52 protein-coding genes and 2 pseudogenes (1 of these 54 running past the window's edge) are annotated in these 56,885 nt (G+C 67.1%); 29 read left to right on the plus strand and 25 right to left on the minus strand.

What is annotated here, in order from left to right:
* The 7 genes and pseudogenes from QZ755_RS09760 to QZ755_RS09790 form a co-directional block, all read left to right on the plus strand.
* A pseudogene (locus QZ755_RS09760) lies at positions 1-233 on the plus strand (methyl-accepting chemotaxis protein); the annotation flags it as partial.
* On the plus strand, positions 230-709 hold the full coding sequence (locus tag QZ755_RS09765; RefSeq protein WP_294322329.1) for a chemotaxis protein CheW: 480 nt from the start codon (positions 230-232) through the stop codon (positions 707-709). The pseudogene QZ755_RS09760 and the gene QZ755_RS09765, both read left to right, overlap by 4 nt.
* Before the next feature lie 100 nt (positions 710-809).
* Positions 810-2,719, plus strand: a pseudogene (locus QZ755_RS09770) (methyl-accepting chemotaxis protein).
* 73 nt (positions 2,720-2,792) lie between these two features.
* Positions 2,793-3,641, plus strand: coding sequence for a protein-glutamate O-methyltransferase CheR (locus QZ755_RS09775; RefSeq protein ID WP_294322331.1), 849 nt, complete (start codon positions 2,793-2,795; stop codon positions 3,639-3,641).
* A 1-nt stretch (position 3,642) separates the two neighbouring features.
* Positions 3,643-4,719 carry a chemotaxis response regulator protein-glutamate methylesterase gene (locus QZ755_RS09780; protein WP_294322333.1) on the plus strand — a complete coding sequence of 359 codons (1,077 nt, stop codon included), beginning with the start codon at positions 3,643-3,645 and terminating at the stop codon, positions 4,717-4,719.
* 45 nt (positions 4,720-4,764) lie between these two features.
* Complete coding sequence (locus QZ755_RS09785) at positions 4,765-6,462, plus strand: hypothetical protein (protein WP_294322334.1); 1,698 nt, start codon at positions 4,765-4,767, stop codon at positions 6,460-6,462.
* A gap of 56 nt (positions 6,463-6,518) precedes the next feature.
* Positions 6,519-7,100: a biliverdin-producing heme oxygenase gene (locus QZ755_RS09790; RefSeq protein ID WP_294322336.1), complete on the plus strand. Its 582-nt coding sequence runs from the start codon at positions 6,519-6,521 to the stop codon at positions 7,098-7,100.
* Positions 7,101-7,309: 209 nt separating this feature from the next.
* Here the strand turns inward: QZ755_RS09790 and QZ755_RS09795 are convergent, their stop codons facing one another.
* From QZ755_RS09795 to QZ755_RS09810, 4 genes are read right to left on the minus strand one after another with little or no spacing between them, the layout of a single operon-like run.
* Positions 7,310-8,689: a PAS domain-containing sensor histidine kinase gene (locus QZ755_RS09795; protein ID WP_294322338.1), complete on the minus strand. Its 1,380-nt coding sequence runs from the start codon at positions 8,687-8,689 to the stop codon at positions 7,310-7,312.
* A complete protein-coding gene (locus QZ755_RS09800) occupies positions 8,686-9,774 on the minus strand; it encodes a DUF2336 domain-containing protein (RefSeq protein ID WP_294322340.1) in 1,089 nt (362 codons plus the stop codon). The genes QZ755_RS09795 and QZ755_RS09800 overlap by 4 nt, the downstream gene beginning before the upstream one ends.
* 35 nt (positions 9,775-9,809) lie before the next feature.
* Entirely contained in the window at positions 9,810-10,982 is a 1,173-nt protein-coding gene (locus QZ755_RS09805) for a hypothetical protein (protein ID WP_294322342.1), read from the minus strand.
* 9 nt (positions 10,983-10,991) lie between these two features.
* On the minus strand, positions 10,992-12,113 hold the full coding sequence (locus QZ755_RS09810) for an anhydro-N-acetylmuramic acid kinase (protein WP_294322343.1): 1,122 nt from the start codon (positions 12,111-12,113) through the stop codon (positions 10,992-10,994).
* A 100-nt stretch (positions 12,114-12,213) separates the two neighbouring features.
* Here QZ755_RS09810 and tyrS point away from each other — a divergent pair, with 100 nt between their 5' ends.
* Positions 12,214-13,437, plus strand: coding sequence for a tyrosine--tRNA ligase (gene tyrS / locus QZ755_RS09815; protein ID WP_294322345.1), 1,224 nt, complete (start codon positions 12,214-12,216; stop codon positions 13,435-13,437).
* Positions 13,438-13,589: 152 nt separating this feature from the next.
* On the opposite strand, the gene QZ755_RS09820 is transcribed toward tyrS, so the two are convergent.
* Both QZ755_RS09820 and recG read right to left on the minus strand, forming a co-directional pair.
* On the minus strand, positions 13,590-14,030 hold the full coding sequence (locus QZ755_RS09820; RefSeq protein ID WP_294322347.1) for a DMT family transporter: 441 nt from the start codon (positions 14,028-14,030) through the stop codon (positions 13,590-13,592).
* A gap of 257 nt (positions 14,031-14,287) precedes the next feature.
* Positions 14,288-16,348, minus strand: a complete 2,061-nt coding sequence (gene recG / locus QZ755_RS09825) for an ATP-dependent DNA helicase RecG (protein WP_294322349.1) — start codon at positions 16,346-16,348, stop codon at positions 14,288-14,290.
* 69 nt (positions 16,349-16,417) lie between these two features.
* Between recG and QZ755_RS09830 the strand changes: the two genes are divergently transcribed.
* A complete protein-coding gene (locus QZ755_RS09830) occupies positions 16,418-16,684 on the plus strand; it encodes a succinate dehydrogenase assembly factor 2 (protein WP_294322351.1) in 267 nt (88 codons plus the stop codon).
* Positions 16,685-16,796: 112 nt separating this feature from the next.
* Complete coding sequence (mfd, locus tag QZ755_RS09835) at positions 16,797-20,255, plus strand: transcription-repair coupling factor (RefSeq protein ID WP_294322352.1); 3,459 nt, start codon at positions 16,797-16,799, stop codon at positions 20,253-20,255.
* A gap of 9 nt (positions 20,256-20,264) precedes the next feature.
* On the opposite strand, the gene QZ755_RS09840 is transcribed toward mfd, so the two are convergent.
* From QZ755_RS09840 to QZ755_RS09870, 7 genes are all read right to left on the minus strand, one after another.
* Positions 20,265-21,677, minus strand: coding sequence for a serine hydrolase domain-containing protein (locus QZ755_RS09840; RefSeq protein WP_294322354.1), 1,413 nt, complete (start codon positions 21,675-21,677; stop codon positions 20,265-20,267).
* 148 nt (positions 21,678-21,825) lie between these two features.
* Complete coding sequence (locus QZ755_RS09845) at positions 21,826-22,308, minus strand: hypothetical protein (RefSeq protein WP_294322355.1); 483 nt, start codon at positions 22,306-22,308, stop codon at positions 21,826-21,828.
* A 254-nt stretch (positions 22,309-22,562) separates the two neighbouring features.
* On the minus strand, positions 22,563-23,966 hold the full coding sequence (locus tag QZ755_RS09850) for a porin (protein ID WP_294322356.1): 1,404 nt from the start codon (positions 23,964-23,966) through the stop codon (positions 22,563-22,565).
* Between the two features lie 66 nt (positions 23,967-24,032).
* A complete protein-coding gene (gene lpdA / locus QZ755_RS09855) occupies positions 24,033-25,445 on the minus strand; it encodes a dihydrolipoyl dehydrogenase (protein WP_294322358.1) in 1,413 nt (470 codons plus the stop codon).
* A gap of 68 nt (positions 25,446-25,513) precedes the next feature.
* Positions 25,514-25,906, minus strand: coding sequence for an acyl-CoA thioesterase (locus QZ755_RS09860; RefSeq protein ID WP_294322360.1), 393 nt, complete (start codon positions 25,904-25,906; stop codon positions 25,514-25,516).
* On the minus strand, positions 25,896-26,114 hold the full coding sequence (locus QZ755_RS09865; RefSeq protein ID WP_294322361.1) for a hypothetical protein: 219 nt from the start codon (positions 26,112-26,114) through the stop codon (positions 25,896-25,898). The genes QZ755_RS09860 and QZ755_RS09865 overlap by 11 nt, the downstream gene beginning before the upstream one ends.
* Positions 26,115-27,416: a pyruvate dehydrogenase complex dihydrolipoamide acetyltransferase gene (locus QZ755_RS09870; protein ID WP_294322363.1), complete on the minus strand. Its 1,302-nt coding sequence runs from the start codon at positions 27,414-27,416 to the stop codon at positions 26,115-26,117.
* 128 nt (positions 27,417-27,544) lie between these two features.
* Between QZ755_RS09870 and QZ755_RS09875 the strand changes: the two genes are divergently transcribed.
* Together QZ755_RS09875 and QZ755_RS09880 are read left to right on the plus strand one after the other, a co-directional pair.
* A complete protein-coding gene (locus QZ755_RS09875) occupies positions 27,545-28,000 on the plus strand; it encodes a universal stress protein (protein WP_294322365.1) in 456 nt (151 codons plus the stop codon).
* Between the two features lie 404 nt (positions 28,001-28,404).
* A complete protein-coding gene (locus tag QZ755_RS09880) occupies positions 28,405-29,694 on the plus strand; it encodes a M20/M25/M40 family metallo-hydrolase (protein ID WP_294322367.1) in 1,290 nt (429 codons plus the stop codon).
* Positions 29,695-29,697: 3 nt separating this feature from the next.
* Here QZ755_RS09880 and QZ755_RS09885 read toward each other — a convergent pair whose 3' ends face one another.
* From QZ755_RS09885 to QZ755_RS09900, 4 genes are all read right to left on the minus strand, one after another.
* Complete coding sequence (locus tag QZ755_RS09885) at positions 29,698-30,789, minus strand: RcnB family protein (RefSeq protein WP_294322368.1); 1,092 nt, start codon at positions 30,787-30,789, stop codon at positions 29,698-29,700.
* 125 nt (positions 30,790-30,914) lie between these two features.
* Complete coding sequence (locus QZ755_RS09890; RefSeq protein WP_294322369.1) at positions 30,915-31,397, minus strand: GAF domain-containing protein; 483 nt, start codon at positions 31,395-31,397, stop codon at positions 30,915-30,917.
* Between the two features lie 58 nt (positions 31,398-31,455).
* Entirely contained in the window at positions 31,456-31,881 is a 426-nt protein-coding gene (arfB, locus tag QZ755_RS09895; protein WP_294322370.1) for an alternative ribosome rescue aminoacyl-tRNA hydrolase ArfB, read from the minus strand.
* Positions 31,882-32,547, minus strand: a complete 666-nt coding sequence (locus QZ755_RS09900; protein WP_294322371.1) for an RluA family pseudouridine synthase — start codon at positions 32,545-32,547, stop codon at positions 31,882-31,884.
* Positions 32,548-32,622: 75 nt separating this feature from the next.
* Between QZ755_RS09900 and QZ755_RS09905 the strand changes: the two genes are divergently transcribed.
* Positions 32,623-33,408, plus strand: coding sequence for a M15 family metallopeptidase (locus QZ755_RS09905; protein ID WP_294322372.1), 786 nt, complete (start codon positions 32,623-32,625; stop codon positions 33,406-33,408).
* Positions 33,409-33,600: 192 nt separating this feature from the next.
* Here the strand turns inward: QZ755_RS09905 and QZ755_RS09910 are convergent, their stop codons facing one another.
* A complete protein-coding gene (locus QZ755_RS09910) occupies positions 33,601-34,596 on the minus strand; it encodes a glycoside hydrolase family 43 protein (RefSeq protein ID WP_294322374.1) in 996 nt (331 codons plus the stop codon).
* Between the two features lie 188 nt (positions 34,597-34,784).
* On the opposite strand from QZ755_RS09910, the gene QZ755_RS09915 reads away from it, so the two are divergent.
* On the plus strand, positions 34,785-35,504 hold the full coding sequence (locus QZ755_RS09915; protein WP_294322376.1) for a Crp/Fnr family transcriptional regulator: 720 nt from the start codon (positions 34,785-34,787) through the stop codon (positions 35,502-35,504).
* A 31-nt stretch (positions 35,505-35,535) separates the two neighbouring features.
* On the opposite strand, the gene wrbA is transcribed toward QZ755_RS09915, so the two are convergent.
* Both wrbA and QZ755_RS09925 read right to left on the minus strand, forming a co-directional pair.
* Positions 35,536-36,138 carry an NAD(P)H:quinone oxidoreductase gene (gene wrbA, locus QZ755_RS09920; protein ID WP_294322378.1) on the minus strand — a complete coding sequence of 201 codons (603 nt, stop codon included), beginning with the start codon at positions 36,136-36,138 and terminating at the stop codon, positions 35,536-35,538.
* Between the two features lie 20 nt (positions 36,139-36,158).
* Complete coding sequence (locus QZ755_RS09925) at positions 36,159-36,857, minus strand: pirin family protein (RefSeq protein ID WP_294322380.1); 699 nt, start codon at positions 36,855-36,857, stop codon at positions 36,159-36,161.
* A gap of 93 nt (positions 36,858-36,950) precedes the next feature.
* On the opposite strand from QZ755_RS09925, the gene QZ755_RS09930 reads away from it, so the two are divergent.
* A complete protein-coding gene (locus tag QZ755_RS09930) occupies positions 36,951-37,853 on the plus strand; it encodes a LysR family transcriptional regulator (protein WP_294322381.1) in 903 nt (300 codons plus the stop codon).
* A 192-nt stretch (positions 37,854-38,045) separates the two neighbouring features.
* Complete coding sequence (gene ctrA / locus QZ755_RS09935) at positions 38,046-38,747, plus strand: response regulator transcription factor CtrA (protein ID WP_294322383.1); 702 nt, start codon at positions 38,046-38,048, stop codon at positions 38,745-38,747.
* 196 nt (positions 38,748-38,943) lie between these two features.
* On the opposite strand, the gene QZ755_RS09940 is transcribed toward ctrA, so the two are convergent.
* From QZ755_RS09940 to QZ755_RS09950, 3 genes are all read right to left on the minus strand, one after another.
* Positions 38,944-39,600, minus strand: coding sequence for a L,D-transpeptidase family protein (locus QZ755_RS09940; RefSeq protein WP_294322385.1), 657 nt, complete (start codon positions 39,598-39,600; stop codon positions 38,944-38,946).
* 211 nt (positions 39,601-39,811) lie between these two features.
* Complete coding sequence (locus QZ755_RS09945) at positions 39,812-41,479, minus strand: amidohydrolase family protein (RefSeq protein ID WP_294322386.1); 1,668 nt, start codon at positions 41,477-41,479, stop codon at positions 39,812-39,814.
* Entirely contained in the window at positions 41,479-42,345 is an 867-nt protein-coding gene (locus tag QZ755_RS09950; protein ID WP_294322388.1) for an NAD(P)-dependent oxidoreductase, read from the minus strand. Before QZ755_RS09950 ends, QZ755_RS09945 begins: the two co-directional genes overlap by 1 nt.
* Positions 42,346-42,609: 264 nt before the next feature.
* Here QZ755_RS09950 and QZ755_RS09955 point away from each other — a divergent pair, with 264 nt between their 5' ends.
* The 4 genes from QZ755_RS09955 (at position 42,610) to QZ755_RS09970 (ending at position 45,516) form a co-directional block, all read left to right on the plus strand.
* Positions 42,610-43,851: a threonine ammonia-lyase gene (locus QZ755_RS09955; protein WP_294322390.1), complete on the plus strand. Its 1,242-nt coding sequence runs from the start codon at positions 42,610-42,612 to the stop codon at positions 43,849-43,851.
* Positions 43,848-44,246: a GFA family protein gene (locus QZ755_RS09960; RefSeq protein ID WP_294322392.1), complete on the plus strand. Its 399-nt coding sequence runs from the start codon at positions 43,848-43,850 to the stop codon at positions 44,244-44,246. The genes QZ755_RS09955 and QZ755_RS09960 overlap by 4 nt, the downstream gene beginning before the upstream one ends.
* A gap of 107 nt (positions 44,247-44,353) precedes the next feature.
* Positions 44,354-45,115, plus strand: coding sequence for an arginyltransferase (locus QZ755_RS09965; RefSeq protein ID WP_294322393.1), 762 nt, complete (start codon positions 44,354-44,356; stop codon positions 45,113-45,115).
* Positions 45,112-45,516 carry a hypothetical protein gene (locus tag QZ755_RS09970; RefSeq protein WP_294322395.1) on the plus strand — a complete coding sequence of 135 codons (405 nt, stop codon included), beginning with the start codon at positions 45,112-45,114 and terminating at the stop codon, positions 45,514-45,516. Before QZ755_RS09965 ends, QZ755_RS09970 begins: the two co-directional genes overlap by 4 nt.
* 258 nt (positions 45,517-45,774) lie before the next feature.
* Here the strand turns inward: QZ755_RS09970 and ykgO are convergent, their stop codons facing one another.
* Complete coding sequence (gene ykgO / locus QZ755_RS09975; protein WP_055755695.1) at positions 45,775-45,900, minus strand: type B 50S ribosomal protein L36; 126 nt, start codon at positions 45,898-45,900, stop codon at positions 45,775-45,777.
* Between the two features lie 188 nt (positions 45,901-46,088).
* On the opposite strand from ykgO, the gene QZ755_RS09980 reads away from it, so the two are divergent.
* The 6 genes from QZ755_RS09980 (at position 46,089) to QZ755_RS10005 (ending at position 50,975) form a co-directional block, all read left to right on the plus strand.
* On the plus strand, positions 46,089-46,703 hold the full coding sequence (locus tag QZ755_RS09980; RefSeq protein ID WP_294322397.1) for a DUF4136 domain-containing protein: 615 nt from the start codon (positions 46,089-46,091) through the stop codon (positions 46,701-46,703).
* Positions 46,700-47,812, plus strand: coding sequence for a M14-type cytosolic carboxypeptidase (locus QZ755_RS09985; RefSeq protein ID WP_294322400.1), 1,113 nt, complete (start codon positions 46,700-46,702; stop codon positions 47,810-47,812). The genes QZ755_RS09980 and QZ755_RS09985 overlap by 4 nt, the downstream gene beginning before the upstream one ends.
* On the plus strand, positions 47,809-48,264 hold the full coding sequence (locus tag QZ755_RS09990; RefSeq protein WP_294322402.1) for a GNAT family N-acetyltransferase: 456 nt from the start codon (positions 47,809-47,811) through the stop codon (positions 48,262-48,264). Before QZ755_RS09985 ends, QZ755_RS09990 begins: the two co-directional genes overlap by 4 nt.
* A gap of 36 nt (positions 48,265-48,300) precedes the next feature.
* Positions 48,301-48,987 carry a 2,3-diphosphoglycerate-dependent phosphoglycerate mutase gene (gene gpmA, locus QZ755_RS09995; RefSeq protein ID WP_294322404.1) on the plus strand — a complete coding sequence of 229 codons (687 nt, stop codon included), beginning with the start codon at positions 48,301-48,303 and terminating at the stop codon, positions 48,985-48,987.
* A 447-nt stretch (positions 48,988-49,434) separates the two neighbouring features.
* The gene (gene purE, locus QZ755_RS10000) at positions 49,435-49,920 is read left to right on the plus strand and encodes a 5-(carboxyamino)imidazole ribonucleotide mutase (RefSeq protein ID WP_294322406.1); all 486 of its coding nucleotides are present in this window, start codon (positions 49,435-49,437) and stop codon (positions 49,918-49,920) included.
* On the plus strand, positions 49,917-50,975 hold the full coding sequence (locus tag QZ755_RS10005) for a 5-(carboxyamino)imidazole ribonucleotide synthase (protein WP_294322408.1): 1,059 nt from the start codon (positions 49,917-49,919) through the stop codon (positions 50,973-50,975). The genes purE and QZ755_RS10005 overlap by 4 nt, the downstream gene beginning before the upstream one ends.
* Positions 50,976-51,001: 26 nt before the next feature.
* Here QZ755_RS10005 and QZ755_RS10010 read toward each other — a convergent pair whose 3' ends face one another.
* On the minus strand, positions 51,002-53,059 hold the full coding sequence (locus QZ755_RS10010) for a S9 family peptidase (protein ID WP_294322410.1): 2,058 nt from the start codon (positions 53,057-53,059) through the stop codon (positions 51,002-51,004).
* A gap of 84 nt (positions 53,060-53,143) precedes the next feature.
* Here QZ755_RS10010 and QZ755_RS10015 point away from each other — a divergent pair, with 84 nt between their 5' ends.
* The 3 genes from QZ755_RS10015 to QZ755_RS10025 all read left to right on the plus strand — a co-directional run.
* Complete coding sequence (locus tag QZ755_RS10015; RefSeq protein WP_294322411.1) at positions 53,144-54,940, plus strand: aminopeptidase P family protein; 1,797 nt, start codon at positions 53,144-53,146, stop codon at positions 54,938-54,940.
* Between the two features lie 131 nt (positions 54,941-55,071).
* Positions 55,072-56,406, plus strand: coding sequence for an MFS transporter (locus tag QZ755_RS10020; protein ID WP_294322413.1), 1,335 nt, complete (start codon positions 55,072-55,074; stop codon positions 56,404-56,406).
* Between the two features lie 2 nt (positions 56,407-56,408).
* Positions 56,409-56,885, plus strand: partial view of a glycoside hydrolase family 68 protein gene (locus tag QZ755_RS10025; protein WP_294322414.1) — the 5' portion only. It continues 672 nt past the right edge of the window; only the first 477 of its 1,149 coding nucleotides appear in the window; the start codon lies at positions 56,409-56,411; its stop codon lies off the right edge, out of view.

The following is a 56,885-nucleotide window of genomic DNA, read 5'->3' on the forward strand; positions in this document are numbered from 1 at the left end:
CCGGACAGGCGAACGAGCTGCAGCAGAGCATCGCGTTCTTCCGCGTCGAACAGACCCACCACGCACGCAGGCCGGCCGCGACGCGCAAGCCGGCGGCCCGTGCCAAGTCCCCCGCCCCCCGCGCGAAGCCCAATTCGATCGCCGACCAGCAGACCCGCGTGCGCGGCTTCGCGCTGGACCTGACGCAGGGCGGCCCGGACGGCGACGACGCCGCCTTTGGAGAAGCAGCATGAACGACAGGGCGCCGATACAGGTTGTGACCTTCGGCATGGGTGAGGAAGTGTTCGCGGTCCCGGTGACCATGGTTCGCGAAATCCTCGACTATCGGCCCGCGTTCCGGGTGCCGGGCGGTCCGGCGTGGATGCTGGGGATCACCGATGTCCGGGGACAGGGCGTGCCGATGATCCACCTGCGGACGCGCCTGGGCCTGCGTGCGGTCGAACCGACGCTGGCGACGCGGGTGCTGATCGTCGACGTCGTGCTGGCCGACCGCATGTTGTCGCTGGGGCTGGTGGTCGACCGGGTGATCGCGGTCGCAACCTTCGAACGGGACCGGTTGGAATCCGCCCCCGACATCGGGCTGCGCTGGCGCTCCGATTATATCGCCGGCGTGGTGCGCGAACCCGACGGCTTCGTGGTGGTGATCGACGCGGCGGAGATATTCTCCAACGACGACGCGGCGATCGCCACCATCGCCCAGGCCGCCTGACCCGATGGCCGCACCGCATCCTGCGGCGGGATGCGGTGCGGCCGGAAATCCGCAAACTGGCCGCCAGTGACAACCAGAAAAGAGGATGCCCAACATGTCGATGCTGTCGCAGTTCAAGCGCTCCTCCCGACCCGCCACGGCGATCGCCGAGATCCACGCGCTGACCCGCTCGATCGCCGCCGGCGATCTGTCGCAGCGCCTGCGCGAGGATGTCGCGACCGATGAGGCGCGCGAGATACTGACGGCGGTCAACGCCCTGCTGGACACCGCGCTCGGCCCGGTCGCGCGGCTGGATGCGGCGATCTACCACGTCCTGGGCGAACATGCGCGCGGCGACATCGACGTCACGCTGGCCCTGGACACCTTTCCCGGCGATGTCGGCCGGATCGCCGGGAGAATGAACCAGCTGGTCGGATCGCATATCGATACCAAGAAGGCGGCGATGGGCTGTATCCGCGAACTGGCCAACGGCCATTTCGATGCGCCGTTCGACCGCCTGCCCGGCAAGAAGGCATTCATCAATGACACGATCGAGACGCTGCGCGGCAACTTGCGAACGTTGATCGCCGAAATGAACCACATGTCGGATGAACATGACCGCGGCGACATCGACGTCGAGGTGCCGGCCGACAAATTCCCCGGCGATTTCCGGGCGATGGCGACCGGCATCAACAAGATGGTCGCCGGCCATATCGCGGTGAAGAAAAAGGCGATGGCCTGTATCAAGGCGTTCGGCGAGGGCGATTTCGACGCGACGCTCGAACCCTTTCCCGGCAAGAAGGCGTTCATCAACGATACCGTCGAAACGCTGCGCCAGAACTTCCGGCACATTTCCGGCGAAATCCAGCGCCTGATCGCCGCGGCCACCGCCGGCAGGCTGAACGAGCGCGGCGACGCGGCGCGGTTCGCCGGTGACTATGCGGCGATGGTCGACGGCATCAACGGGATGCTCGACGCGATCATCCTGCCGATCGCGGAGGGCAATCGCGTCCTCGACCGCGTCAGCACCGGCGACCTGACCAACCGGGTCGAGATCGCGTGCGACGGCGATCATCAGCGGATGAAGGACGCCATCAACCGGCTGGTCGACAATCTGTCGAAGTTCGCAGGCGAAGTCGCCGCGGCGTCCGACCAGGTGGCGTCGGGCAGCCAGCAGCTGTCGTCGTCGTCGGAACAGGTCAGCGAAGGCGCCACCGAACAGGCCGCTTCCGCAGAAGAAGCCTCCGCGTCGATGGAGGAGATGGCCGCCAACATCAAACAGAATGCCGACAATGCCGCGCAGACCGAAAAGATCGCGCGCCAGTCGTCGAAGGATGCCGAAGCCAGCGGCGTGGCGGTCGAACGCGCCGTCACCGCGATGCGGACCATCGCCGAAAAGATCAGCATCGTACAGGAAATCGCACGGCAGACCGACCTGCTGGCGCTGAACGCGGCGGTGGAAGCGGCGCGCGCTGGCGAACATGGTCGCGGCTTCGCGGTCGTGGCGTCGGAAGTCCGCAAGCTCGCCGAACGCAGCCAGAGCGCCGCCGCCGAAATCAACGCGGTATCGTCGGACACGGTCAAGGCGGCCGGACAGGCAGGAGAGATGCTCACGAAGCTGGTCCCCGACATCCGCCGCACCGCCGAACTGGTCGCCGAGATCAGCGCCGCGTGCCGCGAACAGGACATCGGCGCGTCCCAGATCAACCAGGCGCTGCAACAGCTCGACACCGTGACGCAGCAGAACGCATCGGCATCCGAAGAGATTTCGTCGACCGCCGACGAACTGGCGGGCCAGGCCGACGAACTGCAGGCCAGCATCGCCTTCTTCAAGCTGGCCGATGCGGCCTATGCCGCTGCGCCGGTCGCCAAGCGCGCCGTGGTCAAGCCGAAGGGCAAGAAGGCCAAGGTCGCCGTCAAGGCACGGGCAGGCAGCGTAGCCGAACAGCAATCCCGCGTCCGCGGCTTCGCGCTGACCTCTCACAAGGCGGCATCGATGACGAGGACGCCGATTTCGGCCGGGCGGCATAGTCGCCGCCCTGCCCCCATCCCTGCTCCGACGACGTGACCGTCGCTGCCACGCCGATCGATTGGAACCAGTTCGATGTCCGCACTACCCGCGCTTTCTCCCGACGCCGACCGTCTCAGCCCGCATAAATTCGCCAGGCTGTCGGCGCTGATCTTCGACAAGACCGGCATCAAGATGCCGGCAACCAAGGCCACGATGCTGCAGGGTCGGTTGCAGCGGCGGATGCGCGAGGTCGGCATCCGGACGCTGGACGGGTATTGCGACCATCTGTTCGACGGCAGCGCCGATCCCGACGAGATGATCCATCTCATCAACGCGGTGACCACCAACAAGACCGACTTCTTTCGCGAACCCGGCCATTTCGACTTCATGGCGAAGACCGCATTGCCGACCCTGGCCGATAGCGGCCGACGCCGTATCCGGGCGTGGAGCGCGGCCTGTTCGACCGGGGCCGAACCGTACACGATGGCGATGGTGCTGGATCAGTTCGCACAGAAGAGCGGCGTCGACTACGGCATCCTCGCCACCGACATCGACACCGCCGTCCTCGAAACGGCCAGGCGCGGCATCTATCCGGCCGAACTGGTCGAACCGGTGCCCGCGACGCTCAGGCAGCGCTATGTCGCGACGGCGGTCGACCGGCAGTCCAGCCAGGTGCGGATCGTCCCCGCACTACGATCCGCGATCGGTTTCGCCCGGTTGAACCTGATGGATGCCCGCTATCCGGTCGGCGAACCGATGGACATCATCTTCTGCCGCAACGTGCTGATCTATTTCGACAAGGAGACGCAGGAGCGCGTCGTTCGCCGGCTGTGCGACAATCTGCGCCCCGGCGGCTATCTGTTCCTCGGCCATTCGGAATCGATCGCCGGCATGGACCTGCCGGTCCGGACCGCGTCCTACACCGTCTTCACGAAGGACTGACATGGCCAAGATCCGCGTCCTGATCATCGATGACAGTGCAAGCGTCCGCCAGGCGATGACCGCGATCCTGAGCGAAGACCCCGCGATCGAAGTGATCGCCGCCGCCGCCGACCCCTTTGCCGCCGCGCGCCATATCCAGGAGGAGGTGCCCGACGTCATCACGCTGGACGTGGAAATGCCGCGCATGGACGGCGTGACCTTCCTGCGCAAGCTGATGAGCCAGAAGCCCATCCCGGTAGTGATGTGTTCGTCGCTGGTCGAGGAAGGGTCGGAAACGCTGCTCCAGGCGCTGGAGGCCGGCGCGGTCGACGTCATCCTGAAACCGCGCATGGGCGTCGCCGATCACCTGACGGAAGCCAAGATGCGCATCCGCGAGACGGTGAAGGGCGCCGCGCGCGCACGGGTCCGCGGTCGACCGGCGACGGGCCGCACGACCGCACCGGCCGCGAAGCTGACCGCCGATGCCGTGCTGCCCCCGCCCAGCGGCCGCGCGATGAGCCGCACGACCGAGATGGTCGTGTGCATCGGCGCGTCCACCGGCGGGACCGAAGCGCTGCGCGAGGTGCTGGAGGCGCTGCCCGCCAACTCGCCCGGCATCGTCATCGTACAGCATATGCCCGAAAGCTTCACCCGCGCCTTTGCCAAGCGGCTGAACGGCCTGTGCCAAGTCGATGTGAAGGAGGCCGAGGATGGCGATACCGTCATGCGCGGCCATGTCCTGATCGCGCCGGGCGGCCTGCGCCATATGATGCTGGAGCGGCAGGGCGCACGCTATGTCGTCGCGATCAAGGAAGGGCCGCTGGTGTCCCGCCATCGCCCGTCCGTCGACGTGCTGTTCCGCTCCGCCGCGCGCAACGCCGGGTCGAACGCGGTCGGCATCATCATGACCGGCATGGGCGACGACGGCGCGCGCGGCCTACTGGAAATGAAACAGGCGGGCGCCCGCACCTTCGCCCAGGACGAAGCTAGCTCGGTCGTGTTCGGTATGCCCAAGGAAGCCATCGCACGCGGCGCGGCCGACCGGGTGATCCCGCTCGGCGCCATCGCACGCGAATTGTTGCAGGCGACCGCGCGATGACGCGCGCCCCCCGCCCTGCCCACCCATCCGTCCAGGATTGACGCCATGCACCATATCCGCATCGAACCCGACCTTGCGCAAGCGATCGACCTGACCGACCTGAAGCGCACGCTGGCGCTGGTCGCGGCGGGCATGGACGCACGGTTCGTCCGCGCCGGGTCCACGCTGTCGACGGCGATCGAGACGATCGACCGCATCATCACCTCGATCGAGGGGGTGACCGGCGCGCTCGACGAAAGCGTCGCGGGCATCGCCGTGTCCAGCCTGAAATCGGTCGCCGGACAGCTCGATGCGCTGCCAGCGGTACAGGCGGGGCGCGAGGCGGACATGGCCCGGATCGGGTCGGCCTCGCGCGTGCTGCGCGACCATGTGATGGACATGCGACAGGCGCTGCGGGTGCTGCACATCTACGGCATGAACATCAAGATCGCGGCGTCGGGTGAGGCCGCTTTCGTGGGCTTCGTCAACAACATGGGGCAACGTCTTGCCACGGGTGAGGAGCATCTCGAAGGGTTCCTGGCCAAGCTGAAGGAACTGTCGGGCAGCGTCGGCAGCGTGCAGCAGGCCGGGCGCCTGCTCGCCGCCGAAGCGCGCAAGATCCTGCCCGCCGTGCCGGTGCGGCTGACCCGCGACGCCGATGCGCTGCACGCCCATCTGGGCGACGTGGCGTCGATGGCACGACAGGTGGCGGAGATCGCCCGCACCGTGCAGGGCCGCGTCGCCACCATGCTCGGTGCGCTGCAGGTCGGCGACAGCACGCGGCAGCGGCTGGAACATGTCGTCTCCGCGCTACAACTGCTCGACGGCTGTGCCCACAACGTGTCGGCGGCGGCGCATGTCGAGGTCGCCTCGGTAGTCCACCGGCTGCTCGCCGCGCTGCTGGAAACCAGCGCCGCCGATTTCGATCGCGACGCCGCGCTGCTGGTGCAGACGTTGAAGGCGTTGCAGCCCGATACCGCCGCGCTGCTCGACCTGATCGAGGACGATGCCGGCCGCAACGGCCGCCCGTTCCTGATCCAGATCGAGGAAGCGGTCGGCGAGATCGCGGTGATTACCGTCCAGTTGCAGGAAGCCGATCAGCGTTCGGCCGCGATGCTCGGCCTCATCACCGAAACCGTCGACGAACTGACCGGGCGGCTGCAACAGCTCCAGCGCGTGCAGTTCAACGTGCAGGACATCGCGACCAACACCCGGCTGCTGTGCCGCCGCCATGGCGACCTGGGCAAGGCGGTGTCGGTCGTTGCGGGTGAGGTCGATATCTATGCCCATTCGCTGGGCAATGCGATGCGCGGCATCGGCCAGCCGATCCGCGAACTGTCCGACGTCAACGCGCTGCTCGCCGACAAGCGCGGCGCGGAAGGCGAAGGCGACATGGGGGTCAAGCTGTCGCAGGCGCTGGTCGTGATCCGCGAGGGGTGCCAGCGCACCGACCTGGCCGTCCGCGAAGGCGGCGACGATGCGCGGCAGCTGATCGAACTGCTGGCGAACGCGGGGGACGAGATCGGGGCCGAACTGGAACTCGGCGCCACCATGCGGCAGGCGGCCATTGTGCTGTCGGCAACGCCGCCGGTCTATACGCTGTCCGACGAGGCCAGCACCGCGCTGGCCGAGTTGCTGCCGCGCATCTTCGCACTCTACACGATGGCGCAGGAACGTGAGGTCCATGCCGCCAACGTCCCGGCCGCCTTCGCAGTCGCCAGCGCAGTGGCCGAGGAGGATGACGACGACGACGGCCTGTTCTGACGTGTCGGCCGGGCGGCGCGGCTTTGCGCCCCCGGCCAAAGCGGTTAGGGTGGCGGGTGACCATCCTCCCCACCCCCACCCGATCGCAGCGCCTGAAGGCCGCGACCGCGACGATCCATGATACGCTGGACCAGCGGATCATGGCGCTCGATCCCTTTTCCTCGCCCGAGCGCTATGTCCGGTTCCTGCGCGCGCAACAGGCGTTCCACGCCGCCCTCGCACCGCTCTACGCCGCGCCACGGCTCCGCGCGCTGATCCCCGACCTTGCCCGGCGCGACCGGTCGGCGGCGATCGCGGCGGACCTGGCCGACTTGCGCCTTTCCCCGCCGCCCGTTGCCGATGTCGATCCGATCGAACCTTTCGACATGTCGACATCGCTGGGCTGGCTGTACGTGGCTGAGGGATCGTCGCTGGGCGCGGCGTTCCTGCTGAAGGCTGCGCAACGGATCGGCCTGACCACCGACCATGGCGCGCGACACCTTGCCGGCCATCCGGAAGGCCGCGCCGCGCACTGGCGCCGCTTCACCGCGCGGATCGACGCGGCGGAGATGACTGCGCAAGAGGAAGACCGCATGATCGCCGCCGCCCGCGACGCCTTCGCCCGCTTCCGCGCGCTGGCCGACGCGGCATTTGCCTGACCGGTTCAAAGGGGTTGGCGGCGGATAACGCTGAATCCTGACCCGGCCACCTTAAGCCAGACGTCATCCCAGCGCAGGCTGGGATCTCCCCGTGATAGCACGGGACAAGAACCGCTTGAGGCCCCAGCCTTCGCTGGGGCGACGATTCCGGACAGATCGATCAAACATTTGGTACGGCGGTCCCATATCCAAACAACGAACTGGACGCCTCAGCCTGCCGCCATGAACCGCCCCGGCAACAGCAGTACGAACCGCGCCCCCTGCCCCGGCGCGCTGTCGACCAATATGTCGCCGTGCATCGCCCGCGCCAGTCGCCGGGCGATGTAGAGACCAAGGCCGCTACCCCCCGCCTCGGTCGGGTCGACGCGGCCGAACTTGGCGAAGATGCGCTCCTGATCGGTCGCGGCGATGCCCTTGCCCTGATCGGCGACGATCACGCAGGCATCGTCGCCATCGCGCTCCAGCCGGATCCATACCGTGCCGCCGGGCGGCGAATAGCGCACGGCATTGCCGATCAGGTTGACCAGAATCTGCAGCACGCGGCGGAATTCGCCGCTGGCCGGCATCACCTCGTCGAACGACGGCCGGTCGATCCGCACATCGCCCTGCGCCGCGCGCACCGCCAGCAATCCCGCCGCCCGCCTGGCGACATCGGCCAGGTCGAGGTCCTCGATCGTCACCACGAAATCGGCCCGCTCGATCGCCGACAGGTCTTCCAGATCGTCGACCAGCCCCAACAGGTGCCGCCCCGCGCTGGCGATGTCGGCAGCATAGGCGACGTAATCGTCGCGCAGCGGCCCGTCGGTCTGCGCCGACATGCTGTCGGCATTGGCGATGATCCGGCCCAGCGGATCGCGCAGCGCCCGCCCGATCCGCCGGCTGAACCCGTCGGGCAGGTCGGACGCGACCTCTGCCGGATGCGCGACCTCCTGGGCCGACAGGTCGCGCGCCGCGCCATCGAACCCGGCGAACTGCCCGTTCGCATCGACCCGCGGCACCGCCGACAGGCGGACGCGATGCGCCGTGCCGCGGATCGCCGCTTCCTGTCCGTCGAACCACGCCTGCGCCGCCAGCGCGCTCAGCATCGGGAAGCCGCCATCGCCATCGTCGTTGAGCGCGAACAGCCGCGTGATCGGCTGCCCCAGCACCCCCTGCGGATCGAAACCCAGCCGCACGGCAGCATGGTCGGTCACATGGGTCAGGTGCAGCGCCGCATCGGTGGTCCATAGCCAGTCGGCATCGGAGCGCAGAAAATCCGCCTCGCGCCGATGGGCCGGGTCCGCCTCCCACGGCGCGCCGGCCTGCCACCCGCCAACCTCCAGCCGGATACCCAGTTCGTCCGGTTCGGCGCGCACGGTCAGCGCGATATCGTCGTCGCCATCGGCCGCGACGATCGGGCGCGTCAGCGCGATACCCAGCCGTTGGACCAGCCGGACGAGCGCCGCGATCTGCGGTACGGCGATCGGTTGTCCCGGCCCGCCGCCGGCCCGTCGGTTCAGCTCGGCCAGGCGCGGTTCGGCGTCGAGCAACAGCCCGTCCGCCGACAAGCGCCCGATCGCGGGCGGCGCTCCGGGGCGATGCTCGTTCACGCCGCCGATCCCAGCGCCAGCATCGCCGCGTGATAGTCGGTATCCAGCGCCATCGGTGCCAGCGCGATCCGCGCGGCGTCCGGCGTCACCTCCATGATGACGTCGATCCGGTCGGCAAATCCTTCGACGTCGCGCACCGGTTCGGCCTCCGCCAGCGCAAACCCGATCCGCGCGATCGTCGCCCGGTCGACCGCCAGTGCGCGCAGGACGACCCACAATCGTGCGCCATCGGTATCGATTACCAGGTCGCGAACCCGCTCGAACGCCAGCCCGCTCGCCCGCGCGACCAGCGCGGTGAACAGGATCAGCCGCCCGTCGCCGATCGCCCCGGCCAGCAGCGCGGATACCTCGTCACCCTGCGGCTCGATCGCCTGGGCCAGCCGCATGGCGGCGATTTCCAGCGGGACCAGTTCCGCCTGCGGCTCGATCGCCCGGCGCACCGATTCGGCCAGCGCCGCGTCGAGCAGCGCGATCTGTTCACCCGCCCCCGCCATGTCGCGCAGCGCCGCCGCCACCCACCACGCCATGCGCGCGTGCAGCGGCCGGGCCAGTTCGACTGCCGCCGGTATCCCCTCCACCACGCTGCCGCGTCGCGCCTGCGCCGCCAGCATCGCCACCGCAGCGGCGGCGACCAGCCGGTCGCTCGACTGCGCCAGCCGCGCGACCATCGTCGGCCCGTCGCCCGCGACCATCATCGGCAGGCCGTGCGCGATCGCATCCAGCCGGACCCGCGCGAACAATTCGCCGAACAGCGCCGGGTCGCGGAACAGACCGGCCCCGACCACCCGGTCGAACGGCGATCCCGCGATGCGCAGCCCCTGGGCGAGGGCGGCGTGCCCCCGCGCCGTCAGCAACCGGATCGCATGGTCGCGGACTGCGGCATCGACGCCGACGACGGTCGCGCGCATCACCTCGCCCAGCTGCGCGGCGGTACGGTCGTCGATGCGGGCTTCGTCGGGCAGGTGGAAATGATCCGCCGCCGCGCGCAGCCGTCGGTGCCCGGCGCGCTCGGCCGCGGCGACATGGTCCAGCAGCAGGATGGCGGCAGCGCTGGCTTCGCGGGGATCGATCGGGTCGATGGACATGGTTCCGGCTTTAACCTTACCCGGTTAAGGCTAAGCTAAGCCCCGCGCCGCAAAGTTTCGATGGCTTGCGCAAGCGTGACGCCCGCGTGCAGCGCGACCAACGCCAGCCCGATCGTCGATGTTCCGGCAAGGGCGAACGGCGCCAGCAATACCAGCGCCGTCGCCGGCGTCGCGGCCCAGGGCGGGCGGACGGCCGGCGATCGCCGCGCCAGGATCGTCGCGATCACCCCGACCAGCGCCAGAACCCCCGCCGTCCCGGCCTGCACGATCAGCGACTGGACCAGCCCGACGCCCAGGACCCCGGCGATCCCGAAGACATCGACGCCGCGTTCCTGCATCGCGGCATGGCCATCCTCCCCGCGCAGCCAGCCGAGCAGCGACCCCGCCGACAAGATGACCATCGCCAGGAACAGAAGAACCGTCGCCGCACCCGCGCTCCAGAACGGGATCGCGGCCAGCCCGGCGACGCCCAGCACCCCGCCCGCCGCGCCGATCGCCACATCCGGCACCTTGCGCCGTACCAGTAACGGCAGCAGCAGCCGGGACACGGGCGTAAACACGTACCGGTCGATCCAGCCGGTGCGCTGTTCGGCCAGCGACGCCAGCACATCCTTGCTCCGCACCTCCAGCGTCCCCGCGTCGCGCTCCACGCCGTGCCCCGATCGCACCGCCTTGGCCGGCAACAGGACGTGCGACGCCCGCGCCTGCGTCGCGACGCGCAGCAGCGTCGACTGGAAATCATATTCGCGCGGCAGGCGGGCGGCATCGTCCAGCCGATCGATCGACAGCGTGGCGACTCCGGCCCAGCAATGCTCGGCATCGACCCGCTCGACCGAGGTCGCGTCGCCGGTCGGCGTCACCAGCAACGTATCGGTCGGCTCCAGCGCCATCCCCTCGACCACCGCGTCGGTCGTGACGAGGCCATCGGCCAGTGCGACGATGGTCGCCAGCGGATGGACCTTCGCCTTCGCCTCCTCCGCCGATCGCACGATATCGACCGTCGCGCCGCGCCGCCCGATCCGGTTGACCGCCGCCGCCAGCGCCGGCGTCACCCGCCCGACCGCGACCAGCAATTGTCCGACCCCGGCCGCGACCAGCAGCCGCGCCTGATATTCGATCAGGGTCATGCCGCCAAAGGGCAGGGTCGCCGCCAGCACGCCGGGCTGGTGTTCGGCTTCTTCGGTCGCGAAAATCAGGCCGGTCAGCATTTCCGGCCGTTAGGCGCTGACAAGCCGCAGCGCCAGCCCCGACCGCTGCGCCGGGTACAACACGCCGCCGGTCAACGGCGCCGCCACGCCGGTCGTGCCGGGAAAGGTGATCGGCAGCCCCTTCAGCGACCGTACCGCCAGATAGGCGAAGCCCTCGGCCTCCAGCGCGTCGCCGTCCCATCCGATCGCGTCGCTGGGTTCGGTGGTCACCCCGCACCGTTCGCCGATCATTCGCAGCATGACGGGATTGAGCCGCCCGCCGCCGCCGACCAACAACCGCGTCGGCCGGGCCGGCAACTGGTCGATCGCCTCGGCAACGCAGGCGGCGGTGAACGCGGTCAGCGTCGCCGCCCCGTCCGCCGCCGACAGCCCGCGCGCCGGCTGGATGGTGAAGTCGTGCCGGTCGAGCGATTTGGGGTGCGGCAGTGCGAAGAACGGATGGTCGAGCATCGCGGTCAGCACCGTCTCGTCCACCTGCCCGCTTGCCGCCAGCGCGCCGCCTTCGTCATAGCGCGCGCCGCTCTGCGCCTCGACCCAGCTGTCGACCAAGCCGTTGGCCGGGCCGGTATCGAAGGCGATCAGCGCGCCGTCCTCGCCGACATAGGTGATGTTGCCGACCCCGCCCAGGTTCAGCACCGCCACCGGCTTGTCCATCCCCGCCGCCCGTGCCGCGTGATAGGCGGGCAGCAGCGGCGCGCCCTGCCCGCCCGCCTTCACGTCCGCCACGCGCAGCGCTGCGACGACATCGATGCCCGTCGCCGCCGCCAGCGCCGCGCCATCGCCCAGCTGCCACGTCCAGCCCTTGTCCGGGCGATGCGCCACCGTCTGTCCGTGATAGCCGATGACGTCGACCGCCCGCGCCTCCACGCCCGCCTTATCCAGCAGCGCGGCGACGGCGGCGGCATGGGTACGGGTCAGCAGCTCCTCCGCCCGCTCGATCAGCGGATGCTCGCCCGGATCGTCCAGCAGGAGCGCCAGTTCGGTCGCGGCAGCCAGGATCGCGCGGTCCTCGTCGCTGTACGGCGTGCCGACGAACGCGATCGGCCGCACTTCCCCCTCGCCATCGGTCTCGATCAATGCCGCGTCGATCCCGTCGAGCGAGGTTCCAGACATCAGGCCGATCGCAAGCAAGGGGCATCTCCGCGCAAATGGATACGCTCAATATCGCCTGAACCGTGCCAAAGTCGAGATACGTGGACTTCGGGACGCCCGCGACGCTAAGGGAACGCGCATGGCATACACGTCCGACCTGCTCACCACCCTGTCCGAACGGGGCTATATCCATCAGCTGACCGATGCCGCCGGCCTCGACGCGCTGGCGAGCAAGCAGGTCGTGCCCGGCTATATTGGGTTCGATCCGACCGCGCCGTCACTGCATGTCGGCAGCCTGGTGCAGATCATGCTGCTGCGCCGGATGCAGCAGACCGGGCACAAGCCGATTGTGCTGATGGGTGGCGGCACCGGCAAGATCGGCGATCCGAGCTTCAAGGACGAAGCGCGCAAGCTGCTGGCCGAGGACGGCATTTCGGCGAACGTCGCATCGATCAAGCGCATCTTCGAACGCTTCCTGACGTTTGGCGACGGCGCGTCGGACGCGGTGATGGTCGACAATGCCGACTGGCTCGACCAGCTCGAATATATCCCGTTCCTGCGGGAGGTCGGCCAGCATTTCTCGGTCAACCGGATGCTGTCGTTCGATTCGGTCAAGCTGCGCATCGACCGCGAACAATCGCTGTCGTTCCTCGAATTCAACTACATGATCCTGCAGGCCTACGACTTCCGCGAATTGTCGCAGCGGCACGGCTGCCGTCTGCAGATGGGCGGCAGCGATCAGTGGGGCAATATCGTCAACGGTATCGAACTGTCGCGCCGGATGGACGGGACCGAGGTGTACGGCGTCACCACCCCGCTCATCACCACGGCCGATGGCGGCAAGATGGGCAAAACCATGTCGGGCGCGGTGTGGCTGCACGAGGATCAGCTGCCGCATTTCGATTACTGGCAGTTCTGGCGCAACACCGACGACCGCGACGTCGGCCGCTTCCTGCGCCTGTTCACCGACCTTCCGCTGGACGAGATCGCCCGGCTGGAAGCGTTGCAGGGCGCCGAGATCAATGGGGCGAAGAAGATCCTCGCCAACGAAGCCACCGCCATGTGTCGCGGTGCCGATGCCGCGGCGCAAGCCGCCGAAACCGCGCGCCGCACCTTCGAGGAAGGATCGGCCGGCGACACGCTGCCGACCTTCGCGGTGGCGGGCGGCATCACCGTCGTCGACGCGCTGGTGGCCCTCGGCCTAGCCGCGTCGAAGGGCGAGGCCCGCCGGCTCATCAAGGGCGGCGGCGCGCGCGTCGATGGCGAGAAGGTCGTCGACGAAGCGCAACTGATCGCTGTGGAGGCGCCGGTGCGGGTCTCGGCGGGCAAGAAGCATCACGGGCTGCTGACCCCGGCGGAGTAAGCCACCCCCTTCCCCACGCACCCCGTTCAGTTCGAGCAGCTTCGAGCGAAGTCGAGAAGCATCCGTCGAGAACCCGGTCGTTTGGGGCAATCCTTCTCGACTACGGTTCTCGACAGGCTCGAAGCAAACGGAGTGCGTGGAATTGGAGCAGCCTATCCCCGCCGCACCAGCACCGCCCCTACCAGCACCAGCGCGACCCCGACCAGCCGCAACCCGCTGATCGGCGCGCGCGGCAACCCGATCAGCCCGAACCGGTCGATCACCAGCGCCGCGACCAGCTGCGTCGCGATCATGATCGTCAGCATCGACGCCAGCCCGAGACGCGGCGCGGCAAAGGCGGCGGCCGACACGAAGAACGCGCCGTAAGCCCCGCCGAGGAACATCCACGGCCGCGCCTCGCGCAAATTCGCCAGCGGCGTCCGGTCGGCGATCAGCCAGACCCCGACCAGGATCATCGTCCCCACCGCGAACGACACCAAAGCCGCCAGCAACACCGACCCGATGCTCCGTCCCAGCGCCGCGTTGGTCGGCGGCTGCACGGCAAGGCCGATACCACCCAGCAGGGCGACGATGAGGGGAGCGAGCGCGTTCATGGGCAAGGCGCTATCGGTCGCGACGTTCGCAAGCAACCTCCGTCATTCCGGCGAAAGCCGGAATCCATGGATGGGGTGAGGTCACACCGCTATCGCAAACACCCGACACAATGGATTCCGGCCTACGCCGGAATGACGGTTGGGTAACCGCGCTCACCACCCCCATTCGTACCCCCGCGTAGGCGGGGGTCCAGGGCAACGAAGCGCGCCGCCCGCGGCTCTGGATCCCCGCCTGCGCGGGGATACGGCCGACGAACTCACCCCGACCGCAACCGCCCAACCCCCGCATCCCGCTCGAACAGGTACAGCGCCACCCGCGCAGCCTGCCCCCGTGGCCCTTCCAGCCCGCCATCGCGATCCACCAGCAACCGCGCATCGGCATTGGCGACCGGCAGCAACTCGCCCAGCATCTCCGGCGTGGCGAGGCGAAACACCGCCTCCCCCGACTGCCGCGTGCCCAGCAATTCGCCACCCCCGCGCAGCCGCAAATCCTCCTCGGCGATGCGGAATCCGTCATTGCTCTCACGCATCAAGGCCAATCGCGCCCGCGACGTCTCCGACAGGCTGTTGCCCCGCAACAGCAGGCACACCGACTTGCCCCCGCCGCGCCCGACGCGCCCACGCAACTGGTGCAACTGCGCTAGGCCGAACCGGTCCGCCGCCTCGATCACGATCAGCGTGGCATTGGGCACGTCGACGCCCACCTCGATCACCGTCGTCGCCACCAGCACACCCGCGCGCGCGGCGGAGAACTCGGCCATCACCGCGTCCTTCTCCAGCGGCTTCATCCGCCCATGGACCAGCGCCACCTTGTCGCCGAACCGCTGCCTGAGCGCCTCCGCCCGTGCTTCGGCGGCGGCGAGGTCGGACTTTTCGCTCTCCTCGACCAGCGGGCACACCCAATAGGCCTGCTTCCCCGCCGACAGATGCCGGGCAAGGCCATCGACCACCGCGTCCAACTTGTCCTCGGACATGACCACCGTCTCGATCGGCTCGCGCCCCGGCGGCATTTCGTCCAGCCGGCTGACGTCCATCTCGCCATATTGGGCGAGGGTCAGCGTGCGCGGGATCGGCGTCGCGGTCATCACCAGCAGGTGCGGCGGCCGCGCCGCCTTCGCCTGCAACATCATCCGCTGCGCCACGCCGAAGCGATGCTGTTCGTCGACCACCACCAGTCCCAGGTCGCGATAGGTCACGCCCTCCTGAAAGATCGCGTGCGTGCCGACCAATATGTCGATCGACCCGTCGGCCAGCCCCATCAGCACGCCCTCGCGCACCCGCCCCTTGTCGCGCCCGGTCAGCGCGGCGACGGTCACGCCGGTCCCGGCCAGTTGCCGCTGCAACGTCGCGAAATGCTGCCGCGCCAGGATTTCGGTCGGCGCCAGCAGCGCCCCCTGCGCACCGCCTTCGACCGCGATCAGCAGCGCCATCAGCGCGACCAGCGTCTTGCCCGACCCGACATCGCCCTGGAGCAGCCGCAGCATCGGCTGGGTCTGCGCCATGTCGCCCTCGATCTCGCCGATCGTCCGCGACTGCGCACCCGTGGGCTTGTATGGCAGGTCCAGTTTGCTGCGCAGCCGCCCGTCCCCGGTCAGCGCCCGTCCTCTCCGCGCCCGCGCCTCGCCACGCACCAACAGCAGCGCCAACTGATTGGCGAACACCTCGTCATAGGCCAGCCGCTCCCGCGCCTTCGCATCCGCCGGATCGGCATGGACCCGCGCCAGCGCTTCCTTCCATGCCGGCCAGTCGTGCTTCGCCAGCAGGCTCGGCTCGATCCATTCGGGCAGGTCCGGCGCACGCTCGATCGCCTGCGCAGTCAACTGCCCGACCCGGCGCGAGGTCAGCCCTTCGGACAGCGGATAGATCGCCTCCCGCTCCGGCAGGCTGTCGGCCTCTTCGACCGGCAGGACATGGTCGGGATGGACCATCTGCAGCTCCTGCCCGTACAGCTCCAGCTTGCCCGACACGATCCGCGTCTCGCCGAGCGGAAACAGCTTCTTCACCCAGCCCGACGATCCGCCGAAATAGGTGAGACTCACGATATTGCCGTGCGCGTCCGCCGCCCGCACCCGCGTCGGCCCCCGCCCGGCGCTGACCCGGTAATCGGTCGCGACCAGCGGGATCGCGATCACCCGCCCCGCATCCTGCTCCATGAGCTCGGTCCGCTTCTGCCGGTCGACCCAGCCGGTCGGCAGGTGGAACGCGACATCGACCACGCGCGACAGCTTCAACCGCTCCAGCGGCTTGGCCAGCGCCGGGCCGACCCCCTTCAGCGAGGTGACTTCGGCAAACAGCGGGTTGAGGAGATCAGGACGCATGACTATCTCGCCCTAATCCCAACCGGCGTCCGCTTCCAGCGTCCGCCGGACCATCGGCATTGGAACATCATGGACCGCGAAACCCGGCTGAAGCGCCTGAAATTCCGTAGCTGGCATCGCGGCACCCGCGAAGCCGACCTGATGATCGGCGGCTATTTCGACGCGCATTCCGCCACCTGGAGCGACGCCGACATGGACTGGTTCGAGGGGTTTCTCGAGGAACAGGATGTCGACATCATGGCGTGGGCGATGGGCGTCCAGCCGCCGCCGGCGCAGTTCGACCACCCGGTCCTCCACGCGATGCGCGCGATGGATTTCGTGCCGGTTGCCAAGTAACTCCCTCTCCCCTTCAGGGGAGAGGGTCGGGGAGAGGGGAATGCCAAAGACGGCACCTGTCGCCCCCTCTCCCAACCCTCTCCCCCATGGGGCAGAGGGCTATAGGAACCCGATGCCCGACCTGTCCAAGATCCTGACCGCCCCCCGCTCGCTCACCCTCGCAGGGGTTCCGGCCGGCTTCCTCCCCGTCCTGCTCGCCGACCTCGCCCGCGGCGCTAAGGGCGATCTGATCTACATCGCCCCCGACGAAGCGGCGATGCGCGCCATCGCGACCACCGCGCCGTTCTTCGCCCCCGACCTCTCGGTGCTGCAATTCCCCGCGTGGGACTGCCTCCCCTACGACCGCGCCAGCCCGACACTGCGCTCGATGGCCGAACGCCTGTCCGCGCTCCACACGCTTCAGACGACGGCGAAAGGCCCGCGCCTGATCGTCACCACCGTCAACGCCGCGACCCAGCGCACGCTGACCCCGTTCCGCATCCGTCAGTTGGTCGCGCGCCTCGCGCCCGGCGAGCGCATCTCGCTCCCCCGCCTCTCCGCCCTGTTGCAAGCCAACGGCTATAACCGCGTCGATACCGTCCATGACGCGGGTGAGTTCGCGGTGCGCGGCGGCCTGGTCGACCTGTGGCCGTCAGGCTCCGATGTCGGCCTGCGCCTCGACTTTTTCGGCGACGAGATCGAAACCGTCCGCACCTTCAGCCCCGAGGACCAGCGCACCACCGGCCGCGTCGACGGCTTCACTCTCCTTCCCGCCTCCGAAGCACTGCTCGACGAAGACTCGATCAAGCGCTTCCGCACCCGCTATCGCGAGAAAATCGGCGCGACCGCGACCGGCGACCCGATCTATCAGGCGATCAGCGACGGCCGCCGCCTGTCGGGCATGGAACATTGGCTGCCCTTTTTCGAAGAACGCCTCGAAACCTTTTTCGACCACCTCTCGCCAGAAGCCGTCATCGTCCGCGACGCGGGCGTCCCAGCCGCTGCCGAGCAGCGCTTCGAATCGATCACCGACTATCACACCAACCGCGTCCGCGCGCAGACCAGCGATCCGGGCAGCTACCGCCCGCTGCTGCCCGCCGCGCTCTATCTGTCGGCCGATGAATGGGCCGACCGCCTGTCGGACACCGCCGCGCATCAGGTCACACCCTTCCACGCGCCCGACAGCGCCACCTCGATCGATTTCGAGGTCGACGGCCCGCGCGACTTCACCCCCGAACGTACGCAACAGGCAAACATCTACGAAGCCGTCGTCGATCACATCGCCGGCCTTCGCAAGCAAGGCCGCAAGCCGATCCTCGCCAGCTATTCGGAGGGTGCGCGCGAGCGGCTGATGGGCCTGCTCGCCGATCACGACCTGACCGGCGTGTCGACCGTCGAGACTTGGCAGCAGGCGCTGGGCGGCGCGAAGTCGACCGTCTCCTTCGTCGTCCTGCCCCTCGACCACGGCTTCACCGCCGCCGATGTCGCGGTGCTGACCGAACAGGACATGCTCGGCGACCGACTCGTCCGCCGGGCCAGGCGCCGCAAGAATACCGACGCCTTCCTGCAGGAACTCGCCACCCTTTCCCCCGGCGACCTCGTCGTCCATGCCGACCACGGCATCGGCCGCTATGTCGGGCTGACCCAGGTGCCGGTGGCCAAGGCCCCGCACGACTGCGTCCAGCTCGAATATGCCGGCGGCGACAAGCTCTACGTGCCGGTCGAAAACCTCGAAGTCCTCAGCCGCTACGGCGCGGGGGAGGAAGGGGCATCGCTCGACCGTCTGGGCGGGGAGGCATGGCAGCGACGCAAGGCGCGGATGAAGGATCGCATCCGCGAAATCGCGGGTGACCTGATCGCTACCGCCGCCAAGCGCGCCATGCGCCCCGCCGACATCGCCGAACCCGACAGCGGCGGCTATCCCGCCTTCGTCGACCGTTTCCCCTATCAGGAAACCGACGACCAGGAACGCGCCATCGCCGACGTGCTGGAGGATCTGGGCGCGGGCAAGCCGATGGACCGCCTCGTCGTCGGCGACGTGGGCTTCGGCAAGACCGAGGTCGCGCTCCGCGCCGCCTTCGTCGCGGCGATGGCCGGAATGCAGGTCGCCATCGTCTGCCCGACGACGCTCCTCGCCCGCCAGCACTACAACAATTTCAAGGCCCGCTTCGAAGGCTTCCCGATCGAGGTCGGCCGCCTCTCCCGCCTCGTCACCGCAACCGAGGCGAAGAAGGTCCGCGACGGCCTGACCGACGGGACGATCGACGTGGTCGTCGGCACCCACGCCGTCCTCTCCAAACAGGTCGATTTCAAACGCCTGGGGCTGGTCATCGTCGACGAGGAACAGCGCTTCGGCGTGACCCACAAGGAACGGCTGAAGGCGATGAAGGCCGACGTCCACGTCCTGACGCTCACCGCCACCCCGATCCCGCGCACGCTGCAGATGGCGATGTCGGGCCTGCGGGAGCTGTCGGTGATCCAGACCCCGCCGGTCGATCGCCTGGCGGTCCGCACCTACATCATGCCATGGGACCCGGTGGTGCTGCGCGAGGCGCTCCTGCGTGAACATTATCGCGGCGGCCAGGCCTATTTCGTTACGCCGCGCATCGCCGACCTTCCCGACATCGAGAAATTCCTGACCGAGGAGGTTCCCGAAATCCGCTACGTCGTCGCGCACGGGCAAATGGCGCCGAGCGAGGTCGAGGAACGCATGTCGGCCTTCTACGACAAGCGCTACGACCTGCTGGTGTCGACCACCATCGTCGAATCCGGCCTCGACATCCCGTCCGCCAACACCCTCATCATCAACCGCGCCGACAAGTTCGGCTTAGCGCAACTCTACCAGCTGCGCGGGCGCGTCGGCCGGTCGAAGACCCGCGCCTATGCCTATATGACCACGCCCCCCGAACGCTTGGTCAGCGAGGCGGCGGAAAAGCGGCTGAAGGTCATCTCCGACCTCGAATCGCTGGGCGCAGGCTTCCAGCTCGCCAGCCACGACCTCGACCAGCGCGGCGCCGGCAACCTGCTCGGCGACGAGCAGTCCGGCCATATCAAGGAAGTCGGCTTCGAACTCTACCAGTCGATGCTGGAGGAGGCGATCCTCGACGCCAAGGCCGGTGGCCTGCGCGACGACAAGCCCAAGGACTTCTCGCCCGCGATCACCGTCGACGCGCCAATCCTGATCCCGGAGGATTACGTCCCCGACCTCGACCTGCGCATGGGTCTCTACCGCCGCCTGAACGATGTCGAGGATCGCGCCGGCATTGACGCCTTCGCCACCGAACTGATCGACCGCTTCGGCAAGCTGCCGCTCGCCACCGCCAACCTGCTGCAACTGATCGAGGCCAAGCTGAACGCGAAAAAGGCGTGCATCGCCAAGATCGATGTCGGCGCCAAAGGCGCGATCGTCAGCTTCCACGAGGACAAATTCCCCAGCGTCGAAGGGCTGCTCGCCTATGTCGACAAGCTCAACGGCACCGCAAAGCTGCGCCCCGACATGCGCCTGGTCATCAGCCGCAGCTTCGGCGACCCACAGACACGGCTTAACGCCGCGCTGCAAATCTCGCGCGGGCTGGCGAAGGCGGCGGGGTAGTGCCGCCGGTCAGTGCGTCGCCGGCGCTTCCCTCGCAAAGGGCACGTCGAACGGCCCGGTGACGATCCGCCCGGCAACATCTGATGCTGCGCGGTCGATCCGCAGCACGAGATCGTTCGACAGGATGAAATAGGTGTCGGACGACATGGCGTAGAGCGGCTCGCTGACCCCTTCCTTCATCGACAAGGCCAGCCCCGCACCCTGCCGCAGGATCGAAAACGATCCCAGCTGCGGAATGGCGTAATTGCCGACCATGCGTGCAGCGGTGGCTTCGGGGATCGGCAGGCTGCGACGCACGACGCTGCGATAGCTTGGCCAGTCATAGGCAGCGGCGACGCTGCGCGTGATCTCCATTGCCAGTTCGTTGCCTTGTGCGCCGTTGGTCATCACCGCGACCCCGTCGCCCGATCGGCTAAAGGCAACCAGGAAATTCTCATATCCCTCGTTACTGCCACCATGCGAAAAGGCGCGGTTATCGGGTGCACCATGCACTTCGAGGCCGAGGCCATAATCGCCCTTGCCCGGTGTCAACATCGCGATTGCCAGCTTCTGCGCAAGCAACCCGCCCGGCCGCCGCACGCTGTCACGCACCGCGATGGCATAGCGCAGCAGGTCGCTGGGCGTGCTCCACATTCCGGCGGCGGCCAGTTCGGGATAACGATGCGGCCCGCCATCGACCGGCTTGCCCAGTCCGTCATGCGGCCACGCCGCCGTCGCCAGCGCTGCGGCATCGATCGGCTGGGCAAAGCGGCTGTGCGTCATCCCCGCCGGGCGTAACACCTCGTCCTGCAACACCGTGGCAAAGGGTTTGCCGGTGACATCCCCGATCAGCTTTTGAATAACCGTATAGCCGCCCCCGGAATAGCGCCACATCGTCCCCGGCGGAGTGTCCACCACGACCGGCTTTGTATTGGCGGGCGCGCGTCCGGCCAGCACGTCGTCGACGCTCGGCATCGCCGCCCCGGCGGCATAGCCCGGAAAGCCATGCACCGTCGTTCCCGCAGTGTGCGACAATAGCGCGCGCAGCGTCACCTGCACGCCCGGCGGCGTCGGCAGCTTCCATCCCTTCAACCGCGCGTTCACGTCGCCGTCCAGCGTCAACCGATGCTGGTCGACCAGCCGCAGCGCTGCCAGCGCCGTCACCGGTTTGCTGATCGATCCCGCTTGGAACAAGGTGTCGGGTGTCACCGCGCGGCCGTCGGCACGGGTGACTCCATATCCCTTGGCCCATACGATCCGTCCGTCGTGCAGCACTGCTACGCTGACCCCCGGTACCTTCAACCGCTGCATTTCTGCAGCGATCGTCCGGCGCGGCACGGGCGCATCAGCCAGCACGACAGCCGGCACCAGCCCCTGTTCGACTGCGACGATCTTTGTCGCCTCGCCCTTCTCCGGCCGGGCGGTCACGGGCGTCGACAGCAACACGGCAAAGCAGTTTAGGGCAATCGATCGGCGCATCATGTTCATCTTCGGTTCGGGTCGGGTATCGCGGCCTTAAAGCGTCACTGTCTCCGCCGGCAAGCCTGCGCCGACGCCTTACCGATCGCCTACGACCCGGACGATCGCTGCATTATCTGACCGACCACGTCACCGATACGATCCGCCAGCCGTCATTGCTGCGGACGAGCAGCCAATGCTCCATCCCCGCATTCACCTCGACGCCGTCCATCCTGAACGAATAGTCGAACGACATCGCGGCGGAATCGCCGTCGCGGTTGATCCGGATGTTGCGGAAATCCTCTTGCGAATGGCCCTTGCGCGACACGATGCTGTCGATGAACGCGGTCGGACTGTTGCCCGGATCGAACGCCGCCTTGATGCCCTTGCTCGTCGGGTCCTTCGCCACCGCCCGATCGCTCATGACCTCCTGCCAATTGGTCGCCTCGGGCCGCAGGAACAACGACAGGAACGCCGCCTTGTCGCGATGCTCGATCGCGTGCTGGAACCTGGCCGCCAGCGCGCGGATGTCGCGGTCGCCGGTGTCCGTGGCCCTGGCCGGCGCCGGGCTGCCCGCGGCCACCATCGCTGCGATCATCACCGGCGTCATCGACATTTCCCCTGCTGCGGACCGATCACGCCGGAAGGTGCGAGTCGCTGCCCTGTCGAGGACCGGAGATAGACCGACCGCAACCCGCCTCGCCAGCGCGCGGTGCAACCGACGCGCACTTTCCTACACGTCGCCCCGCTGCCATCCTGCACACCGGCCACCATCCCGCCACGCCCTTTGACACCGCCGCTCCCCACGTCGCGCAATCAGCGCACGAGTGTGAACTTAGTGAACTTTGACCACCGCCCGGCGAAAAAGTCTTAATAATTCAACTGCAACTGGGTTCGGATCAGATCGCCCTCGGCTCGCCCCAACCGCCGCTCGTCCGCCTCGGCTCGCTCCATCCGGGCATAGGCGAGCGTCAGCTCCAGCGCGGGGACCGGCTGGAACTCGATGCCCAGCTCGACCTCGTCGGTTTCCAGCCGGGGCGCATTGACCGCCGCCTTCCACCCGCCGCGATAGGTCTGCCACCGGGCATAGGGCATGAACAGTCCCACCGGCGACGCCTTCACCCGCGCCATCGCCTGTACATAGCCGCCGTGCAGCGGCTTGGTCGTGATCGCGCGCAGCATCCGGTCATATTCCGGCCCGCGACCCCAATTCCATTCCGCCTGGAAGCCGATCGGCGCGGGGTACAGGATGGCGTGCAGCCCAACCCGTTCGTCGGCAAAGGCGACCGGACTGACGCCGCCGGTGCGTACCTCGGGCTGGATGCGGTTGGTATAGGCGCTGCCGCCGATCTCCAGCACGTGCCCGCCGCCGATCTCGAACGGCCAGGTCGCCAGTGCGACCGCCATCACCGCGTCGTTCGTTTCCTCGCGGTTCACGCCCTGCCCGTTATAGATGCCCAGACCGAACGCGCCGTAATTACCGAACAGCTTCTGCCCATCCTTGGTCAGCCGTTCCCAGATGTCGTCGACATAGGCCGGCGTGTAATAGGCGACGACACCGATGTCGCGTTCGCTCGGCACGCCGCTGTTGATCGCATCACTGCGGTCGAGCGTCAGCCGGTTCGACGACGACTGCATATTTTCCCACCCGAACGGCACCTTCGATTGGCCGAAACGCAACCGGAACCGCTTGTCCGGGTCGAGGAACGCGTCGAAATAGGCGTCGCGCAGTTGCAGGAACCCTTCGCGCCGCTCGCCGACCGACTGGTTGCTGACCGCCGTCGCGAAATCGGGCTGGAGGTAGAAGGACACCCGGTCGCCCAGATCGCCCTGCAGCACCAGCCGGATGCGGCGAAAGGTAAAGCCGGTATCGTCGCCGATGCCGCTGTCATGCACCGACCGCAATCGGGCAACGCCATCGGGCGCGGTCCGATCACCCGACACGATCTCGTTCAGCCGCAGCTGGGTATAGCCGCGCAGCCGGATGCGATCATACCATTTCTCGCGCCGGGCCGGTGCGGGGGCGGTCGCGGAGGCAAGCTGGGTGCCCGCCTCGGGCACTGTCTGCGGAGCGACAGCAACCTGCGGCGCGGGCGCGACGGGCGCCACCGGCCCACCAGCGGCGGTGGCGGTCGCGGCCTGCGCTGCCTTCATCTCGGCGATGGCCGCCTTCAGCTCGTCGATCTGACGTTGCAGCTCCTGCACCGTCTGCGCGGCGGCGGGTGGTGCGACCAGAAACGATGTGGCGACGATCGCCGGAAAGAGCTGCTGCATGGACCCGCGCCATGCCGGTCGGGCACGGCACGGGTCAAGCGAAGTTTGTGACGGTTCAGTTACGACTCAGATGTGGATCGCGCGGCCGTAAGCGGCCAGCACCGATTCATGCATCGATTCCGAAATGGTCGGGTGCGCGAACACCGTCTGGGTCAGTTCGGTCTCGGTCGTCTCCAGCTGGCGGGCGACGACATAGCCCTGGATCATCTCGGTCACTTCCGCGCCGACCATGTGCGCGCCCAAAAGCTCGCCGGTCTTGGCGTCGAACACCGTCTTTACGAAGCCTTCGGCCTCGCCCAGCGCGATCGCCTTGCCGTTGCCGATGAACGGGAACTTGCCGACCTTGACGCTGTAGCCCGCTTCCTTGGCCTTCGCCTCGGTAAAGCCGACGCTGGCGACCTGCGGCCGGGCATAGGTGCAGCCTGGAATGTTGTTCTTGTCCATCGCGTGCGGATGGACGTCCTTGTTGCCCAGCGCCTTGGCGATGGCTTCGGCGGCGATCACGCCCTCATGGCTCGCCTTGTGCGCCAGCCACGGCGCGCCGGTCACGTCGCCGATCGCCCAGATGCCGTCGACATTAGTTTTGCCGTAACCGTCGGTCTTGATGTGGCCGCGCTCGGCCTCGATCTTCAGCGCTTCCAGCCCGATATTCTCGGTGTTCGGCACGATGCCGATCGCGACGATCGCATGGCTGAACTCGGTCGTCTCGACCTTGCCGTCCGGCCCCTTGATCGCGGCCTTCACGCCCGCCGGGCCGGCTTCCAGCTTTTCGAGGCCCGACTTGGTCTTGATCGTCATGCCCTGCTTGGTCAGCGCCTTGTGCATGAACTCGCTGACTTCGGCGTCCTCGACCGGCATGATCCGGTCGAGCATCTCGACGATCGTCACGTCGGCGCCCATGTCGTTGTAGAAGCTGGCGAACTCGACCCCGATCGCGCCCGACCCGATGACCAGCAGCTTGGTCGGCATTTCGGGCGGCACCATCGCGTGGCGATACGTCCAGATCTTGGCACCATCGGCCTTCGCGAACGGCAGGTCGCGGGCGCGCGCGCCGGTCGCGATGATGATGTGCTTGGCTTCCAGCTCGGTGGTCTTGTCGCCCTGCTTGACGCTCAGCTTGCCCTTGGCCGTGATCGTGCCGACGCCCTCATGGACGGCGACCTTGTTCTTCTTCATCAGGCCCTTGATGCCGGCGTTCAGCTGGCCCGCGACCTTGCGGCTGCGATCGACCACCTTCGCCAGGTCGAAGGACGGCTTCTCGTTCGACAGGCCGTATTGCGCGGCGTGCATCATGTAATGATAGATTTCGGCGGAGCGCAGCAGCGCCTTGGTCGCGATACAGCCCCAGTTGAGGCAGATGCCGCCCAGCCGTTCGCGCTCGACGATCGCGACCTTCAGGCCGAGCTGGCTCGCCCGGATCGCCGCGACATAGCCGCCGGGGCCCGAACCAAGCACGATGAGGTCGTAGGATTCAGCCATCACTTTACCTTTTCGCTCGTTGCTGCCCGGTCGAGCAGCCGAAATAATTGCCGCACGATCGCCGTGCCTCAGCCCTCGATCGGTCGCGGGCGGCGATGTTCGTCGATTGCCACGAATACGAAGCGTGCCTGGGTCACGCGGTCGACCGCCTCACCGAACCGGTCGCGGCGCCACGCCTCGACCTCGATCGTCATCGACGTGCGGCCAACCTTCACGATGTCGGTATAGACCGACACTTCGTCCCCGACCGCAACCGGCGCGTGGAACTGCATCGCATCGACCGCGATCGTCACTGCCCGCCCCTTGGCATGACGGGCTGCAACCAGTCCAGCAGCCATGTCCATCTGCGACATGATCCATCCGCCGAAGATGTCGCCGTACGGGTTGGTGTCGGCCGGCATCGCGGTGACGCGGAGGGCGGGCTGGCCCGGCGGCGGGGCGATGGCATCCTCAACGATCATGCGATATCCCCTTCGCGCGTTCCTCGGCCATGGCGCGCTGCACCTGCCGGACGCCCAGCACCAGCACGACGACCATCGCTACCCATGTTACCGTCCAGATGTCGCGCCGTCCCAGCGGATACGACCATGCCGAAAGCGAACCGATCGCCCATGCCGCTGCCACCCCGGCAACGACATGCACGATTTCGGTCAGCAACCGGGCGCGCATTTACGCGATCAGGCCGAGCGGCGACTCCACCAGCGCCTTGAACAGCTTCAGCATTTCCGCCCCGTCCGCACCGTCGATGGCGCGGTGGTCAAAGCTGCCGGTCGCCGTCATCACGGTCGCCACGCCCAGCGCGTCGTCGACGATGTACGGGCGCTTTTCACCGGCACCGACCGCCAGGATCATGCCCTGCGGCGGGTTGATGACCGCTTCGAACTGCTTGATGCCGAACATGCCCATGTTGGAGAGCGATGCCGTGCCGCCCTGATATTCCTCGGGCTTCAGCTTGTTCTCCTTGGCGCGGCCGGCCAGGTCCTTCATCTCGCTGCTGATCTTTGCCACGCCCTTGTTGGCGGCGTCGCGGATGATCGGGGTGATGAGGCCGGTCGGCGTCGACACCGCCACCGACACGTCGGCGCGGCTGTACTGCACCATTTCGTTGCCGAGGAAGGTGACGTTGCACTTCGGGCTGTTTTCCAGCGCGACGCCCAGCGCCTTGATGAGCAGGTCGTTGACCGACAGCTTCACGCCGCGCGCGTCGAGCGACTTGTTCAGGTCGCCACGCAGCTTCAGCAGCGCATCCAGACGGATATCAACCGTCAGGTAGATGTGCGGCACCTGCTGCTTCGATTCGGTCAGGCGACGCGCGATCGTCTTGCGGATGTTCGACAGCTTTTCGACCGTATGCGGGATCGAATCGTCGAACCACACCGCGGCGGCCTTGGGCGCTTCCGCCGCCGGGGCCGGTGCAGCCGCGGTGGGTGCCGGAGCAGCCGCCTCGGCCTTGGGCGCGCTGGCCTGGCCCGGCTTGGCGCTTTCGACGTCCGCCTTCACGATGCGGCCGTTCGGGCCGCTGCCGGTGACGCCCGACAGGTCGAGACCCTTGTCGGCGGCGATGCGGCGCGCGAGCGGGCTGGCCTTCACGCGGCTGCCGTCGTTAGCGGCGGGAGCGGCCGGTGCCGGCTTCGCTTCGGGGGCAGGCGCAGCGGCTTCGGCTTTCGGAGCCGCTTCCTTCGGGGCATCGGCCTTGGCGGACACGCTGCCGATCGCCGACGCGTCATCGCCCTCTTCGAGCAGGATCGCGATGACCGCACCGACCTTCACATTGTCGGTGCCCTCGGCGACCAGCACCTTGCCGATCGTGCCCTCGTCAACGGCTTCGAATTCCATCGTCGCCTTGTCGGTTTCGATTTCCGCCATGATGTCGCCGGACTTGACGGTATCACCTTCCTTCACCAGCCATTTGGCCAGCGTCCCCTCTTCCATCGTGGGGGACAGGGCGGGCATCTTGATCTCGATCGGCATGGGGCAGAATGGTCCTCTCAGGCTCGTCGCGCCTCTTCGCTGTCGGACGGCTCCCGGTCAAGCCCCGGCACGATCTTGCGTGACCGGCACGAACCGGCGCATGAACCGTAGCGTCAGGGGAAGATGCGATGCGGACATATCTGGTGGTCGTCGACGAAAGTCCGGAAAGCGCGGTCGCCCTGCGCTTCGCCGCGCGCCGTGCGGTAAAGACCAATGGCGGGGTCGAGGTGCTGGCCCTGGTCGAACCACAGGAATTCGCGCCATGGGGCGGCGTGCAGGCGACGATCGAGGAAGAAGCGAAGGAGCGCGCCGAGGCGCTGGTACAGGCAGCGGCGGGCACGCTGATCGCCGAATCGGGGCTGCAACCACATCTGACGGTCAAGATCGGGGACGGCCCGCGAATCGTGCGCGAGATGATCGCCGCCAATCCGGACATCGCCGCGCTGGTGCTGGGTGCCGCCGCCGCCGGATCGCCGGGGCCGCTCGTCACCCATTTCGCCGGGACCGATGCCGGCGCCCTGCCCGTACCGCTCATGATCATTCCCGGCAGCCTCGACCGCGCCGGCATCGACCGGCTGAGCTGAGTCGCGCAGTCAGCCGCCGTTCAGCCGGACAGTCGCACAGGGATTTTGGGAAGTACCGGGCGGGGGAGAGCAGCGGTTCGCGCTCGATCCCCCGCGGGCTGCTGCTGTTCGCCGGGTGTCCGGCACATCCTCTCTTATAATTCAGCGCAGCGCTGGTGGAGGTCCGTTAGCGCGCTCCGGGCACAAAAAAAAGGGCCGGCGAACCGACCCTTGAAAAGTTTTAGGAGAGGATGCCTGAAAGGCACAGTCGTTGTGCATCGCAACCGATCCGTTAGCAATTGCAAAAAACGAAACCAAACATTCGATTTATGCATCAAACCCACCCATCGGGTAGGTTTTACCCGGCGATGGGTATCGCATGAAACCGGTTGAGTGGATCGGCGGAACGCGGCATCCTTCCGAAAATGCGCATGATTTTGCTCCTGCCCACCCTGATCCTCTCCACCGCCGCCGGTGCGCGTGACACCCCCCGCCCCGACCGGCTGCGGGCCGATGTCGCGACGCTGGTGGGGTTCGGCACGCGCCACACCGCCTCCGATCCCGGCCACCCGACCCGCGGGATCGGCGCGGCGCGGCGCTGGTTCGCGAACGAGCTGACCCGAATCGGCACGAGCTGCGGTAACTGCATCACCGTCGCCAATATCGCGCGCGGCTTTACCGGCCCGCGCGCGCCGGCCGGGGTCAATGTGGTCGATGTACTGGGATTCCAGCAGGGCCGCGATCCGAAGCGGGTCGTCATCGTGATGGGCCATATCGACAGCCGGGTCAGCGACGTGATGGACGCAAGGAGCGACGCGCCGGGCGCAAACGACGATGCGTCGGGCGTCGCGCTGGTGCTGGAAACCGCGCGCATCCTGTCGAAGGAGAAGTTCGACGCGACCATCGTCTATGCCGCGCTGTCGGGTGAGGAACAGGGGCTGTGGGGGGCGCAGCTGCTTGCCGACACCGCGAAAGAGCGCGGCTGGGTCGTCACCGCCGTCCTCAACAACGACATCGTCGGCAACACCGTCGGACAGGACGGCCGCAAGGTCGCCGACCGGGTCCGCGTCTTTTCCGAAGGCATCCGTGCCTCCGAATCGCTGGAGCAGCAGATTGCCCGCCGGGCCGCGGGGGGCGAGGATGACGGCCCGTCGCGCGCGCTTGCCAAGACGGTCGATGCGGTCGCGACCGGCATTCCCGGCGGGCTGGACGTGTTCCTCGACCGGCGGCCCGACCGGTTCGGGCGCGGCGGCGACCACGAACCGTTCCTGAAACTCGGCTATCCCGCGATCCGCTTTTCGGTCGGGGTCGAGAATTATGACGCCCAGCACCAGAATCTGCGCAGCGAAGGCAAGCGGGTCTATGGCGACACGATCGACCGGATGGATTTCCCGTATCTGGCCAAGGTGACCGCGATCAACGCCGCGACCATCGCCCGACTTGCCGCCGCCCCCGCAGCACCGGCGGGCGTTTCGATCGAAGGCGCGCTGGCGACTGACACTATGGTGCGCTGGCAGCCGGTGACGAATGCGACGGGCTATCGCATCCGCTGGCGGCGCAACGATGCACAGGACTGGACGAACAGCCGCGACGTGACGGGGGCGGAAGCAGTGCTGAAGGGCGTGATCGTCGACGACCATTTCGTCGCCGTCTCCGCCCTGTCGGCTTCGGGCGCGGAGAGCGTACCGACCTTCGCCGGCCGCGCCCCGCGCTGATCGTCACCGCCGCAGCAGCTTCGAACGATGTAGCCGCCGCGGGGCGCGGCGGTGCGTTTCATAGGTGACGACCTCCTCGGTGGTGGTCGTCGTCACCGGCGCATTCTGGACCGTGACCGTCGTCACGGTGCGCGGCGGGTAATAATAGCCATTGGCGATATAGCCGCCCGGCCCCTCGGTCGTGGTGGTCGTGGTATAGCTGCGCGCGACCGGCGGCGCGCCGACATGCCGTTCGACATAGCCGCCGCGCGGATACGGGCGCGGGCCGATCGGTTGCACCTGTTCCCGCATCGGGCCGAACACGACGCCGGGTGCCTCGGCATAATAGCCGTCGTCGGGTGCGACCGGCACGTCCTGACCCGGCAGCGGATAGTCGGCGCCATAGCCCTGCCGCACCGGCGGCGGCGGCGGCGGCGGTGGTGGCGGCGGCGGTGCGCGGCGATCCTCGGCACGGTCGATCGCGGTTCCGGCCAGCGCCCCGACCCCCGCCCCGATCAGCGTCCCGCCCAGCCGGTTGCCCCGTCCGGCGATCACATTGCCCGCGACGCCGCCCGCGACCCCGCCGCCAACCCCATCGTCGTGCCGCGCGACCGGCGGCGGGGGCGGTGGCGGCGGAAGCCGGTCGTCTTCGGCAAAATACCGGTCATAGGCGCGATCGTCGCGGACATAGCGGCCATTGTCGCGCGCATCCCAATCGATGCCGCTACGGGTATCGAACACCCGCCCGTCGCGGTCGGCCAGCACCGCATCGTCATAATAACGATACCAGCCATAGCCCGGCTGCGGCCGGCTCAATCCATAGGCGGGCCAATCCTGAATGAAGAAGCTGGGCGCGACCCAGTAGCGCGGCATGACCCAGCCGCGCACCGGCATCCGGTAAGCCGCCCAGCCGCCCGGCGCATAATAGCCGCCATACCAGCGCCCGCGCACCTTCCCGCCCCAGCGCGGGCCGGGCAGGTTCACCCGCGGCTGTCCCGGATACAGCGCTGGCCGCCCCGGACGCGCTTCCGGGGACTGGCCGACGCGCGGCTGCGCCTGGGCAACGCCGCCAGAGGCAAGGATCGCCGCGATGGCGGCAAGGGTCGGCGTTCGCATCGTCGGGTCGGCTCCCTGCTACGCGGTTCGGGTCCGCGCGAATATGGTTGCCCAAAGCTTACCACGCACCCCGGTTCCCGGCCAATCCGGCGATTGCCGGACCGACCGTCCCGCACCGGGGCAGATCAGCCGATACGTGACCCCAGCAACGCGACCAGCGCCTCGCACCCCGCCTGATCCTCGGGATCGAACCGGCCGGGCAACGGGCTGTCGAGGTCGAGGACACCGATCAGGCGATCGCCGACGACGATCGGCACCACCAGCTCGCTACGGCTGTCGGCATCGCAGGCGATGTGGCCGGGAAAGGCATGGACATCGGCGACCAGCTGCGTCGTGCGCGTGTCCGCCGCCGTGCCGCAGACGCCGCGTCCCAGCGCGATACGGATACAGGCCGCCTTGCCCTGAAACGGCCCAAGGACCAGTTCGTCCTCGACCAGCCGGTAGAAGCCGGCCCAGTTCAGGTCGGGCAGATATTGCATCAGCAGCGCCGAGGCGTTCGCCATATTGGCGATGGCATCGCTTTCGTCGGCAGTCAGTGCGTCGAGCGCCGACAGGAGGTCGCGGTACAGGTCGCCCTTGGCGCCGGCGGAAATATCGAACTGGTACATGGGAGCCTATGTAAAGCGGCCGATACCCCATGCAATCCTCCCCGTGCCGGGGAGGATTTCAGTCCAGCTTCACGCGGCCCCGCCCGGCCTTCACCTGCGACCGCCCCTTCTTCGCATCGACCCGGCGCACCTGCGACGCCCTGGTCGGCTTGGTCGCGCGCCGTTTCTTCGGCACGATCGTCGCCTCGCGTATCAGCTCGAACAACCGCTCGCGCACCTCGCGCCGGTTCATCTCCTGCGATCGCGACGCATCGGCGCGCAGCGTCAGCACGCCCTCCTTGGTCAGTCGCGATCCGGCCAGCACCGCCAGCCGATGCTTCATCGCGTCGGGCAACCCTGGCGACGCCACCACATCGAACCGCAACAGCACCGCGCTGTCGGTCGTGTTCACATGCTGCCCGCCCGGCCCCGATGCGCGCGTGAAGCTTTCGACCAGCTCGCCGCTATCGATCGAAATAGACCGGGTGATCGCGATGCGGGGCAATCAGGCCTCTTCGAAACCCGCCGCGACGAAGCTCTTCGGCCAGGGCGCGGTCACGTCGATCGCCGGCTTGTTGTCGCGCGGCACCATCAACCCGATGGCGTGCAGCAACATGCCGTGCCGCCCTTGCCGCCCCGCGTCCCGGCCATAGACCGGATCGCCCGCCACCGGGCAGCCCAGCCCTTCGGCCATATGTACGCGGATCTGGTGGGTACGCCCCGTTTCGGGGAACAGGGCGACCAGTGCCCGGTCGCCGACGGTGCGCAGCACGCGCCAGTTGGTCCGTGCCGGCTTGCCCCTCGCATCGCCGACCATGCGCCATCCGGCCTCCGCCGTGCTGACCTTGGCCAGCGCCAAGTCGATCTCACCCGACTCCCCGGCCGGAATGCCGTCGAGGATCGCCAGATAGCGTTTCGTCACCCGCCCTTGTTCGAACGCCTGCTGGAACCGGGCGTGCGCCTTGGGATTGCGGGCGAGGAGCAGGCACCCGCTGGTATCGCGGTCCAGCCGGTGAACCGGCGTCGGTTCGCGTTGAAAGGTGAAGCGCAGTTCGTCGGCACGTCCCACGATGCTGGGCGATCCGTCACGCGGCGGATCGACCGGCAGGCCGGCGGGCTTGTCGAGGACGATCGCTTCGCCGTCGATGAACAGGACCAGGTCGTCAAGCATTGCGCTCCCTTGCCATCGTTGGCGACGCCATGCCAGTGCGCTTGGGGCGTCCTGTTGATCCAGCCGGAGATTTTCGTGCGCCGAACCACCCTCGCCCGCCTGTTGCCGCCGCTGTGCATCCTGAACGCCTGCGCGCCGACCACCGCGCCCGTGCCGCCGGTCGCGGTGCCGACGCCGTCCCCGACCCCCACGCCGGTCGCGCCGCCCCGCATCACCGCATTGCCCCCCGCCGGCCCGACCGGCCCCGCCGAACTATGCGGGCGCGGCACGGTGCAGCGGAGTGCCGATGGCCGGCTGTTCAACCATTTCCCTTATCCCGACATGCCCGCGACCGCATTGGTCGACGCCCCCCCGGCGCTGGGCGGATCGTGCAAGATCCATCCGGCGATGGCCGCCGACCTTGCCCGACTGCTTGCCGCGGCGGACGGCGACCCTGCCATCGCCGGCACGCTGCGCGCCGTATCCTGCCACCGATCCGAAGCGTTGCAGCGCCAGACCTTCTGCGGCGGGATCGGCGCCAACGGATCGGGCAGCTTCGCCGAACGCGCCTGGGCCTCCGCCCCGCCGGGGCATAGCGAGCATTCGACCGGCTATGTCATCGATTTCGGCACCAGCACGTCGCCCGCCTGCAACGCCGAAGCCTGCTTCGCCGCCACCCCCGCCGGCCGCTGGCTGCGCGCCAATGCGGCACGGTTCGGGTTCGAGATGTCGTTCCCGGCGGGCAACCAGCAACAGGTGAAATGGGAGCCGTGGCACTGGCGCTGGGTCGGCACGACGGCGACCGAGGCCGGAGCTGCGCCGGCACGTTCGATCTTCCTTCAGGCGAGGACGCGGTTCCCGGCGGAGCCACGGGTCGACTAGAACCGATCGGCATTCGGCGACCATCGTAAATTTTCGTCATTCCCGCGCAGGCGGGAATCCATAACCGCTTACGTTTTAGCCGGGTTCGCGACGGCGGCGCATATGGACTCCCGCCTGCGCGGGAGTGACGATTCAGGATGTAGCAGTCGTCCAATGCACGGAGTGTCGATCGGACCTCAGCACCCTCACCCCTTATTTTGCTGGCGCCGTAATCCCCGCATCGGTCTGCACCACCGGCTGCATCGTCCCGTCCTTATTATACCGCAGCCGCTCGACCGTCACCGCCCGCCGCCCGATCGCGCCGTTCAGGTCGCCGATCGCCAGCGTCGCATTGTGCAGGAACAGATACCAGTCGCCCTTATACTCGACGATGCCCGGATGGATGGTGAAGCTGTACTTGCCCGAACCGGTCAGTTCCCCGCGATAGGTCCACGGTCCCTTGATCGACGGCGCGGTGGCATAGGACACCCGCTCGTCGCGATGCTTCGACCGGTCGAGCGAGGCATAGGTCAGGTAATAGGTGCCGTTTCGCTCATGCAGCCACGGCCCTTCCTCGAAATGCGGCGGGGTTATTTCGGTGATCGGCCCGTCGATTTCGATCATGTTGGGCTTCAGCTTCGCGATATAGCATTGCCGGTTGCCCCACGCGATCCACGTCGTCCCGTCCTTGTCGGTAAACACGGTCGGGTCGATGTCTTCCCAGCTATGGGTGCCCTTGGGCGTCATCTGGTTGGTGATGAGCGCCGATCCCTTCGCGTCGACGAACGGACCGGTCGGTTTGTCCGACACCGCCACTGCGATCGCCTTGCCGGGATGGGTGTCGTCATGCTCGACCGCGGCATAGAACCAGTATTTGCCGTTCCTAGAGATCGCCTGGCTCGCCCAGGCATCGGCCTTCGCCCATTTGAAATCGGCGACCTTCATGATCGGGCCGTGATCGGTCCAATGGCGCATGTCGGTGGTCGAATAGACCAACCATTCGCGCATGTTGAACATTTGGTCGCGTTCGGCCTGGTCATGCCCGACATACAGATACAGGCGGTCGCCAACGACCAGCGGCGCGGGATCGGCGGTGAACTTGTCGCGGATGATCGGGTTGCTGCCCGGTACCGGCGCGGTTCGCTCCTGCGCCCCGGCCATCGTCGCGACCGCCATCGTCAGCGAACCCCACATCACTATCCCGCGCATCCGCCTCTCCCTCTTGTATCGTTGCGACGATGATAGCCGATAGCGCTAACAATCCAACCCGCGCTCGGTTGGTCCTATCGTGCGACCGTTTCACAGACGGCATGGAACGAACCCGCGCGCCCAACCTTGGTTAGTTTGGTACGCTACGGACGAAATCTTGAGGAGGCCGATCTCGACAGGAGGAACCCATGTCGAACCCGCTAACGACCAAATTGATCAGCTTCACCAAGCTGACGGCAGAAGAAGCCGCCGCTCTGGACGAAGTGTGCAACGACACCTTCACTGTAAAGGGTCGCGACCTGATCCGCGTCGGGGACCGCCCGGAACAGGTATTCCTCGTGCTCGATGGCTGGGCGTGCCGGTACAACGACCTGCCCGATGGAAAGCGACAGATCCTCGCCTTCCTTATCCCCGGCGACCTGTGCGACCCCCATATCTTCATTTTCGAACAGATGGACCATTCGATCCGTGCCCTCGGTGAAGCGCGTGTCGCGGCGATCCCCAAACGGGTGATCCTCGATCTCACCGAACGCTATCCGGCACTTGCGCGGGGCTTCTGGTGGTCGGCGCTAGCTGACGAAGCAGTGTCGCGCGAATGGCTGGTCAATGTTGCCCAGCGCGATTCCTATACTCGCATGGCGCATCTATTTTGTGAGCTATGGTTACGCATGTGCCAGGTTAAGCGGACCACCGGCGGTTCGTTCGACCTGCCGCTGACCCAAGAGCAACTGGGCGATACGCTCGGTATCACGCCGGTCCATGTCAATCGGGTACTGCAACGGCTGCGCACCGAAGGGCTGGTCACCACCCGCGACCGGCGGATGACGATCCACGATATCGACGCGCTGAAGGAAGCTGCCGAGTTCGATCCGCGCTACCTGCACCTCGACGCGCGGGTGCCGGCGTAACGGGGCGACCTCCCGGCCGCCCCGCAATGATTTAACCGAAGACCTTTGCAGCCAGCTCGGCGATCCGCTTGCCCTGATGCCGCGCGCCGCCCAGCTCGATCTCGCTCGGCTGCCGGCTGCCGTCGCCCCCGGCGATGGTCGACGCGCCATAGGGCGTGCTGCCATTCACCTCGTCCAGCCCGGTATGGCCTTCATAGGCATAATCGAGGCCGACGATCGTCATGCCGTGATGCATCAGGTTGGTGATGATCGAGAACAGCGTCGTTTCCTGCCCGCCATGCTGCGTCGCGGTCGAGGTGAAGGCGCCGCCGATCTTGTTGACCAGCCCGCCCTTGGCCCACACGCCGCCGGTCGTGTCCCAGAACGCCGCCATCTGGCTCGACATCCGGCCATAGCGCGTGCCGGTGCCGACGATGATCGCGTCATAGTTGGTCAGTTCGTTGGGATCGGTCAGCAATTCGTGATGATCCGCGACCTGGAAGCCGGCCGACTTCGCCACCTCGTCCGGGGCGGTTTCGCGCACCCGGCGGACGTCCACCTCGGCACCTGCCGAACGCGCGCCTTCTGCGACCGCATCGGCCATCTTCGCGATATGGCCATAGGACGAATAATAGAGGACCAGAACCTTCGACATGTGCAGCTACTCCCTTGGAATTATTCGGAATCGACCAGGACGATTTCGGCGTCCTCGGTCGCGGTGATGGTGACGGTCTGCCCGCCGGACAGCGCGGCCCCGTCGCGTGCCTGAAAGGCGACGCCGTCGATGGTGATCGCGCCGGTCGCGGCGACCAGATAGGCGTGACGCCCTTCGCCCACGCTATGTTCCACGCTTTCCCCGGCCTTCAGCGTCGCGCCCAGCACGCGTGCTTCCGCCCGGATGCGCAAGGCGTCGCCATCATCGTCGAACCCGCTGGCCAGCGTGACGAAGCGGCCCGACCGCTCGCCCTTCGGAAACGGCTTGGCACCCCATGCTGGTGCGCCGCCCTTCTGACGCGGCTCGATCCAGATCTGGAAGATACGGGTCGTCTCCGGCTCCAGATTATATTCGGCATGGCGCACGCCGGTACCGGCGCTCATGACCTGCACATCGCCTGCGGTCGTCCGGCCCTTGTTGCCCATCGAATCCTGATGGGTGATCGCGCCGGAACGGACATAGGTGATGATCTCCATGTCCTTGTGCGGATGCGGCGGAAACCCGCTGTTCGCGGCGATCTCGTCGTCGTTCCACACCCGGATCGCGCCCCAGCCCATCCGCTTGGGATCGTAATAATTGGCGAAGCTGAAATGGTGGCGGGCGTTCAGCCATCCATGGTCGGCATGGCCCAGGCTGGTGAAGTCACGTTTGTCGATCATCGTCGATCTCCTTGCTTGACCCGCAAGATAGGTCGCGCGATCATTGCGTAAATGGAAACGTCGGAAACCGATCGTTTCACGAATGGAGGGGTAATGCGACTTCCCGATTTCGAAGCCTGGGCGATGTTCGCCTGCGTCGTCGAACACCGTTCGTTCAGCGCGGCGGCCCAGTCGATCGGCGTGTCGAAGGCCACGGTGTCGAAGGCAGTGGCCCGGCTGGAAGCCTCGCTCGGCACCACGCTGTTCCACCGCACCTCGCGCCGGCTGACGCTGACCGATGCCGGGCAGTCGCTCGCCGAACGCGCCGGCCGCATTCTTGCCGAAGCGCAGGCAGCGGAGGAACAGGCGCGCGACGCCGCCGCCGCACCCACCGGCCTCGTCCGAATGGCGGCGCCGATGTCGTTCGGCCTTGCCCATGTCGCTCCTGCGATCGCCGACTTTCTGCGCGACCATCCGGGCGTGGAGATCGACTTGACCCTGTCGGATGCCAAGGTCGACATCGTCGCCGACGGCATCGATGTGGCGCTGCGTATCGCCGACCTGCCCGACAGCTCGCTGCGGGCGCGTCGCTTGGCGCCCGTGGCGATCCACATCGTTGCCGCGCCCGCCTATTGGAACCGGCGCGGACGGCCGGCGCATCCCGCCGACCTCGGCGACCATGACTGTTTCGGCTACACCAACCTTCCCAGCGCGATCTGGCATTTCCGGCGCGGCGAAGAGGAGGTCGCGGTGCGGCCGACCGGGCCGCTGGCGACGAATAACGGCGAAGCGTTGCTGCCCGCCTTGTGCGCCGGACTGGGCGTCGCGCGCCTGCCCGATTTCCTGGTGGACGCCGACATCGCCGCCGGGCGGCTGGAACCCGTCCTGCCCGACTGGAACAGCGGCAGCGTCGCGCTACACCTGCTCACGCCGCCCGGCACGCTGCGTCCCGCGCGGGTCGAGGCACTGATCGACTTTTTCGCCGACCGTTTCCGCCGCAGCTGCAACCAGCGTTAATTTCGCTAAACCTTTTCTTCGGCCTGCCGTTTACCATCATAGAACCCTTCGTTCCGCTTAACCAACGGAATTTACGAAGTGTTTTCGATTAGGAAGAAATTAACCTTTTGCCTTCATAGGTGTTTACGTTAATGTTTCCGCTGCGCGCCGGTCAGGGACGATAGCGCGCCGCGAAACGGGGGAATTGAGCCGATGCGCGTGCTGCTGATCGAGGACGAGCCGACGACCGCCAAGGCGATCGAACTGATGCTCACGACCGAAGGGTTCAACATCTACACGACCGATCTGGGCGAAGAAGGCCTCGATCTGGGCAAGCTGTACGATTACGACATCATCCTGCTCGACCTGAACCTGCCCGACATGCACGGGTACGACGTTCTGAAGAAACTGCGCGTCGCACGCGTGCAGACCCCGGTCCTGATCCTGTCGGGCATCGACGAAATGGATTCGAAGGTGCGCTCGTTCGGCTTCGGTGCCGACGATTACGTGACCAAGCCGTTCCACCGCGAGGAACTGATCGCGCGCATCCACGCCGTCGTCCGCCGGTCGAAGGGGCATTCGCAGTCGGTCATCCGCACCGGCAAGCTCTCGGTCAACCTCGATGCCAAGACGGTCGACGTCGACGGCGCACGGGTCCACCTGACCGGCAAGGAATATGCGATGCTGGAGCTACTGTCGCTCCGCAAGGGTACGACGCTGACCAAGGAAATGTTCCTCAACCATCTCTATGGCGGGATGGACGAGCCGGAACTCAAGATCATCGACGTCTTCATCTGCAAGCTGCGCAAGAAGCTCAGCATGGCGTGCGAAGGCGACAATTATATCGAGACCGTCTGGGGCCGCGGTTATGTGCTGCGCGAGCCCGATGAATTGGTCGAGGCGGCCGTCGCGTAAGCGGCGCGCCTCCCGACCCATCCATTCCCATCCCGTTCGGTTCGAGCAGCTTCGAGCTTATCAAGAAGCGCCCGTCGAGAACGGGGCAGACACCCCCACCAAACGAGCTTTCGTATCCCCGCATAGGCGGGGATCCAGGGTAACGAAGCGATACGCTCGCGGCTCTGGACCCCCGCCTGCGCGGGGATACGGCCACTTACGCCGTAATCGCCCCACCCATCCCCAGTCGCTTGCCATTGGTGATGATGACCCGGTCGCCCAGCTTCGCCACGCCGAACAGCTTCTTCGCGAACGCGGTCGGCACGCCGATACAGCCGTGCGTCGCGCCGCCTTCCTGGACGTCGCTGCCGTGGATCGAGATGCCGTCATTGGTCAGCCGCAGCATATAGGGCATCGGCGCACCATACAGGTTGCTGACATGGTCGGCATCCTTCTCGGTAATCTTCAGCGCGCCCAAGGGGGTCGGTTTCCAGTCGGCACCATATAGCACCACCGCCGCGCCGATCTCGTAGCCATCGCGAAACACCGACAGCACCTGCGCATCCAGGTCGATCGTGACCACCAACGGACCCTTGGCCGGCGCGCCGTCCTCGTCCCAGACCCAGCGGCCATGGGTGAACGGCCCGTCGATGTTCAGCACCCGGCGAACGACCATCGCCTCGGGTGCGGGCGTCGACACAGCGGCCGGAGTCGCGACGGGCACGGGTTTCGCCGCCGCGACCTTCGCCACCGGCTTGGCGGCAAGGGGCGCAGGCCGCTCGGCGCTGAGCAGCATCGCCGCCCCGCCCGCCGTGGCTCCGACCACGCCGACCAGCATTGCCACGCCCAACCCGGTTCGCAACGAAACGCGCATCGATCCTCCTGTCGCCCGCCAATGTAGGGCAAGCGGAGCAGCAACACACCCCGGCAATCCGGGACGTATCAGGATGGCACATTAATCCTCCCCAGAATGGGGAGGGGGACCAACCGCAGGCTGGTGGAGGGGGATGTCCACGAACGATTCGCATGAGGAAGCCCCTCCGCCACCGTTACACGGCGGCCCCCTCCCCATTCTGGGGAAGAAATTATCGCCCCTGGACCTTCGGCACGTCCTTCAGCGGCCACGCCTTGTACCCGCCGACCCATGTCTCGATCACCCGCGTCGCGCGCAGCTCGGCGGGCGTCGCCGACACCGGATCGCGGTCGACGACGATGAAGTCCGCCTTCTGTCCCGGCAGCAGCGACCCGAAACGCTGTTCCGCAAAGCCGGCGAACGCCGCATCCTGCGTGAACGCCTTCCACGCCTGTTCGCGGGTCACCTTCTCCTCCGGCCGCCAGCCACCCGGCGGCTGCCCGTTCGCATCCTCGCGGGTGAATGCCGCTGCCCAGCCGACGAAGGGGTTCGGATTCTCGACCGGATAGTCCGACCCGAACGCCAGCCGCCCGCCATCGCGCAGCACCGTCGCCCACGCATAGGCCCCGGTCAGCCGCGCCGGCCCCAGCCGCGCCTCCGCCATGGTCCGGTCGCCGGTCGCATGGACCGGCTGCATCGACGCGATGATCCCGTTCCTGCCCAGTCGCGGCAGGTCGGCCGGGTCGAGGACCTGCGCATGTTCGATCCGCCAGCGGCGGTCGTCCTTGTACGACGATGCCAGCTCGTCGATCGCGTCCAGTACCTGCCGGTTCGCGCGGTCGCCGATCGCATGGATCGCGAACTGGAACCCGTCCATCGTGCCCCGGCTCAGCAGGTTCAGCAGCGTGGTATCGTTGATGAACGACAGCCCGGTCTGCTTCGGCGCATCGCTATACGGCGCCTTCAGCCACGCCCCGCGCGACCCCAGCGCGCCATCGGCGTACAGCTTGATCCCGCCCAAGCGCAGCCGGTCGCCATAGAGCCACGGCGTCGGCCCCGCCCCGGCAATGGTCAATGCTGGTTCGAGGCCCGCGGCATAGCTCATGATCCGCACGCGCAGCTGGCCGATATCGCCCATGCGGCGGAACACCAGCCAGTCGTCGACCGACGTGCCCATGTCGGCCGTCGCGGTGATGCCGGTCGACAGCAACAGCTCCTGTGCCTTCAGGAACGCGGCGTTGCGTTCGCGCGGGGACGGCTTCGGCTTTGCCGCATCGAACAGACTGGCGGCATTGTCGACGAACACGCCCGATGGCTGGCCGTTCGGCAGCAATTCGATCCGCCCGCCCGCCGGGGCGACGGTCTTCGCGGTAATCCCCGCCGCCTTCATCGCCGCGCTGTTCGCCCACACCGCATGGCCGTCGGCACGCTCCAGCAGCACCGGCTTGTCGCCCGCCGCCGCATCCAGTTCGGCGGCGGTGGGGAACCGGCCCAGCCCCCACGCCTCCTGGTTCCAGCCACCGCCCAATATCCACTGGCGATTGCCGTTGCTGCGCGCATAGGACTGGATCGCGCCTTGCGCTTGCGCGAGCGACTTCGTGGTCGACAGGTCGAGTTCGAGCGCGCGATAGCCCAGCGACATGACATGCCCATGCGCGTCGATCATGCCGGGCATCACGATCCTGCCGCCCATGTCGCTGCGCCAGTCGAGCTTCTTTGGCGCCTTTTCGCCCTTCGGCACCAGCCGAACGACCTTGCCGTCCTTGTCGATCAGGATGCCGCCAAAGCGCACCACGCGGCCCTGTGAATCCAGCGCCACGCCGTTCACATTATCGACCAGCCCATCGGCCTGCGCGGTCCCGGCCAGCAGCAGCGCGGCAAGGGTGAGTGCCGCCCGCATCACTTCGCGATCCTCCGCACCAGCGCACTCGTATCCTGTCGTCCGCCGCCCATGGCCTGCACCTGCGCATAGAATTGATCGACCAACGCCGTCACCGGCAGCGTCGCGCCATTACGTCGCGATTCATCGAGCGCGAGGCCCAAGTCCTTGCGCATCCAGTCGATCGCGAAGCCAAAGTCGAATTCGTCCTTCGCCATGGTCGGCCAGCGATTGACCATCTGCCAGCTCTGCGCCGCACCGCCCGACACTGCCTCCAGCACCTTATCGAGATCGAGGTCGGACGCCTGCGCGAACCGCAGCGCCTCCGACAGCCCGCCCAGTACGCCGGCGATACAGATCTGGTTGACCATCTTGGTCGTCTGCCCCGCACCCGCATCGCCGACATGGACGATGCGCTGGGCATAGGCGGCCATCAACGGCTCGGCCGCGGCGAACGCTTGCGGAGAACCGCCGCACATGATCGACAGCTTGCCGTTCTCGGCACCCGCTTGCCCGCCCGACACCGGCGCATCGAGGACCAACAGCCCCTTCGCCGCGCCCGCCTCGGCCAGTTCACGCGCGATCGCCGCCGACACGGTGGTGTGGTCGGCGAACAGCGCCCCTTTGCCCAGGGTCGCGAATACACCATCGTCGCCCAGCGTCACCTGCCGCAGATCGTCGTCGTTGCCGACGCACGCGAACACCGCATCGGCTCCCTCGGCTGCAGCCGCCGGCGTATCGGCGACCGATCCGCCATGCTGCGCCGCCCAGGCATCGGCCTTGGCACGGGTGCGGTTATAGACGGTGACCTGATGGCCGACGGAGACGAGGTGCCCGGCCATGGGAGCGCCCATGACGCCGGTGCCGATGAATGCGAGTTTTGCCATGGGGCGGAGGTGTAGGAGCTAAGCGCGGAGCCGTACAGCCACCCCAACCGCACCCACTCAAAATCCACTCAAAACCCGTTCGGTTCGAGCAGCTTCGAGCCTGTCGAGAAGCGTCCGTCGAGAACGGCCCGTTTGGGGCACCCCCTTCTCGACTACGGTTCTCGACAGGCTCGAACCTCCGCTCGAAGCAAACGGGTGGTACGTACATTGGGCGGAAGACCTCCCCGCCTTTTCCTCCGCGCCCAAATCGGCTACCCGCCCGCGATGGCTACCAACCCGATCGCTCCGCCCGCCCTGCCCCTCACCGTCGACGATGTTCGTGCGGCGGCAATGCGTATTGGCGGCTCGATCGTCCGCACGCCGACCCTCATCAGTCGCACCCTGTCGGAACTGACCGGCGCCACCGTCTATCTCAAGTTCGAAAACCTCCAGTTCACTGCCGCTTACAAGGAACGCGGCGCGCTCAACACCCTGCTGCAACTCGACGAAGCTACCCGTGCGAAGGGCGTGATCGCCGCCTCGGCCGGCAACCATGCGCAGGGCCTTGCCTATCACGGCAACCGGCTGGGCGTGCCGGTCACCATCGTCATGCCGCGCCCGACTCCGACCGTGAAGGTGATGCAGACGCAGAGCCACGGCGCGACCGTGGTGCTGGAGGGCGAGACGTTCGACGCGGCCTATGCCCATGCCCGCAAGCTGGAGGCCGAACAGGGGCTGACCTTCGTCCATCCCTTCGACGATCCGCGCATCATGGCGGGCCAGGGCACCGTCGCGCTGGAAATGCTGGCCGACGTGCCCGAACTCGACACGCTGGTCGTGCCGATCGGCGGCGGCGGCCTCATCAGCGGGATCGCGACCGTCGCCAAGGCCGCCGACCGCTCGATCGAAGTCGTCGGCGTGCAGGCAGAGCTGTTCCCGTCGATGTACAACAGCCTCCACGGGACCGACATGGAGTGCGCCGGCGACACGCTGGCAGAGGGCATTGCCGTCAAGCAGCCCGGCGGCCTGACCGCGCAGGTCGTGGCCGCGCTGGTCGACGACATCGTGCTGGTCAGCGAACGCCAGCTGGAGGAGGCCGTCAGCCTGCTGGTCCAGATCGAAAAGACCGTGGTCGAGGGCGCCGGTGCCGCCGGCCTCGCCGCGCTGCTCGGCCATGGTGGGCGGTTCAAGGGCAAGACCGTCGGCATCGTCCTGTGCGGCGGCAATATCGACACTCGCCTGCTCGCCAACGTGCTGCTCCGCGACCTCGCCCGCTCGGGCCGTCTTGCCCGGCTGCGCATCCGGTTGCAGGACCGCCCCGGCGCGCTGTTCCACGTCGCCAAGATCTTCCACGAACACACCGTCAACATCATCGAGGTCTATCACCAGCGCGTCTTCACCACGCTGCCGGCCAAGGGCCTGATCACCGACATCGAATGCGAAACCCGCGACCGCGACCATCTCGACCGGCTGGTCGAAGGGTTGCGGGCCGGCGGCTATGAAGTCAGCACGGTCGAACTGGCATGACCGACGCCATCACCGGCGCCTGCCTGTGCGGCGCCTGTCGCTACCGCAGCGACGCGCCGGTGATGAACGTCCGCGCCTGCCACTGTCATCGGTGCCAGCGGGCGACGGGCGGCCCTTTCTATGCGCGGGTGATGGTGCCGCTCGCCTCGGTCACGATCGACGGGCCGGTCGCGTGGTATGACGGTGATACCGGCGTCCGGCGCGGCTTCTGCCCGACCTGCGGATCGACGCTGTTTTCCGAACGCGCCACGGCCGGGACGATCGGGCTGACGATGGGCACGCTCGACCATCCCGAACGCTTCGCGCCGACCGACCATATCTGGGTATCGGCAAAGCAACCATGGCTGGTGCTGGACGATGGCCTGCCGCAATTCGCCGAGGGCCCGCCGGCCTGATACGACGCCCGCAAAATTCGCAGTTAACGCGCTTTTCGCCACGTCTTGTCATCGCCATATCCACTGCGTCATTCTATCGGGGACTGCCCGATCCGAAGGAGCAATGGGTGACCGCGCCGTTTCGATTCCCCCGGTTCTTCGTCACCTCGCCCGCGCCCTGCCCCTATCTGCCGGGGCGGCAGGAGCGGAAGGTGTTCACCGAGCTGAGCGGCGACAATGCGGACGAACTGAACGAGGCATTGGGCCGGATCGGGTTCCGCCGCAGCCAGTCGGTCGCCTACCGCCCCAGTTGCGTCGGGTGCAGCGCCTGTGTGTCGGTCCGCGTCGTCGCCAGCGACTTCTCCATGAACGCGACCCAGCGCAAGTTGATGCGGCGCCATTCGGACCTCGATATCCGCGCCTGCAAGCCCTGGGCGACCGACGAACAATTCCGCCTGCTGCGCCGCTACCTCGCCGCGCGCCATCCCGGCGGCGGCATGACCGCGATGGACGAATCGGACTTTGCCGACATGGTGGAGCATTCGCCGGTCACGTCGTGGGTGATCGAATATCGCGAGCCGGCCGTCGATGGCGTGCCCGGCCGCCTGGTCGGCGCTTGCATCACCGACGAACAGGCCGACGGACTGTCGATGGTCTACAGCTTCTTCGAAACCGACGATGACAGCCGCCCCGGCCTCGGCAACTTCATCATCCTCGACCATATCCGCCGTGCGCGAGCCGGCGGCTTGCCGCATGTCTATCTCGGCTATTGGGTACAGGGGTCGCCGCGCATGACGTACAAGACGCGGTACCGTCCGCTGGAGGTATTGGGGCCGACCGGCTGGGCGCTGCTCGACGACACCCCTTCCGCCGCAAACGTTCCGGCATGAACGCCGCGCTCCTCGCGCTCGCGCTGGCGGTGCAGCCTTCCGCCGGACTGGAACAGCGCCGCGCAACCATCGTCCAGTTCGAGATCAAGCTGGCCCCCGGCCTGTCGCCCGCCCAACAGGCTGTCGCGACCGAAGTCTTCGCCGCCGACACCCGCACCATACGCCGCTGCGCCGATGCCGGCACGATCGCCGCGCGCTACAAGGCGGAGAAGCGCTTTTCCGGGTCGATCACCGAACGCCGCAACACCGCCTTCGCCGCGATCCCGCTCGAACTGCGCCGCGAACTCGACAAGGTCCCGACCGGCCACGCAACGCGGGTCTTCGGATCGGCCGGTGTCCGCCGCGTCCTGATCGCCTGCACCGTGCCGAAGATACCGGCGGCGCGGCAGGGGACGGTGTAGCGCACCTGCGCTGAGACGACGCTTCGGGCGGCACCGGTAAAAATCCGCCCTCCCCTCTTCATTATTCCCGCGAAGGCAGGAATTCATTACCGCCAACGTCTGCGTAAGACTCGATGCCTCAGCGCATATGGGCTCCCGCCGTCGCGGGAGTGACGATTTTTACAAACCGAGCATCAACACGAACAGGCACCCGACCCCATGGCCGGATGCCTGTTCGAAACCCAATACCGGGCAGGCCAAAGCCCACCCGATGCCGGATCAGCCCTGGCGGGCCTTGAAGCGACGGTTGGTCTTGTTGATGACGTAGATGCGCCCGCGGCGACGGATCACGCGGTTGTCCCGGTGACGATCCTTGAGCGACTTCAGCGAATTGACGATCTTCATGGGAACGGCTCTCAAACGGCAAAGAGGCCGCTCGCACGGCCGGAAAAGAGGCGCTCAGCTATCGCCGCACGGCCGCTTCGTCAAGACGCAACCGTCGTAACGCATCGAAACACTTGCGCAATGAACCCATAATGGCGTGTGACGCGTTGGGTCGATTGATGAACCGTGGCAGTTTCGGGGTAGATGACATGAAGAAGGCGTTGGGGCTTGGTCTGGCGGCGACCGCCGCATTGCTGGCAAGCGGTTGCACGACCACCGGATCGCGGACCAGCCCGGTCGAAGTCACCCGGTTCCACCTGAACGAACCGATCGCAAAGGGCAGCTTCTCGATCGAACCAGTACAGACCAACATGTCGGCCACCCCGGAATTCCAGACCTATGGCAACGCCGTGGCGCGCGAACTGGAAAAGGCCGGCTTCACCCGCGCCGGTACGCAGCCGTCGGACCTGATCGTCGGCGTCGCCTTCACGCGCGGGACCAAGGGCTTCGTCGAAAAGCGCGCGCCCGTATCGATCGGCATCGGCGCGGGCGGCGGTGGCGGTGGCTGGCGCGGCGGCGGCGTGGGTCTTGGCGGCGGAGTCGGCTTCGGCCTGGGCGGTGGCCAGCGGGAGGTGATCGGCACCGAACTGGGCGTCCAGATTCGCCGCCGAGCCGACGCTACCACCATCTGGGAAGGGCGTGCCGTCACCGATTCGCTGGAAAACACCCCCGGCGCGCAGCCGGTGTTCCAAGCCGATCGGCTGGCCAATGCGCTGTTCCGGAACTTCCCAGGCGAGTCGGGAATCACTACGACGGTGAAATGAGCATCACCATCAACGCCGCGTTCGACAGCGGCAACATCCGCGTCGTCGCTTCACAGGGCGATGGGTTCGACCTCGAAATCGTGGCCGATCACCAGTCCGACTTCTATCAGTGGTTCCACTTCCGCGTCGCCGGGGCGCGGGGGCGGACCCTGACCTTTCGCATCGTCAATGCCGGCGGCGCGGCCTATGCGTTCGGCTGGCCGGGCTATCGTACCCGCATGAGCAGCGATCGGACGGCGTGGCGGCAGGTCGATACCGGCTATGCCGATGGCGTGCTGACCTTCACCGCGACCATCGACACCGAACTCGCGTGGTTCGCTTTCTTCGCACCCTATTCGATGGAGCGCCACGACGACCTGATCGCGCGCATCGCCGCACAGCCGGGCGTTGCACACCGCGAACTGGGCCAGACGCTGGACGGTCGCGCAATCGACTATCTGACCCTGGGCGACGGCCCGCTGAACGTGTGGGCCTATGCCCGCCAGCATCCCGGCGAATCGATGTGCGAATGGTTCATGGAGGGGCTGCTGGAGCGGCTGACCGACCCGAACGACTCGCTCGCCACCGATCTCCGGTCGCGCATGACCTTTCACTGCGTGCCGAACATGAATCCCGACGGCTCGTTCCGGGGGCATCTGCGCACCAACGCCGCCGGGGTGAACCTCAACCGCGAATGGCACGCACCAACGGCGGAGCGCAGTCCCGAAGTGCTGTGCGTCCGCAATCGCATGGACGAAACCGGCGTCGACATCGCCATCGACGTCCATGGCGACGAAGCGATCCCCGCCAACTTCATCGCCGGCTATGAAGGCATCCCCAACTGGACCGACGACCACGGCGCCCGCTTCACCGCGTTTGGCGCGGCCTGGGCGGCGGCGACGCCGGAGTTCCAGACGAAGCTCGGCTATCCCGTGTCCGCCCCCGGTCAGGCCAATCTCTCGATGTCGACCAACCAGCTCGCCAACCGCTTCGGCGCGCTCAGCATGACGCTTGAAATGCCGTTCAAGGATCACGACGACAATCCCGATCCCGAATTCGGCTGGTCGCCCGAACGCTCGAAGCGCCTTGCGCATAGCTGGCTGGAGGTCTTGGCGGACTTCACCCGGTGATCGTCCGTCCGGGCGGCCTCGACCATCCGGCCACGGCGGCGCTGCTGACGGCGCATCTGGCCGATATGCGCGCCAGCTCGCCGCCGGGCAGCGTCCATGCGCTCGACCTGTCGGCACTGGCGACGCCCGACATCGCCTTCTACACCGCATGGGACGGCGACACGCTGCTCGGCTGCGGGGCGCTGCGCACGCTGGGCGATGGCACGGGTGAGGTAAAGTCGATGCGCACCGATCCGGCGGCACGCGGACATGGTGTCGGACAAGCCGTTCTCGATCGGATCGTCGCTGACGCCTGCGCTGCCGACCTGGCGCACCTGCTGCTCGAAACCGGCACCGGACCGATGTTCGAAGCCGCCCACCGCCTGTACCGGCGCAACGGCTTCGTGCCCTGCCTGCCCTTCGGCGGCTATCGCGCAACCGCCTTCAACCGGTTCCTCTCGCGCACGCTTTAGGCTAGGCGCAGCGGCGACAACCGCAATGGAGGCCCCATGCCCACGCTCGTCCTGATCCGCCACGGCCAGTCGGCCTGGAACCTCGAAAACCGCTTCACCGGCTGGTGGGACGTGAACCTGACTGAAAAGGGTGAGGCGGAGGCCAAGGCGGCGGGCGAACTTCTGACCGAGAAGGGCCATGATTTCGACCTGTGCTTCACCAGCTTCCAGACCCGCGCGATCAAGACGCTGAACATCGCGCTGGAATCGATGGGCCGGTTGTGGCTCCCGGTCGAAAAGGACTGGCGCCTGAACGAGCGGCACTATGGCGGGCTGACCGGCCTCGACAAGGCGGAGACCGCCGCCAAGCATGGCGACGAACAGGTCAAGATCTGGCGCCGCAGCTTCGACGTACCGCCGCCCCTTCCCGAAGCGGACAGCCCGTGGGACCTGTCGGCCGACCGCCGTTATGCCAGGATCGACATTCCGCAGACCGAAAGCCTCAAGGACACGATCGACCGCGTCCTGCCCTATTGGGAGAGCCGCATCGCGCCTGAACTCAAGGCGGGCAAGCGCGTGCTGATCTCGGCACACGGCAACTCGCTGCGCGCGCTGGTCAAGCATCTGTCGGGCATCCCGGACGACGAGATCACCGGCCTCGAAATCCCGACCGGGCAGCCGATCGTCTATGAACTGGCCGACGACCTGACGCCGACCGATCGTTATTATCTGAACGAGCGGTAAGGGGGGCCTTCTCCTCTCACAAATCCGTTCGGTTCGAGCAGCTTCGAGCGAAGTCGAGAAGCGTCTGTCGAGAACGCCCCGTTTGGGGCACCTCCTTCTCGACTACGGTTCTCGACAGGCTCGAACCTGCGCTCGAAGCAAACGGAAGGGGCGTTGGCGGGTAGGCGTACAAACGCCTTTCCTACACGCCCCACCACCGCCAAACTCCCCACCGGCCCCCAACCCCGGCCGCCGCTCTTTGACACCGCCACCATTCTCACCGCGCAAACAGCGCACGAGTGTGAACTTCGTGAACTTTGCCCGCCAAAACGCCGACGCGGCGAAAACGCCACTAGTGTGAACTTCGTGAACTTTGGCCCTGAATATGCCGGTACGGAATCCTTCCGCTTGCCCTGTTCCCGCCCCTTCCCTAAGCAACGGCTCCCCCAAAAGCGTTACGGGCAGAGAATGAACGACGTGACCGTGGTCGGCATCATCATGGGCAGCACTTCCGACTGGGACACGATGGCACATGCCGCCGACGTGCTGACCAAGCTCGGTATTCCCCATGAAACCAAGGTGGTGTCCGCCCACCGCACCCCGCAGCGGCTGGTCGAATATGCCACCGGTGCAGTGGGCCGCGGGTTGAAGGTCGTGATCGCGGGTGCCGGCGGTGCCGCCCACCTGCCCGGCATGGTCGCCTCGATGACCCGCCTGCCCGTGCTGGGCGTGCCGGTCGAATCAAAGGCGCTGAAGGGCATGGACAGCCTGCTCTCGATCGTACAGATGCCCGGCGGTGTGCCGGTCGGCACGCTGGCGATCGGCAAGGCCGGAGCGATCAACGCCGGCCTGCTCGCCGCCTCGATCCTCGCAACGCATGACGACGCGCTTGCCGACCGGCTCGACGCATGGCGCGCGGCGCAGACCGACGGCGTGGCGATCGACCCGCAATGACCCCGCTGCCCCCCGGTTCGACCATCGGCATCATCGGGTCGGGTCAGCTTGGCCGGATGATCGGCGTCGCCGCCGCGCAGCTCGGCTATCGCATCCACGTCTATGCCCCCGACAGCGGCCCGGCCAACGACATCGCCTTCGCCCACAGCCGCGGTGCCTATGACGACGTCGCCGCGCTCAAGGCGTTCGCCGCCCAGGTCGATGTCGTCACCTATGAGTTCGAGAACATCGCCGCCGCCCCGATCGAGGCGCTGGGCGACAAGGTACGCCCCTCTGCCCGCTCGCTGGCCGTCGCGCAGGACCGGGTCCGCGAGAAGCGCTTCGTCGAAGGGCTAGGCGGCCGTCCCGCGCGCTGGGCCGAGGTCACCGATCGTGCCGCGCTCGACACCGCCATCGCCGCGGTCGGCTGTCCGGCGGTCCTCAAGACCACCCGCTTCGGCTATGACGGCAAGGGCCAGGCCCGCCTGATGGCACCCGCCGACGCCGATGCCGCGTGGGACGCGATCGGCGGCGGCCCGGCGATCCTCGAAGCGTTCGTCGATTTCGACGATGAATTTTCGGTGGTCCTCGCCCGTGGCCTCGACGGCGGACTCGTGACCTATCCGACGCCCAAGAACGTCCACAAGGCCGGCATCCTCGACACCTCGACCGTCCCCGCCCCCGTGATCGAACCCTGGCGTGCCGAGGCGGAGACGCTGGCAGCCCAGGTCGCCGAGGCGCTCGACCATGTCGGCGTCCTGACGCTCGAATTCTTCTGCGGGCGCGATGGCGCGGTGTTTAACGAAATGGCCCCGCGCGTCCATAACTCCGGCCACTGGACGATCGAGGGCAGCGAAACCTCGCAGTTCGAAAACCATGTCCGCGCCGTGCTGGGCCTGCCGCTCGGCAGCGTCGCGATGACCGCCAGGCGGGTGGAGATGACGAACCTGATCGGCGACGACGTGGACCAATGGCCGGCACTGCTGGCCGAAAGCGGCGCCCATCTCCACCTCTACGGCAAGCACGAAGCCCGCCCCGGCCGCAAGATGGGCCATGTGACGCGGGTGGAACGCTAAATCCTCCCCGGCACGGGGAGGAGCCTCTAACCCTCCACGCCCAGCTGCCACAGCACGAACGCCATTTCCTCGGCGGCTTCCTTCAAGCTCTCCCACCGGCCCGACTTGCCGCCGTGCCCTGCGCCCATATTGGTCTTGAGCAGCAGCACATTGTCGTCGGTCTTCGTCGCCCGGAGCCGCGCCGCCCACTTCGCCGGCTCCCAATAGGTCACGCGCGGATCGTTCAGCCCGCCCGAAATGAACACCGGCGGATAGGCTTGGGGCCTCACATTGTCATAGGGCGAGTACGACGCGATCAGCTCGAACGCCGCCTTGTCCTCGATCGGGTTGCCCCATTCTGGCCACTCACCCGGCGTCAGCGGCAGGCTGTCGTCCAGCATCGTGTTCAGCACGTCGACGAACGGTACGCTCGCCACCACCGCGCCCCACAGCTCGGGGTCGGAGTTCATTACCGCGCCCATCAGCTCGCCGCCGGCCGATCCGCCGGCGATGGCGATCTTGCCCTCTGCGGTATAGCCCCGTTCGATCAGCCCCTTCGCCACATCGACGAAGTCGTTGAAGGTGTTGGTCCGCTTCTCCAGCTTCCCGTCCAGATACCATTGCTGGCCCAGGTCATCGCCGCCCCGGATATGGGCAATGGCAAACGCCATGCCCCTGTCGAGGAACGACATGCGGCTGGTCGAGAAACCCGGCGGGATCGCATAGCCGTACGCACCATAGCTGTAGAGATACAGCTTGCCCGTCCCGTCGCGGGGATAATCCTTCGGATACACCACCGAACACGGGATGGCGGTCCCATCGCGCGCGGTGATCTCCAGCCGCTCGGTCACGTACTTTGCCGGATCATAGCCCGACGGGATCGTCTGCACCTTGCGCACGGTCAGGCCGCCGCTGGCCACGTCATAGTCATAGACGGTGCCCGGCGTGACCATCGATTCGTACCCGAGCCGCAGCGTATCGACGTCATATTCCGGATTGTCACCCAGCCCGACGACGAAGCTCGCCTCCGGAAAGTCGATCGGCCGTGCCGGCCCGCCGGCGTAATCATGCAGCCGGATCTGGTCGAGTCCGTCCAGCCGCCCCTCGACCACGAAGAACCGCGCAAAGGTCGCGACGCCCGTCATGTAGAAATGCGGGTCGGCGGCGATCAGCTCCTGCCAGTCGCTCGGGCTGTCCAGCGAAGCGGTCGCCAGCCGGAAGTTCGGGTGCGTGTCGTTGGTGTGGATGAAGAGCGTGCCGTCATGCTCCTCCACGTCATACTCCACGCCCTCCACGCGTGCCTTTACCAGCAGCGGTTCGGCGGTCGGATCGTCGGCCGGGACCAGCCGCACCTCGCTGGTGACGTGATCGCCCGCCGAAATGACCAGAAAGCGCCGCGACTGGGTTTCGCCGACCGACACCCGCCAGCCTTCATCGGCCTCGTGGTACAGCTCGATATCCTGATCGACGGCCGTGCCGATCCGGTGTAGCCGGGCATTGTCGGTCCGCCATTGCTCGTTGGCGAGGCCGTAGAGGAACCCGCTCGAATCGGCCGTCCACACCAGTTCAGACAGGGTGCCCGGAATGACGTCCGCCAGCAGTTCGCCGGTCGCCAGGTCCTTGACCCGCGCCTCGAACCGCTCGCCGCCGTCATCGTCGATCGCATAGGCGAGCAATCGCCCGTCCGGACTGACCGATAGCGCGCCCAGCCGGAAATATTCCTTGCCCGCGGCCAGCGCGGGTTCGTCGAGGATCAATTCGTCGTCGCCGCCCGCGACCGGCCGCCGCCACCAGCGGCGATATTCGCCGCCGGTTTCGAAATCGGACCAGTACCACCAGTCGCCGTCACGCTGCGGCACGGTGGCGTCATCCTCCTTGATCCGTCCGCGCATCTCACTGAACAGCGTATCGATCAGCGGCTGGTGCGGCGCCATGACCGCATCGAAATAGGCGTTCTCGGCCTTGAGGTAATCGAGGATCTCGGCGTCCTCGACCTTCGGATAGTTCGGATCGCGCAGCCAAGCCCAGGGATCGGACACGGTAATCCCGTGACGGTCGTAGCTATGGGCGCGCTGTTCGGCGATCGGCGGAATGGGCTTGGTCATGGCCGCCCATGTGGGGCCATGCCTCGCGGAAGTCGAGCGAGCTTGTGGCTTTTGCCCGACCGTTTCGGCTGATACGAACGCGGCATGACCAGCCATTCCGAACGCCTGTCCGCGCTCCGCGCCCATCTCGCCACGCTCGACCTGACCGGGTTCGTCGTACCGCTGACCGATGAATATATGAGCGAATATGTCGGCGACTATGCGCAGCGCCTTGCCTGGCTGACGGGGTTCAAGGGGTCGGCGGGGAGTGCCGTCATCCTCGGCGATACCGCCGCAATGTTCACCGATGGCCGCTACACCCTGCAGGTGCGCGAACAGGTCGACGCCGCCGACTGGCAGTTCGTGCAGGTCCCGGCGACCGCGATGGCCGACTGGCTGCGGACCAACGCCCGCGATGGCGACCGGATCGGTTTCGACCCGTGGCTGGCGACGGTCGACTGGGTTGCCGCCGTCGAACGCGCGCTTAGCGATGTCGGCGCGGTGCTGGTCCCGGTCGATGCCAACCCGATCGATGCGCTGTGGCACGACCGCCCCGCCCCCTCGCCCATAGCAATGACAGTGCAGGACGATGCGCTGACCGGCCGCACCTCTGCCGACAAGCGTGCCGCGATCGGCGACTGGCTCGGCGAACGCCGCGCCGACGCGGTGGTGCTGACCGCGCTCGATTCGATCGCCTGGACGTTCAATATCCGCGGCAGCGACGTGGCGCATACGCCGGTGGCATTGAGCTACGCCATCGTCCATGCCGATGGCACCGCCGACCTGTTCGCCGCGCCGGGCAAGGTGGGTGAGGACGTCGCTCGCCACCTCGGCAACGCCGTTACCGTCCGTCCGATGACCGACTTCGCTGCCGCGCTGGGCAGCTTTGCCGGCAAGCGCATCGCCGCCGATCCCGACCGCGCCGTCGCCGCGATCCACGACGCGCTGCGCCGGAGCGGCGCGACGATCATCGCCGAACGCGACCCGACCGTGCTGGCAAAGGCGATCAAGAACCCGGTCGAGATCGCCGGCCACGCCGCCGCGCAGGCCCGCGACGGCGCGGCGATGGTCCGCTTCCTGAAATGGTTCGAGGAAACGGCCCCGGCCGGCACGCTTACCGAACTCTCGACCTCCGACCGGCTGGAGGCGATTCGCGGCGAAACCGGATGCCTGCGCGACCTGTCGTTCGACACGATCAGCGCGACCGGCGCCCATGCCGCCAGCCCGCATTACAAGGCGACCGTGGACAGCGACGCGGCCATCCTGCCCGGCCAGCTCTACCTGATCGATTCGGGCGGCCAATATGCCGACGGCACCACCGACATCACCCGCGTCATGCCGGTGGGCGAGGTGTCGGACGAAATGCGCGACCGGTTCACACGCGTTCTGAAAGGGCATATCGCGATCGACACCGCCGTCTTTCCCGATGGCACGCTGGGCGGCCATATTGACGGCTTCGCGCGTCGTCCGCTCTGGGAAGTCGGCATCGACTATGCCCATGGCACCGGCCACGGCATCGGCGCCTTCCTGTCCGTTCATGAAGGGCCGCAACGGATCGGCGCACCCAACTATCCCGGCGGCGGCCCGCTGGAGCCGCTGCGCGCCGGCATGATGCTGTCCAACGAGCCTGGTTATTACAAGGCGGGGGAATACGGCATCCGTATCGAAAACCTGCTGCTGGTTGTCGAACGCGATATTCCGGGTGGCGACCTGCCGATGCTGGGCTTCGAGACGCTGACCTTCGTGCCGATCGAACGATCACTGATCGTGCCCGCCCTGCTGACGGCGGCAGAGCGAACCTGGGTCAACGCCTATCATGCACGGGTCGAGGCGTTACTGACCCCGCTGCTCGACCGCGAAACCGCCGCATGGCTGACGGCGAAGTGCGCACCGCTTAACTGATCCGGATACCGGCCGCCGTGCGACGGCCGGCATTCGCGTATTGCCTTGCAATCGATTGTTGCAATTTGCTGCGTTAGGGGCGACAAGCGGTCGGTCGGCGATAGACCGACGTGCAAGGAGCAGGACCGACCATGGCGCCCCCGATGAAACCGCACCTGTCGCTGCCCCGCATCCTCGAGATGAACCTGGGGTTCCTTGGCCTGCAGTTCAGCTTCGGACTGCAACAGGGGAACATGGCGCCGATCTACAGCTATCTGGGTGCGAACGAGGCGCAGATACCGTTGCTGCAGCTGGCCGGGCCGCTGACCGGGCTGCTGGTGCAACCGCTGATCGGCGCGCTGAGCGATCGGACGGACAGCCGCTGGGGCCGGCGGACCCCCTATTTCGTGATGGGCGCGGTGCTGTGCTGTCTCGGCCTGTTCTTCATGCCGCTGTCCAGCTCGCTCCTGATGGCGGTATCGCTCCTGTGGATTCTCGACACGGGCAACAACATCACGATGGAACCGTATCGCGCCTATGTCAGCGACCGGCTGAACGAGGATCAGCACCAGATCGGTTTCCTGACGCAGAGCGCGTTTACCGGTCTTGCGCAGATGCTGGCGTTCCTCACCCCCTCGCTGCTGGTGTGGGCGGGGATGAACCAGGATTGGGTCGACAGCCACAACATCCCCTATACCGCGCGCGTGGCATTCATGGTCGGGGCGGTACTGTCGATCTCGACGATCCTCTGGTCGATCCTGCGCGTGCCCGAACTGCCGCTGACCCCGACCGAAAAGAGCGCCATCGCGGCTAAGCCCAAGTCGTTCGGCGCGACGATCGCCGAAATCGGCAGCGCGATCCGCGACATGCCGCCGGCGATGCGCAAGCTGGCGCTGATGAGCCTGTTCCAGTGGTACGCGATGATGGCGTACTGGAACTACGTCATCTACACGATCGGCCGTTCGGTGTACGGCACGGCCGATCCCACCTCGTCCGGTTTCCATTCCGCCGTGCTGACCAATGGCGAGGTCGCCGCGTTCTACAACGGCGTCGCCTTCCTCGCCGCCTTCGCCATGGTCCCCATCGCGCGGCGCATCGGTGCCGCCCCGCTCCACGCGCTCAGCTTGGTCGCGGCGGGCATCGGCATGGTCTGCCTGCCGCATGTCACGTCGAAGGCGCTGCTGTTCCTGCCTGCGATCGGCATCGGCCTCGGCTGGGCCAGCATGATGGGCAATCCGTACATCATCCTTGCCGGATCGATCCCGCCGGAGCGGACCGGCGTCTATATGGGCATTTTCAACATGATGATCGTCATTCCGATGCTGATCTTCTCGGCAACGATGTGGCTGTTCTACCAACCGTTGCTGGGCGGCGATCCGCGTAACGTGCTGACGCTGTGCGGCGTACTGCTGTTCTGCGCTGCCGCCGCGGTGTGGAGCGTGCGCGAACGTAATGCCAATGGCGCACCGGTCGGGGCGGTAGGTTGAGCATGTCGCCCCTGCCCCACGCCCTGACCCATTGGTCCGCCGAACAGGTCGCGCGGATCGTCCCGGACGGCCCGGAACGCCTGCCCGTCCTGACGCCTGCCGACATCGTGCCGATCGACCCGGCCCACGACTTCTGGGACATGTGGCAGATCGCCCGTGCCGACGGTTCGACGGTGTTCGTCGACGGGCGCAGCTACTGGTTCTTCCTCGGCACGCCGCGCTTTGCCGACCCGGAATCGCGGCACGACGCCGCGCGCATCTACCTGACCAGCCATGGCAGCGACGGGTGGCGGCTGCACGGCGCTACCTTCCCCGATGGCTTCACGCCGGGCAGCCGCGAATGGTCCGGGTCGGCAGTTCTGGCCGAGGATGGCGTGACGCTGACCATGTACTTCACCGCCGCCGGCCGGCGGGGCGGCCCGCACAGCTTCGAACAGCGGCTGTTCGAGACGGTCGGGCGCTTCATCGTCGATGGCCCC

It is taken from the genome of uncultured Sphingomonas sp., from assembly GCF_913776855.1.
Classification (GTDB): domain Bacteria; phylum Pseudomonadota; class Alphaproteobacteria; order Sphingomonadales; family Sphingomonadaceae; genus Sphingomonas.

Excerpts from the sequence above, each read along its gene's own strand:
- QZ755_RS09765 (WP_294322329.1), top strand. The coding sequence starts at position 230 with ATGAACGACAGGGCGCCGATACAGGTTGTGACCTTCGGCATGGGTGAG.
- QZ755_RS09775 (WP_294322331.1), top strand. The coding sequence starts at position 2,793 with ATGTCCGCACTACCCGCGCTTTCTCCCGACGCCGACCGTCTCAGCCCG.
- QZ755_RS09780 (WP_294322333.1), top strand. The coding sequence starts at position 3,643 with ATGGCCAAGATCCGCGTCCTGATCATCGATGACAGTGCAAGCGTCCGC.
- QZ755_RS09785 (WP_294322334.1), top strand. The coding sequence starts at position 4,765 with ATGCACCATATCCGCATCGAACCCGACCTTGCGCAAGCGATCGACCTG.
- QZ755_RS09800 (WP_294322340.1), bottom strand. The coding sequence starts at position 9,774 with ATGTCCATCGACCCGATCGATCCCCGCGAAGCCAGCGCTGCCGCCATC.
- QZ755_RS09805 (WP_294322342.1), bottom strand. The coding sequence starts at position 10,982 with ATGCTGACCGGCCTGATTTTCGCGACCGAAGAAGCCGAACACCAGCCC.
- tyrS (WP_294322345.1), top strand. The coding sequence starts at position 12,214 with ATGGCATACACGTCCGACCTGCTCACCACCCTGTCCGAACGGGGCTAT.
- QZ755_RS09820 (WP_294322347.1), bottom strand. The coding sequence starts at position 14,030 with ATGAACGCGCTCGCTCCCCTCATCGTCGCCCTGCTGGGTGGTATCGGC.
- recG (WP_294322349.1), bottom strand. The coding sequence starts at position 16,348 with ATGCGTCCTGATCTCCTCAACCCGCTGTTTGCCGAAGTCACCTCGCTG.
- QZ755_RS09830 (WP_294322351.1), top strand. The coding sequence starts at position 16,418 with ATGGACCGCGAAACCCGGCTGAAGCGCCTGAAATTCCGTAGCTGGCAT.
- mfd (WP_294322352.1), top strand. The coding sequence starts at position 16,797 with ATGCCCGACCTGTCCAAGATCCTGACCGCCCCCCGCTCGCTCACCCTC.
- QZ755_RS09845 (WP_294322355.1), bottom strand. The coding sequence starts at position 22,308 with ATGTCGATGACGCCGGTGATGATCGCAGCGATGGTGGCCGCGGGCAGC.
- QZ755_RS09850 (WP_294322356.1), bottom strand. The coding sequence starts at position 23,966 with ATGCAGCAGCTCTTTCCGGCGATCGTCGCCACATCGTTTCTGGTCGCA.
- lpdA (WP_294322358.1), bottom strand. The coding sequence starts at position 25,445 with ATGGCTGAATCCTACGACCTCATCGTGCTTGGTTCGGGCCCCGGCGGC.
- QZ755_RS09860 (WP_294322360.1), bottom strand. The coding sequence starts at position 25,906 with ATGATCGTTGAGGATGCCATCGCCCCGCCGCCGGGCCAGCCCGCCCTC.
- QZ755_RS09865 (WP_294322361.1), bottom strand. The coding sequence starts at position 26,114 with ATGCGCGCCCGGTTGCTGACCGAAATCGTGCATGTCGTTGCCGGGGTG.
- QZ755_RS09870 (WP_294322363.1), bottom strand. The coding sequence starts at position 27,416 with ATGCCGATCGAGATCAAGATGCCCGCCCTGTCCCCCACGATGGAAGAG.
- QZ755_RS09875 (WP_294322365.1), top strand. The coding sequence starts at position 27,545 with ATGCGGACATATCTGGTGGTCGTCGACGAAAGTCCGGAAAGCGCGGTC.
- QZ755_RS09880 (WP_294322367.1), top strand. The coding sequence starts at position 28,405 with ATGCGCATGATTTTGCTCCTGCCCACCCTGATCCTCTCCACCGCCGCC.
- QZ755_RS09885 (WP_294322368.1), bottom strand. The coding sequence starts at position 30,789 with ATGCGAACGCCGACCCTTGCCGCCATCGCGGCGATCCTTGCCTCTGGC.
- QZ755_RS09890 (WP_294322369.1), bottom strand. The coding sequence starts at position 31,397 with ATGTACCAGTTCGATATTTCCGCCGGCGCCAAGGGCGACCTGTACCGC.
- QZ755_RS09900 (WP_294322371.1), bottom strand. The coding sequence starts at position 32,547 with ATGCTTGACGACCTGGTCCTGTTCATCGACGGCGAAGCGATCGTCCTC.
- QZ755_RS09910 (WP_294322374.1), bottom strand. The coding sequence starts at position 34,596 with ATGCGCGGGATAGTGATGTGGGGTTCGCTGACGATGGCGGTCGCGACG.
- QZ755_RS09915 (WP_294322376.1), top strand. The coding sequence starts at position 34,785 with ATGTCGAACCCGCTAACGACCAAATTGATCAGCTTCACCAAGCTGACG.
- wrbA (WP_294322378.1), bottom strand. The coding sequence starts at position 36,138 with ATGTCGAAGGTTCTGGTCCTCTATTATTCGTCCTATGGCCATATCGCG.
- QZ755_RS09925 (WP_294322380.1), bottom strand. The coding sequence starts at position 36,857 with ATGATCGACAAACGTGACTTCACCAGCCTGGGCCATGCCGACCATGGA.
- QZ755_RS09930 (WP_294322381.1), top strand. The coding sequence starts at position 36,951 with ATGCGACTTCCCGATTTCGAAGCCTGGGCGATGTTCGCCTGCGTCGTC.
- ctrA (WP_294322383.1), top strand. The coding sequence starts at position 38,046 with ATGCGCGTGCTGCTGATCGAGGACGAGCCGACGACCGCCAAGGCGATC.
- QZ755_RS09940 (WP_294322385.1), bottom strand. The coding sequence starts at position 39,600 with ATGCGCGTTTCGTTGCGAACCGGGTTGGGCGTGGCAATGCTGGTCGGC.
- QZ755_RS09945 (WP_294322386.1), bottom strand. The coding sequence starts at position 41,479 with ATGCGGGCGGCACTCACCCTTGCCGCGCTGCTGCTGGCCGGGACCGCG.
- QZ755_RS09950 (WP_294322388.1), bottom strand. The coding sequence starts at position 42,345 with ATGGCAAAACTCGCATTCATCGGCACCGGCGTCATGGGCGCTCCCATG.
- QZ755_RS09955 (WP_294322390.1), top strand. The coding sequence starts at position 42,610 with ATGGCTACCAACCCGATCGCTCCGCCCGCCCTGCCCCTCACCGTCGAC.
- QZ755_RS09960 (WP_294322392.1), top strand. The coding sequence starts at position 43,848 with ATGACCGACGCCATCACCGGCGCCTGCCTGTGCGGCGCCTGTCGCTAC.
- QZ755_RS09970 (WP_294322395.1), top strand. The coding sequence starts at position 45,112 with ATGAACGCCGCGCTCCTCGCGCTCGCGCTGGCGGTGCAGCCTTCCGCC.
- ykgO (WP_055755695.1), bottom strand. The coding sequence starts at position 45,900 with ATGAAGATCGTCAATTCGCTGAAGTCGCTCAAGGATCGTCACCGGGAC.
- QZ755_RS09980 (WP_294322397.1), top strand. The coding sequence starts at position 46,089 with ATGAAGAAGGCGTTGGGGCTTGGTCTGGCGGCGACCGCCGCATTGCTG.
- QZ755_RS09985 (WP_294322400.1), top strand. The coding sequence starts at position 46,700 with ATGAGCATCACCATCAACGCCGCGTTCGACAGCGGCAACATCCGCGTC.
- gpmA (WP_294322404.1), top strand. The coding sequence starts at position 48,301 with ATGCCCACGCTCGTCCTGATCCGCCACGGCCAGTCGGCCTGGAACCTC.
- purE (WP_294322406.1), top strand. The coding sequence starts at position 49,435 with ATGAACGACGTGACCGTGGTCGGCATCATCATGGGCAGCACTTCCGAC.
- QZ755_RS10005 (WP_294322408.1), top strand. The coding sequence starts at position 49,917 with ATGACCCCGCTGCCCCCCGGTTCGACCATCGGCATCATCGGGTCGGGT.
- QZ755_RS10010 (WP_294322410.1), bottom strand. The coding sequence starts at position 53,059 with ATGACCAAGCCCATTCCGCCGATCGCCGAACAGCGCGCCCATAGCTAC.
- QZ755_RS10015 (WP_294322411.1), top strand. The coding sequence starts at position 53,144 with ATGACCAGCCATTCCGAACGCCTGTCCGCGCTCCGCGCCCATCTCGCC.
- QZ755_RS10020 (WP_294322413.1), top strand. The coding sequence starts at position 55,072 with ATGGCGCCCCCGATGAAACCGCACCTGTCGCTGCCCCGCATCCTCGAG.